General features: G+C 42.6%; 45 protein-coding genes. 14 read left to right on the forward strand and 31 right to left on the reverse strand.

The features are described from left to right. From J7K40_04340 to J7K40_04380, 9 genes are all read left to right on the forward strand, one after another. Positions 1 to 356, forward strand: a 356-nt coding sequence (locus tag J7K40_04340) for a hypothetical protein (protein ID MCD6161627.1), incomplete at its 5' end; no start/stop codon positions are given. A 218-nt stretch (positions 357 to 574) separates the two neighbouring features. Further along, positions 575 to 1,708, forward strand: coding sequence for a hypothetical protein (locus J7K40_04345; GenBank protein ID MCD6161628.1), 1,134 nt, complete (start codon positions 575 to 577; stop codon positions 1,706 to 1,708). 1 nt (position 1,709) lies between these two features. Then, complete coding sequence (locus tag J7K40_04350) at positions 1,710 to 2,324, forward strand: hypothetical protein (GenBank protein ID MCD6161629.1); 615 nt, start codon at positions 1,710 to 1,712, stop codon at positions 2,322 to 2,324. A 199-nt stretch (positions 2,325 to 2,523) separates the two neighbouring features. Continuing rightward, the gene (locus J7K40_04355; protein MCD6161630.1) at positions 2,524 to 3,351 is read left to right on the forward strand and encodes a hypothetical protein; all 828 of its coding nucleotides are present in this window, start codon (positions 2,524 to 2,526) and stop codon (positions 3,349 to 3,351) included. Positions 3,352 to 3,353: 2 nt separating this feature from the next. Beyond that, positions 3,354 to 3,974, forward strand: coding sequence for a hypothetical protein (locus J7K40_04360; GenBank protein ID MCD6161631.1), 621 nt, complete (start codon positions 3,354 to 3,356; stop codon positions 3,972 to 3,974). A 232-nt stretch (positions 3,975 to 4,206) separates the two neighbouring features. Next, a complete protein-coding gene (locus tag J7K40_04365) occupies positions 4,207 to 5,541 on the forward strand; it encodes a transposase (protein MCD6161632.1) in 1,335 nt (444 codons plus the stop codon). Between the two features lie 365 nt (positions 5,542 to 5,906). Further along, positions 5,907 to 7,697, forward strand: a complete 1,791-nt coding sequence (locus tag J7K40_04370) for a peptidoglycan DD-metalloendopeptidase family protein (GenBank protein MCD6161633.1) — start codon at positions 5,907 to 5,909, stop codon at positions 7,695 to 7,697. 29 nt (positions 7,698 to 7,726) lie between these two features. Further along, on the forward strand, positions 7,727 to 8,515 hold the full coding sequence (locus tag J7K40_04375) for a DUF72 domain-containing protein (protein ID MCD6161634.1): 789 nt from the start codon (positions 7,727 to 7,729) through the stop codon (positions 8,513 to 8,515). Further along, positions 8,512 to 9,429: a D-alanyl-D-alanine carboxypeptidase gene (locus J7K40_04380; GenBank protein MCD6161635.1), complete on the forward strand. Its 918-nt coding sequence runs from the start codon at positions 8,512 to 8,514 to the stop codon at positions 9,427 to 9,429. The genes J7K40_04375 and J7K40_04380 overlap by 4 nt, the downstream gene beginning before the upstream one ends. 63 nt (positions 9,430 to 9,492) lie before the next feature. Here the strand turns inward: J7K40_04380 and J7K40_04385 are convergent, their stop codons facing one another. The 3 genes from J7K40_04385 to J7K40_04395 form a co-directional block, all read right to left on the reverse strand. Next, positions 9,493 to 10,569 carry a T9SS type A sorting domain-containing protein gene (locus tag J7K40_04385; protein ID MCD6161636.1) on the reverse strand — a complete coding sequence of 359 codons (1,077 nt, stop codon included), beginning with the start codon at positions 10,567 to 10,569 and terminating at the stop codon, positions 9,493 to 9,495. A 650-nt stretch (positions 10,570 to 11,219) separates the two neighbouring features. Beyond that, on the reverse strand, positions 11,220 to 12,383 hold the full coding sequence (locus J7K40_04390; GenBank protein MCD6161637.1) for a pyridoxal phosphate-dependent aminotransferase: 1,164 nt from the start codon (positions 12,381 to 12,383) through the stop codon (positions 11,220 to 11,222). A 398-nt stretch (positions 12,384 to 12,781) separates the two neighbouring features. Beyond that, positions 12,782 to 14,185 carry a right-handed parallel beta-helix repeat-containing protein gene (locus J7K40_04395; protein ID MCD6161638.1) on the reverse strand — a complete coding sequence of 468 codons (1,404 nt, stop codon included), beginning with the start codon at positions 14,183 to 14,185 and terminating at the stop codon, positions 12,782 to 12,784. Between the two features lie 193 nt (positions 14,186 to 14,378). Between J7K40_04395 and J7K40_04400 the strand changes: the two genes are divergently transcribed. Genes J7K40_04400 through J7K40_04415 form a run of 4 tightly spaced genes read left to right on the forward strand, consistent with a single transcriptional unit; the run spans position 14,379 to position 17,590 of the window. Continuing rightward, positions 14,379 to 15,398, forward strand: a complete 1,020-nt coding sequence (locus tag J7K40_04400) for a hypothetical protein (protein ID MCD6161639.1) — start codon at positions 14,379 to 14,381, stop codon at positions 15,396 to 15,398. After that, positions 15,399 to 16,058: a hypothetical protein gene (locus J7K40_04405; protein ID MCD6161640.1), complete on the forward strand. Its 660-nt coding sequence runs from the start codon at positions 15,399 to 15,401 to the stop codon at positions 16,056 to 16,058. 3 nt (positions 16,059 to 16,061) lie between these two features. After that, on the forward strand, positions 16,062 to 16,952 hold the full coding sequence (locus J7K40_04410) for a hypothetical protein (GenBank protein MCD6161641.1): 891 nt from the start codon (positions 16,062 to 16,064) through the stop codon (positions 16,950 to 16,952). Further along, on the forward strand, positions 16,949 to 17,590 hold the full coding sequence (locus tag J7K40_04415) for a hypothetical protein (protein MCD6161642.1): 642 nt from the start codon (positions 16,949 to 16,951) through the stop codon (positions 17,588 to 17,590). The genes J7K40_04410 and J7K40_04415 overlap by 4 nt, the downstream gene beginning before the upstream one ends. Positions 17,591 to 17,790: 200 nt before the next feature. Here J7K40_04415 and ftsZ read toward each other — a convergent pair whose 3' ends face one another. From ftsZ to mraZ, 14 genes are read right to left on the reverse strand one after another with little or no spacing between them, the layout of a single operon-like run. Next, positions 17,791 to 18,999 carry a cell division protein FtsZ gene (gene ftsZ, locus J7K40_04420; protein MCD6161643.1) on the reverse strand — a complete coding sequence of 403 codons (1,209 nt, stop codon included), beginning with the start codon at positions 18,997 to 18,999 and terminating at the stop codon, positions 17,791 to 17,793. Positions 19,000 to 19,009: 10 nt separating this feature from the next. After that, positions 19,010 to 20,239 (reverse strand): cell division protein FtsA, encoded by a 1,230-nt coding sequence (ftsA, locus tag J7K40_04425; protein MCD6161644.1) that lies wholly within the window; start codon positions 20,237 to 20,239, stop codon positions 19,010 to 19,012. A 1-nt stretch (position 20,240) separates the two neighbouring features. After that, positions 20,241 to 20,945, reverse strand: a complete 705-nt coding sequence (locus J7K40_04430) for an FtsQ-type POTRA domain-containing protein (GenBank protein ID MCD6161645.1) — start codon at positions 20,943 to 20,945, stop codon at positions 20,241 to 20,243. Further along, positions 20,945 to 22,315, reverse strand: coding sequence for a UDP-N-acetylmuramate--L-alanine ligase (locus tag J7K40_04435; GenBank protein ID MCD6161646.1), 1,371 nt, complete (start codon positions 22,313 to 22,315; stop codon positions 20,945 to 20,947). The genes J7K40_04430 and J7K40_04435 overlap by 1 nt, the downstream gene beginning before the upstream one ends. Continuing rightward, the gene (murG, locus tag J7K40_04440) at positions 22,312 to 23,397 is read right to left on the reverse strand and encodes an undecaprenyldiphospho-muramoylpentapeptide beta-N-acetylglucosaminyltransferase (GenBank protein MCD6161647.1); all 1,086 of its coding nucleotides are present in this window, start codon (positions 23,395 to 23,397) and stop codon (positions 22,312 to 22,314) included. Before murG ends, J7K40_04435 begins: the two co-directional genes overlap by 4 nt. Next, positions 23,394 to 24,533 carry a cell division protein FtsW gene (locus tag J7K40_04445; protein MCD6161648.1) on the reverse strand — a complete coding sequence of 380 codons (1,140 nt, stop codon included), beginning with the start codon at positions 24,531 to 24,533 and terminating at the stop codon, positions 23,394 to 23,396. Before J7K40_04445 ends, murG begins: the two co-directional genes overlap by 4 nt. After that, positions 24,530 to 25,885: a UDP-N-acetylmuramoyl-L-alanine--D-glutamate ligase gene (locus tag J7K40_04450; GenBank protein MCD6161649.1), complete on the reverse strand. Its 1,356-nt coding sequence runs from the start codon at positions 25,883 to 25,885 to the stop codon at positions 24,530 to 24,532. The genes J7K40_04445 and J7K40_04450 overlap by 4 nt, the downstream gene beginning before the upstream one ends. After that, on the reverse strand, positions 25,882 to 26,967 hold the full coding sequence (locus J7K40_04455; protein MCD6161650.1) for a phospho-N-acetylmuramoyl-pentapeptide-transferase: 1,086 nt from the start codon (positions 26,965 to 26,967) through the stop codon (positions 25,882 to 25,884). The genes J7K40_04450 and J7K40_04455 overlap by 4 nt, the downstream gene beginning before the upstream one ends. After that, on the reverse strand, positions 26,967 to 28,361 hold the full coding sequence (locus J7K40_04460) for a UDP-N-acetylmuramoyl-tripeptide--D-alanyl-D-alanine ligase (GenBank protein MCD6161651.1): 1,395 nt from the start codon (positions 28,359 to 28,361) through the stop codon (positions 26,967 to 26,969). The genes J7K40_04455 and J7K40_04460 overlap by 1 nt, the downstream gene beginning before the upstream one ends. Further along, the gene (locus tag J7K40_04465; GenBank protein MCD6161652.1) at positions 28,348 to 29,850 is read right to left on the reverse strand and encodes a UDP-N-acetylmuramoyl-L-alanyl-D-glutamate--2,6-diaminopimelate ligase; all 1,503 of its coding nucleotides are present in this window, start codon (positions 29,848 to 29,850) and stop codon (positions 28,348 to 28,350) included. Before J7K40_04465 ends, J7K40_04460 begins: the two co-directional genes overlap by 14 nt. 20 nt (positions 29,851 to 29,870) lie before the next feature. Further along, positions 29,871 to 31,823 carry a transpeptidase family protein gene (locus tag J7K40_04470; protein ID MCD6161653.1) on the reverse strand — a complete coding sequence of 651 codons (1,953 nt, stop codon included), beginning with the start codon at positions 31,821 to 31,823 and terminating at the stop codon, positions 29,871 to 29,873. Further along, positions 31,820 to 32,197, reverse strand: a complete 378-nt coding sequence (locus tag J7K40_04475) for a hypothetical protein (GenBank protein ID MCD6161654.1) — start codon at positions 32,195 to 32,197, stop codon at positions 31,820 to 31,822. Before J7K40_04475 ends, J7K40_04470 begins: the two co-directional genes overlap by 4 nt. Next, positions 32,181 to 33,140: a 16S rRNA (cytosine(1402)-N(4))-methyltransferase RsmH gene (rsmH, locus tag J7K40_04480; protein MCD6161655.1), complete on the reverse strand. Its 960-nt coding sequence runs from the start codon at positions 33,138 to 33,140 to the stop codon at positions 32,181 to 32,183. Before rsmH ends, J7K40_04475 begins: the two co-directional genes overlap by 17 nt. Further along, the gene (gene mraZ, locus J7K40_04485; protein ID MCD6161656.1) at positions 33,109 to 33,543 is read right to left on the reverse strand and encodes a division/cell wall cluster transcriptional repressor MraZ; all 435 of its coding nucleotides are present in this window, start codon (positions 33,541 to 33,543) and stop codon (positions 33,109 to 33,111) included. The genes rsmH and mraZ overlap by 32 nt, the downstream gene beginning before the upstream one ends. 319 nt (positions 33,544 to 33,862) lie before the next feature. Here mraZ and J7K40_04490 point away from each other — a divergent pair, with 319 nt between their 5' ends. After that, positions 33,863 to 36,304 (forward strand): T9SS type A sorting domain-containing protein, encoded by a 2,442-nt coding sequence (locus J7K40_04490; GenBank protein MCD6161657.1) that lies wholly within the window; start codon positions 33,863 to 33,865, stop codon positions 36,302 to 36,304. A 2-nt stretch (positions 36,305 to 36,306) separates the two neighbouring features. On the opposite strand, the gene J7K40_04495 is transcribed toward J7K40_04490, so the two are convergent. The 14 genes from J7K40_04495 to J7K40_04560 all read right to left on the reverse strand — a co-directional run bounded on the left by J7K40_04495 (position 36,307) and on the right by J7K40_04560 (position 54,699). Next, the gene (locus J7K40_04495) at positions 36,307 to 38,163 is read right to left on the reverse strand and encodes a glycosyltransferase family 39 protein (GenBank protein ID MCD6161658.1); all 1,857 of its coding nucleotides are present in this window, start codon (positions 38,161 to 38,163) and stop codon (positions 36,307 to 36,309) included. Then, a complete protein-coding gene (locus J7K40_04500; protein MCD6161659.1) occupies positions 38,160 to 38,297 on the reverse strand; it encodes a hypothetical protein in 138 nt (45 codons plus the stop codon). The genes J7K40_04495 and J7K40_04500 overlap by 4 nt, the downstream gene beginning before the upstream one ends. A gap of 45 nt (positions 38,298 to 38,342) precedes the next feature. Further along, the gene (locus J7K40_04505; GenBank protein MCD6161660.1) at positions 38,343 to 39,281 is read right to left on the reverse strand and encodes a glycosyltransferase; all 939 of its coding nucleotides are present in this window, start codon (positions 39,279 to 39,281) and stop codon (positions 38,343 to 38,345) included. Next, positions 39,274 to 40,383 (reverse strand): glycosyltransferase, encoded by a 1,110-nt coding sequence (locus J7K40_04510; protein MCD6161661.1) that lies wholly within the window; start codon positions 40,381 to 40,383, stop codon positions 39,274 to 39,276. Before J7K40_04510 ends, J7K40_04505 begins: the two co-directional genes overlap by 8 nt. Next, a complete protein-coding gene (locus J7K40_04515) occupies positions 40,359 to 41,723 on the reverse strand; it encodes a hypothetical protein (protein MCD6161662.1) in 1,365 nt (454 codons plus the stop codon). The genes J7K40_04510 and J7K40_04515 overlap by 25 nt, the downstream gene beginning before the upstream one ends. Beyond that, on the reverse strand, positions 41,716 to 42,675 hold the full coding sequence (locus J7K40_04520) for a GNAT family N-acetyltransferase (GenBank protein ID MCD6161663.1): 960 nt from the start codon (positions 42,673 to 42,675) through the stop codon (positions 41,716 to 41,718). The genes J7K40_04515 and J7K40_04520 overlap by 8 nt, the downstream gene beginning before the upstream one ends. A 2-nt stretch (positions 42,676 to 42,677) precedes the next feature. Continuing rightward, complete coding sequence (locus tag J7K40_04525; GenBank protein ID MCD6161664.1) at positions 42,678 to 44,888, reverse strand: hypothetical protein; 2,211 nt, start codon at positions 44,886 to 44,888, stop codon at positions 42,678 to 42,680. Continuing rightward, positions 44,878 to 46,377, reverse strand: coding sequence for an apolipoprotein N-acyltransferase (lnt, locus tag J7K40_04530; protein ID MCD6161665.1), 1,500 nt, complete (start codon positions 46,375 to 46,377; stop codon positions 44,878 to 44,880). Before lnt ends, J7K40_04525 begins: the two co-directional genes overlap by 11 nt. 99 nt (positions 46,378 to 46,476) lie before the next feature. Then, on the reverse strand, positions 46,477 to 48,024 hold the full coding sequence (locus tag J7K40_04535; GenBank protein ID MCD6161666.1) for a 2,3-bisphosphoglycerate-independent phosphoglycerate mutase: 1,548 nt from the start codon (positions 48,022 to 48,024) through the stop codon (positions 46,477 to 46,479). Between the two features lie 11 nt (positions 48,025 to 48,035). After that, the gene (locus J7K40_04540; protein ID MCD6161667.1) at positions 48,036 to 49,076 is read right to left on the reverse strand and encodes a phosphoribosylformylglycinamidine cyclo-ligase; all 1,041 of its coding nucleotides are present in this window, start codon (positions 49,074 to 49,076) and stop codon (positions 48,036 to 48,038) included. Next, a complete protein-coding gene (locus J7K40_04545; GenBank protein ID MCD6161668.1) occupies positions 49,073 to 49,732 on the reverse strand; it encodes an HD domain-containing protein in 660 nt (219 codons plus the stop codon). Before J7K40_04545 ends, J7K40_04540 begins: the two co-directional genes overlap by 4 nt. Positions 49,733 to 49,785: 53 nt before the next feature. Then, a complete protein-coding gene (gene priA / locus J7K40_04550) occupies positions 49,786 to 52,221 on the reverse strand; it encodes a primosomal protein N' (GenBank protein ID MCD6161669.1) in 2,436 nt (811 codons plus the stop codon). A gap of 33 nt (positions 52,222 to 52,254) precedes the next feature. Then, the gene (locus tag J7K40_04555) at positions 52,255 to 53,301 is read right to left on the reverse strand and encodes a tetratricopeptide repeat protein (protein ID MCD6161670.1); all 1,047 of its coding nucleotides are present in this window, start codon (positions 53,299 to 53,301) and stop codon (positions 52,255 to 52,257) included. A gap of 15 nt (positions 53,302 to 53,316) precedes the next feature. After that, entirely contained in the window at positions 53,317 to 54,699 is a 1,383-nt protein-coding gene (locus tag J7K40_04560; protein MCD6161671.1) for a DUF4139 domain-containing protein, read from the reverse strand. Positions 54,700 to 55,234 lie beyond the last annotated feature (535 nt).

Below are 55,234 nucleotides of genomic sequence, written 5' to 3' on the forward strand. Positions count from 1 at the left end.
CTAAGTATTATCTTAAACCCGGCAAAATTGGATGGTATGGCGGCGCAGAAGTAGGCTTTCATATTCGTTCATGGACTTTTAAAGTAACAGACCCCCAATATCAGAGCTATTTGTGGGACGGTTCTTCAAGCTCTACTGATTTCAGTATTTCTCCTATGGGCGGTTATGAATCGTCGATGGGTGAATCTGGAATGAGATGGAGCGTCTCCGGCATATTAGCTTGGGCTGGTGATGTATATATTGGCGTTCGGGTTGGTTTAATCTATCCTCTTGGCCAGGGACAGAAAACAGTCGAAACTCCCGATGATGCTATGAACATAGAAGACACGGTTTACGATTTCGCCGGCGTTAATTAAATAACAATACGTAAGGGCGTCCGCCTCAGGCGGACACCCTTTGGTTACCAAGCAGTGCTTGGTAACCAGAGAGCTAATACGCAGGGGTATCGACCTCAGACAGATATGCCCTCATGGTTACCAAGCGGCGCTTGGTAACCAGAGGGGATGTGGTTGTAGAATCAATCAAACCCCCATTTATCCTTGACAGAAACTAAATCATATTCTACAATAGCCGCATGTTAAAAGTCTGGCGAATTTTAATTGTACTTATATCACTACTTGCAATATCAAACGCAAATGCCGCTATAGATATTACCATATCCGACCAGCCCAACGATAACGGTCGGGTACTGATAATCAATTGGAACATTCTCAATTTGGAAACAGATATTTCGGATTTCGGCTATCGTTATACGCTTCAGAGGGCAACAACGCCGGCTGGTTCATTTACTGATATATTTGATATTGTCGATGATAAAGGCTCGAAAACCGATAGCGATCTCGATAACAATATCAGCTATTATTACAGGATAAAAATCGCCGCCGCAGCCGGCGAAACATTCTCTGCTTCTCAAGGTCCATTCAGCCCGAAACGCAGCTGGTTTCATACCGGACGGCTTAATGTGCTTATCGGATTATTAATTACCGGCATACTGGTTGGCGCGTTTATTCTCTGGGGCAAAAAAGGAGGCAGGTTATATACCAGACCTATCGCCGGCTTGAATGCCGTGGATGAGGCAATCGGACGGGCGACCGAGATGGGCAAGCCGATTCTCTATTCGGCGGGTCGAGGCACGATGCAGAGACCGGCTACGATTGCCAGCATGAATATACTCAGTTCGGTGATTGAAAAAGTTGCCAGCTACAACACGCCTTTGATATTTCCTAATAACGACCCGGTTACTATGGCTGTTGCTCAGGAGGTTGCCTATGAGGGATATGCCCGCGCCGGACATCCCGAAAATTATAAACCTGATAATATTTTCTTTGTTACCGATTCGCAATTTGGCTATGCCGCCGCAGTCGATGGCATCATGCTTCGCGAACGACCGGCAACCAACCTGTTTTTCGGCACCTTCGAGGCGGAATCGCTGATACTTGCCGAAACCGGCAACTCAATCGGTGCTATGCAGATTGCCGGCACCGACTCGTCAATCCAGATGTCATTCTTCATTGTCGCCTGCGATTATGTGCTAATCGGCGAGGAACTGTTTGCCGCCTCCGGCTACCTGTCTCAGGATTTGCAGGTTCTTGGAAGTTTGAAAGGCTCTGATTATACCAAGCTGATAATAATCGTTATTATAATAATAGGAGCGGTATTAGCTATAATAGGCAATGATATTTTTCTTGAGTGGCTAACTATAAGATAATATGAGAAGACAGATACCGACAATAATATGTTTCTGTTTCGGCGCCTTTATGCTGATACAGTTTTTTGCGCCCGCTTTAACCAGCGTCTATGAGACTGCTGTCGATTGGACTCAGACGATTTTTATATTCACCCTTTTTGTAGGTGTTGCCGGCATGATTAAATACCATGTTCAGAAAATCTCCCGTAAGGAATCGGGCTATGGCTACAATATAGTTACTATTGCCGGCGTGCTTGTGATGGCATTAAGCGGTTTGATCTGGGGCCGAGATGAGGGCACGCCTTTTGTCTGGATTTTCGACTATATGCAGGCGCCTATGCAGGCAACCGTATTTTCATTGCTGGCGTTCTTTGTAGCCTCGGCGGCATACCGCGGTTTCAAGGCTCGAAATACCGAGGCGTTCCTGCTATTATTAGCCGCCATACTGGTTATGATAGGCCGGGTGCCGCTTGGCGATTATATCTGGTCGTCTTTTCCCGAAATCGCCGACTGGATACTGACAGTCCCCTCAATGACTGCCAGACGGGGAATATTTATAGGCATAGGCCTGGGGACAATAGCCACATCATTGAGAGTTATTCTCGGAGTCGAACGAACATATCTGGGGAAAAGCTGATGTGCTGTTATAGAAGCAATTTATTTTTGTTAATAACTTCGCGTAGGGGCATATTGCATACGCCCCTTGATTACCAAACGATGTCCCAAAATACATTCATAGTCAGTTTAAATAGGCAGGAGTCGGAGATTCCTGCTCTACTTTTTTATTTTTTTATAGTTGCGGCAATAAGTAAAGCGCTCTTTATCGGATGTAAAACATGATGAATTTCTGGTATAAAATATCGGCAATAGACAGGCGGGTAATCTTTATCCTGATGTTTCTTTCGGTTGCCATACCGCTGATTTTCAATTTCAGCCTGCCTAATAAAATCACTCGTGAGGTAAAAGCGGCTTATGATTATATCGAGGAGCTTCCCGAAAGCTCTATAGTTCTGTTCTCGTTCGATCATGATGCCGCCACTCTGCCGGAGATGCAGCCGATGGCGACAGCGCTTTTGCATCATGTATTCAGCCGCCATCTCAAGGTAATAGGAACCGCTTTTCGCGCTGAGGGGGCAACTATCGGCAATAAGGCTTTCCATAAAGCCGGCAGCGAGTTTGGCTGTATCGAGGGCGAGGACTTCGTGTTTTTAGGTTACAGGCCGGAGTACAATTCCGGCATCCTGGGCATGGGTGAAAATATCGCTCGCGTATATCCCAAAGATTTTCGCGGCATACCGATCGAAGAAATTCCCTTGATGCAAAAGGTTTGCAACTATAACGATATAGGCTTAGTAATTTCGGTTTCGGATGACGACACACCCATTCACTGGATAAATTACGCCAATGCAAGATACCATCAAGCGGTTATCCCGGCGATTACCGCCGTTATGGCTACGACATTCTATCCTTTCATTCAGGAAAAGCAGATTGTCGGTATGATTCCGGGACTTAAAGCCGCCGCCGAATATGAACAGCTTATTAACAGGTCTGGCGATGCTTCCCTGGGAATGAGCGCGCAGAGTATCGCTCATTTCACAATTGTTATCTTTGTAATAATCGGCAACCTTGGATATTTCATGCTTAAAAGAAAGAGAAAGGCATAGCGATGGAAGCCGTAGGTATATGGGTCGCCGCTTTTCTGACTCTGGCATTATACTCGTTTTTATATCGCGACAACCCGTTTTACAGATTTGCCGAGCATCTTTTAGTGGGGATTTCGGTCGGCTTCCTGATAGTGATAGCTTTTAATGATACGGTAGTGCCGAAAATCTGGGACCCGCTGTTCGTTCACGGCAATTGGCTGGCGATTATTCCGGTAGTTCTCGGCCTTTTGATGTTTACCCGCTTTTCCTCGAAACATGCTTGGTTGTCTCGTCCGGCGCTGGCATTGTATATCGGTTTCGGAGCCGGCGTGTTTATACCGGCGAATATGCAGTCGTATATTCTGACTCAGATGAAAGCGACTATATCGCCATTTGCCCGACTCGCCTCGTTCGGGGATGTTCTTAACGCGGTGATAATCTTAGTGGGCTTGATAACGACATTGATTTATTTTTACTTTTCTAAAAAACATGAAGGAGCGTTTGGCATAGCGGCTAAAGCCGGTATTTATTTCTTGATGATATTTTTCGGCGCTACTTTCGGGTTTACTGTGATGGCTCGAATCTCATTATTGATAGGACGAACGACATTTCTATTAAGAGACTGGCTGCATTTGATGGAGTAATAAGCATGATTTGGAATGTAATCCTGTTTTCCTCTTGTTGTCAAGCGCTGCTTGGCAATAAGAGGAAGGGCGTATTGCAACACGTCCCTACGCGTGGTGCATATATTATCTTAATGCACTACTGTCCGGCTTTTTATCCGCCTTAGGCGGATGTTATACTCGATGTCATTCCCGCGAACGGGCTTGTTGAAAAACCCCTTGATTAATGCTATTGGATATAGTAAAGAATATCATGCAAACAAAAAAAGAACAAATACAAACCAGGATGATGCTTCTGCCGCCCTTGGAGCAGTTAATTCCTGAGGATCACCCTATTCGTCGTCTGAACAGGGTTTTGGATTTAAGTTTTATTCACGAGGCGGTGCGTGAGCATTATTGCCAGGACAATGGGCGACCCTCGATTGATCCGGAGGTAGTCATTCGCCTGTTTTTACTTCAGGCGATTGAGGGAATAGCCCATGTGCGGGACTTGATGCGGCAGGTGCAGGTAAACCTGGCGTATCGTTGGTTTATTGGGTATGATATTGATGAGAAGCTTCCGGATCATTCTACCTTATCGCGGGCTTTAGATCGTTTTGGGGTCGAGGTATTCGACGCTTTATTTGAGCAAAGCATTGCTCAATGTAAGGCTAAGGGCTTAATTGAGGGTAAGGTATTGCATGTTGATGCGACTACGATTAGAGCCGACCTTGACAAAAATCGTACGGGCAAGGATGATAGTCCTGATCCCGATGCTCAATTCGGTCATTTCCCTGATGGTACTATACAACCCGGCTATAAGCAGCAAACAGTAGTCGATGATAGTAATCGGGTTGTCGTAGGTTTGTCTGTTTCGCCGGCGAATTACACTGAGGGTTCTGACGCGATTGATGCTGTGGATCAAGCCGTAAAACAAATAGGTATAAGTCCGGATATTGTTTGTGCTGATTCAGCCTATGCCAGCGGGGAGAACAGTGCGGGTTTTGAGGAAAGAGATATTCGTTTTATCAGTCCGCCGCGTTTGCCTCGCAACGGCACCGGTACTCAGTATTTTACAATTGAAGATTTTACATATGATGAACAGCGGGATGTATTTATTTGTCCTGGGGGTCATATACTTAATAATGTCGGGAGGATGGCTGGTCATCCGGATCGCCGAAAATATCGAGGTTCATCTTTGGCCTGTAAACAATGTAAACTGAAATCGTGTTGTACTAAGGCCTCTCAGCGTTGTGTTAATGTAAGCATATATCATGCATCTTTAGTAAGGTTGCGAACGGATAGAAAAACCGAGGCTTTTAAGCAATTGTATCGATCACGGGCGCCGTCTGTTGAGGGCGTATTTGCAGAAGCCAAACAGTGGCATGGTCTCAGGCGGGCTTGGCGTCGTGGTCTGTCCAAAATGCGCGTTCAGTGCCTTTTGATCGCTGCCGTAATCAACCTTAAGAAGTTGATCGGCCTTTTTTGGCCTTGGAATGATTCCAATATGCTATATAATGTCGTCATACGCGCAATTATAGCCTTTTTGCGGGTAATACATCCCAATAAGTATAAATTGGTAATATGCGAAACAAACGTCCCAGAATAAAATTAATCACCCCTAAAACCGGGTTTTTCAACAAGCCCTTTCACGGGAATGACAATAAGTTGGATAATCATCGAATCAGAATCGGCTTCTATAATCTAATCATGAAATATTATACAAAACAAAAGGTGCAATGTCGATGTGTGTCGGAGTTGCCCAACGTCTTGTTGTTCTTTTGGTTGATAATTAAGCAAGTTTCGCTTGTTGGGTATTATTTAAAGAATTCTATGAAAAAGGCCGGACAGCAGTGATCTTAATGCTTAAGTTATTACTTTGCCAACAGTCTAAGGGCATAATCAATACGCCCCTACAGAAGGCAGTATATATTATTTTCATAGCATTGTTAATGGAAAAGATTGAGGTATAGGATGCATAGATATTTATCGTTTCTTTTCGCTTTGTTGCTAATACTGTCCTGCGGCGAAAAAGAATTGAAATATTGGGAACGAATTGAGCTAAGCGAGGGGTTAAGCCAAGCGCACATTCTTGATATTGCCTGCAAAGGGGATGAGGTTTTTGTATGCACTTACAGCGATGGCGCTTTTTTCTCGAAAGATAACGGCCAGACATGGCGGCAATTTAAAGCTGACACGGGGGATAGTTCCGGTTTATCTGCAGACTATATTATCAGCGGCGATTGGGATGATGACTATATCATACTGGCAACTCTTTGTGATGGCTTAAATGTATCCGATGATGGCGGCGATACATGGCAGCGGCTTGGCAATGATTTTTTGTGCGGCAAATCCGCTTTGCCCGTCAGTGTTATTATTGATGATGAATCAACTTATATCCCAAGCTCTGATGGGATTATTCATTTTAAAGATAAAATCACGCCGGATATGGAATATTCAGAGGATATATTTAAAACCATTGATAAAGGGCAAGGGCTGGCATCAGAATATATTTATGATCTGGTAATCCGGGATAATATGTTTTTTGCCGGTACGCTTCATGGTTTTTCATACTCTGTTGATAAAGGCAGCAACTGGATTAATTGTTCCCCTACCGGGTCATATACCGATGAAGGCGCGCCTGACTGCAAAGTTAAGACGGTTGCGGCGAATGAAAAATACTGGTATGCCGGCTGTGATAACGGCCTTTTCTATTCTGATGATAAAGGGCAGCATTGGGTAAATATCTCTCGCGGGCTGCCGTCAGTTTATATTCATGATATATTAATTGACCGCAAGGGGAAGCTCTGGGTGGCAACGTATAAAGGAATTGCTTTTACGGATAATGACGGCCAATCGTATAAAACTTTCGGCAAAACATCCGGTTTCTATGGCGATAATATAAACTGTTTGGCTCAATCGGGCGATGGTAATATCTTTGCCGGCACAAATTACGGGCTTTATAGAATGAAAGAAAAAATTCCGGCGCCTAATAATTACCCGACAGTGCAGGCTGAATTTGGTAAGCTTGAAAAACCGGCTCATCAATGGCTGATTAGGCCGGTATCTCCGAATGTAAATAATTATCTCGACCAGACTAATCTGTTTAGTTCAATAATCTGCGGCAGTTCAGCTAAGAATCAGGGATGCTTATATAATAATTCAGAAGGAGTGAAAGCTTTGGCTGTCGATTATGGCACTATTGTCTATACCAATAGAAAGATAGGACATGTTGTTTTGAAATGCGACACCCGGTATAAGAATTATTATGTATATGCGCATTATCATCACCTGAAAAAAGTTGCTCGCTGGATTGGGCAGAGAGTATCAAAGTATGATATTATAGGCCTTGTTGGCAGGAAAGGTAAAGCTGTCAGAGAATGTTTATACTTTGAGGTTTCGTTATCCAAAATGGATGATTCGAATGTTCCGAATGAACCGGTTAATCCTGAACTTTGGCAAAAGCCTTTGCCGGGATGCGGAACAATCGCCGGTATAATCGCTGATACTGCCGGCAATTTTATAAATGATGTGAAAATTTTTGGAGTGGAAAAACCAGCGCCGGCAGAAACTCCTTTCTCTTATGCGAAAAGCTACCATAGCTTGGCATATTCCAGTCCGGCATATAAGGAAAATTTTGTTATTGGCGATGTTCCTGCCGGCGATTACCTGTTGTGGGCGGTATATGATGGTGAAAAATATGCGATTAAAGCAAAAGTTGCCTCATTAAAAGTTGCGCAGGTGAAAATAATCATTGGCCAGTAAAAGTAAAACATGAGGTACTAATAGTTAAGATGAATCCTGCAAAAATTCTAATCGGCACATCAGGCTACTCGTTCGCTGATTGGATCGATATATTTTACCCGTCCGGTATCCCCAAAGGGAAAATGCTTGATTATTATAAAGAACATTTTCGAACAGTTGAAATAAATTCAACTTATTACCGTATTCCTCATCCGGCCGTGTTTTATAATATTCAGAAGAAAGTGCCTGATGATTTTGAGTTCATAATTAAAACTCATCATTCGTTTACTCATGATAGAAAAAACTTAAACACTAATTCGAAGCTGTTCAACGAAGCAGTCAAACCGGTTTATGAATCGGGAAAGCTGCATGGCTTGCTGGCTCAATTTCCATGGTCGTTTAAATTTTCATCTGCTAACCTTGCTTATCTTCTCGATGGTAAAAACTATTTTGGCGAGGTTCCGCTTTTTGTTGAATTCCGTCATGATAGCTGGGATAAACCGGAGGTGTACGCTTCGCTAAAAGACAACGAAATCGGGTTTTGCTGCGTGGATGAGCCTCAGCTTGAGCGTATGTTTCCTCCCAAAGGACTGGCAACAACGCGCATCGGATATGTGCGCTTTCATGGCCGCAACAAAATCGATTGGTGGCAGCCGAGAAAAGGCAGCGACCGCTATAATTATGATTATAAAAAAGAAGAACTTGCCGATTGGTTGAATGAAATAGAAAAATTGAGAAAGCAAACCGATAAGGTGTATTTATTTTTTAATAACTGCCATCATGGCCAGGCGGTTAAAAGCGCCAAGCTGATGTCTGAACTGCTGCAAATGGAACTATGAAAAGCAAGATAAAAAGATTCAGCGTTATAAAGATACTTGTCATAATAATTATGCTTTGGTGTGTCTCGGCGTCTTATTCATACTATGTGTCAGCTACGTCGTCCCCTTTTAATGCCGGTTATTTCCCGAACCACAATGAAAGTCTTGTTAGCTCATTTCTTAACAAGATAATTCCCGGCAGGCTCGGACTGAAAGCCAGAGCCGCTATCGCTGTTGATGCTGAAACGGGCGAGGTGATATTCTCGAAAAATAAGGATATGCAGTTATCGATTGCCAGCCTGACCAAGCTGGCAGCGTCTTTAGTGTTTCTAAGTACTAATCCCGATTTGCACCGCCCAATAGTTATTACTAAAGGGGATTTGAACGATTCTGGCCGGTCGAGGTTATATAACGGCGACCATATTACTCTTAATGATTGCCTTCACCTGTGCCTGATACGGTCTGATAATGCCGCTGTCAGAGCTTTAGTCAGGTCAACCGGTCTCGGAGAAGCGGAGTTTGTTTCATTGATGAATGACCTGGCCGACAGTTTAAACATGAATGATACTCATTTTGCCGACCCAACCGGCAGATATGCAAAAAACATGTCAACTGCCGCAGATTTAGTTAAACTTATTCAAGCGGCTTGTAATAATGAAATAATCGCCGATATTTCCTCGAAAAAGATATATCAATATAAGCCCTTCAATCGAAAATACACTACCACATTGTATAATACTAATCGTCTATTATTCAGCAAATGGAAAATAAATGGAGGCAAGACCGGTTATATCAGTCGCGCTGGCTACTGTCTTGCCATTGATGCTGATAACGGTTTTGGGAAACATGTTAATGCTGTGATACTTGGTTCGCCTTCAAATAACTATCGCTTCAGAGATGCTGAGCGTCTGCTGGCTTATGCTCTGAAAAATTGACCCGCAATATACCTTCATGTGTTAGTGATTGAATCCGTTACAATAAAATCCTTAATGAGAATATTATTTCAACAACAACATTCTCCGCGTTAAAATATTATTTCCGGAAGTCAAACGATAAAAATATATGCCGCTGGATACTCTGTCGCCATTTAAATTTGTTCCATCCCAAACAGCCTGATAACAGCCGGAGCTAAGCGAGCCTTTATAAAGCGTGTTAATCTTCTGTCCGGCAAGATTGTAAATATCAATTTCGACAATTCTTTCGCTATCAATAACATAATTAATAACAGTACCAGCATTAAAAGGATTGGGATAATTCTGCTTAAGGTAGATATTAACGGGCAATCCTGTTTCAACAACACTCGCTGGATTTTCCATATCAATTACATCTATTACGGCAGTCTGCAAAACTTCCTTAGTCTGGTCATCCTGAACCCAAACTACAAGGCGGCAGAATTGAAAGTTTAATGACTCCGGACAAGAAAATGATTGATTAAATTCCAGCGTATCATTAATAGAAATATTGAATTGAACGCCAAGCGTATCGGGAATTATATCCCGCATAGTATAGTTATGCCATAATATATTATTAGGCGCTTCATAATAGATACTGTCTTCCGTTAAGGCTATTCTTAGCTTGAGTTCCTGCCAGTTAAATAATTCATGGGCTATTATTATTATTTGCAGATTCCCAACCTTATCAGATTCGCGGAACTCGCCGCTTATGTCTATCTCAAGCGGTGAATCTGTCTCATAGCGGCTTGTTGTCATATATTCCCACGTATTATACTCAAAACCGCCCCTGATAACTCCGTCAATCCAGGCATAAGGAGTGTAGTAATAGCCATCGCCATGAGGAGGATAGTAGTATATCCTATTGGTATTTTCCGACATATTATAACAGTAAAATGGGTCATTTGGATAGTATTGGCCGGCATGATAGACTATTGGGATAAAATAATCAGGGTAATCTTGAAATAGCTGATTCAATGTCATGTCAGCCTCAAAACAGTTCAATTCATTTTCTGTTGATGTTTGCATCTCGACCAATACCAGTCTTTGAATAGCGTTTGTTTTGATAGTAATAATGAATATAAAGAACACAGCCAGCGTAGAGTAGTATCTAAGCAATTTCAAGCGGTTTCCTTTTGCATAAGGGTTCCAGACAATTAGGCAGCAATCTAATAATTTAGCTTGTGGCAGTCAAGGTCAAAATTGTAGAAGTTTCCTTGAAAAATGAAGAAATATCACTACTGTCCGGTCTTTTCGATTTAGTTCTTCAATAATATATAGTAAGGCGAAACTTTCTTGAATTATAATATAAGCAGCAACAAGATGTTGGACGATTCCAGTAAACATCGATATTCTACTTTTTGCTTTGCATAATATTTCATGCCTGTCCGCCGACAGGAGGAATTAAATTTCAGAAATCGATTTTGATTCGATGATTATTAATTTACGTCATTCCCATGAAAACGGGAATCCAGAAAGTTGTATGTTAAACCAATGGTGGATAACAAAAACACCGCGCCCCGTGTCCGCAGACAGGCGGGCGCCGGCAGGCAGGAAATGTCGGCATAACCAATCTCTGGATTCCCCCGCCGATGGCGGGGGAATGACGCGGGCAGTGTGGGAATGACATCACTATTGTATCCGCCTAAGGCGGACAAAAGTCCGGACAGTAGTGAAGAAATATATATACTTATTCGCATAGGGGGCGTTTGCCTGAGACGGAAGTCCCTACGTTTTAGATTCTATGCAATCGAAGCAGCATCGTTTTTGATGTGCTATAAGCCTTTTACAAACGCATTAACTTTAGCAAGCGCCTTCTCTAAATTTTCAATCGAGTTGGCATAGGAAAACCGTAAATATCCCTCACCGAATGCGCCAAAGGACGTACCGGCCAGAACTGCTACGCCGGCTTCATAAAGCAGTTTGCTTTCCAGCTCTGATGAGGTGAAGCCTAATTTTGTTATATTCGGGAACACATAGAAAGCGCCTTCGGGTTTCTGGCACTCGATGCCATCGATAGCATTCAGCCCATTGACTATAACCTCGCGGCGTTTCTTGAACTCGACTACCATCTTGTTGGCGCTGGATTGGTCGCCCCTGATTGCTTCAATGCCGGCAATTTGTGAGAAAGAAGCGGTACAGGAATTGCAGTTAGTCTGTAATTTGGCTACTTGTTCAGCCAAATCGGCAGGCATTACACCATAGCCAAGACGCCAGCCGGTCATAGCATAAGTTTTGGAATATCCGTCAAGTATAATCGTGTTGTCAATTATGCCCTCATTGGCGGTAATGGAGTTAAACTCGTTGTCATAAATGGTACGGCTATATATCTCATCTGATAATACATATATATTATTTTTTATACAGACATCCGCAATAGCTTTCAGGTCATCCTTAGTAAGGACAGAACCGGTTGGGTTTTGAGGCGAATTGATAATTATCAGACGGGTTTTAGGGGTTATCAGCGAAATCAGCTCGTCAACATCCAGACGGAATTGCTTTTCCTCGCGCATTTTAATAGGCACAGCTTTGGCCCCTATAAAATTAATGACCGATTCATAAATGGGGAAACCGGGATTTGGATAAATAACCTCTTCACCCTCATTTACCAAAGCCAGCATGACAAAAAACATAACAGGCTTGCCGCCGGGAGTAACCACTACATTTTCAGGTTTCATGTTTAACTTGCGGGTGCGGTTAATTTCATCGGCTATTGTCTGACGGAGCTCCGGCAAACCTGCCGCGGGGCCATAATGTGTCCAATGACTATTTAAAGCCTCGACCGCTTTATCAATGATATTTTTAGGGGTATCGAAATCGGGTTCTCCAATCTCGAGATGAATGATTTCTTTTCCCTGCGCCTCAAGCTGTTTGGCTTTGGCCAAAACAACAAAGGCGGTCTCTGTTCCCAATCGCGACATTCTATTGGCAAGTTTCATAACAACCTCTCTTTATTTCAATTAATCGATTTCAATAACCCGATAACAGCTTAGCGTTGCCGCGGTCGATCGATGCAATTAATGTATTTACAGCCAGTTGATTCCGGCAATCTATTAGTAAAAAACATAACATAATAGTAAGAAGATAAAGGCCTACAAAGATAATGTCAATAATTATCTGTATAGGAAATTCCCCAAAATTTTATGGTTTTTGCTCTGGTTACCAAACGCTGCTTGGTAAGCAGAGTTTAAAAGGTTGGCTAATTGCAACAGCATTGAGATCGATACGGCGCAATATTTTAGTATGTATTATACCAGCCCGGTGGTCAAGCCGCCTCAGGAGTCCGCCGCGGCGAGTTCCATCCTGAGAGATAAACAAATAAACGAGTGTCTCCAGTTTATTTCAGCAGCATCATTCTCTTGCATTCAGCATAATCACCTGCTTGCAGACGATAAAAATATATGCCGCTGGAAAAATCTGATGCATCAAAACGATAGGTATAAAACCCAGCCTGCTTATATTCATTTACAAGCGTTTGTATTTCACTGCCAATAATGCTATAAACTTTGAGCGATGTAAATTGCGGGCTTGGAATTGTGAATGAAATTGTAGTTACAGGATTGAAGGGGTTGGGATAATTTTGATATAGGGAAAAGCTTGTCGGCAATAACTTATCATTTTGCAAAATTCCATTTTGCTCGCCGCAGCCAATCCCAAAAGCGCCGATATCGACACCATACATTCCAGCGCCAACGCAAGGAGAATTTTCAGCCAGCCAATAATAAGCAGTATCGGTAAAACAGAATAGCGGGTCTTCACTGATATTCCCCTCACCTTCCCAGCCGCCCCGGATATCCGAATATGTAATTGATACATTTTCCCCTTCGTAAATTACTATTTCATGATCGGCATAATTCCAGATAATATTGTTTGTTAAAACAGCATAACATTGAAAAAAGCCAAGTCCAATTGAATCGCTGCCATTATTATAAATTGTGTTGTTTGTTAGATGGTAATCACCATGCGAAAAGCCTATTCCTGAGTTATGAGCGGAAGTGTTATCGGCAATAAGATTACCAATTACAATTCCACCACTTCCCTCAGCATAGAATATAACACCGCCGCCATTATGCTCGGAAAAATTATTGGTAATAGCATTATGAAGCAGTGTTACAATTCCCGAATCCTCAATATGAATACCACCTCCGTAATGAGTTGAAATATTGTCATAAATCCTATTGTTTGCAATTATACAAGCTCCGCCATACGAAACAATCCCAGCGCCGGCAACTGTAGCATGATTATCTTTTATTACGTTATTCGAAATTAAAGGATTACCGCTGCTAACGAATATACCGCCGCCTCGCGACGCTCTGTTGTTATAAATAATATTACCGCTAATAAGAGGCGACCCATAACAGTAGACTCCTCCGCCGCCATATACGCCAGCCCCATTTGTAAGTGTAAATCCTGATATAATCGAAGTGCTATCTCCCCAAATGTAAAATCTAATCACAGAACCGGATGAATCACCATCAATAATAGTTGATTGTATATAACTCGTATCGCCGGTAGTTAAAAACAATGATCCCAGCATAATGCTGACACTATCAATAACAACATTTTCAGTATAAGTTCCCGGATGCACCAACACGGTATCGCCGAATGAACAGGCATAAACCCCTTCTTGTATGGTCGAATATTCAGCCGGGATATTGATAATTCTTGCTGATGCATTCAATACCAATAAAATCGAAATTTGAACAGACAAGAAAAAAGCGTTTTTTAGCAGCGTACACATACAACCTCCATAGTTTAACTATCACCTTATAGCTTCTCTCCTGATGCTTAAAACTCCCTACATACAATATATTAAAATGGTAATAATTGTCAACAAATTAATTGTAATCTAATTAAAGAGTTTCAAGTCGGAGGAAATCAGAAATACTCAGATTTACTCATTATTAAATTCCCGATTGACTTTCGCAATAATTTTGTTATCATACGCCGTGCGCTATACGACTTTAATTAATGACAAAATAACCCTCGCCAGTATTATCATAGCCTTAGCATTTTCTATCTGTATATTTATTTCGCCGATATGGGCTGATTCCATTACGGTTGGCTCTGATATTTCTGCCGCTGTCGAGTCAATCGATTCCTCATCAGGCGTGATAGCTGATTCGCTTCAAGCTATTGCTGTTGTAGGTTCATCCAATCAACAACAAGAAAGCAGTTCGGCGTTTCGCTACAACCGAATAAATGCGCTTATTCTTATGGTAATCTTTTCTGTTGTGATAATGATTTACACTAAATGGGCGAAATCCGGCAAGGAGTTATTTATCAGAAAGATTGCGGGGCTTGATGAAGTCGAAGAGGCGGTTGGCAGAGCTACCGAGATGGGCAAGCCGGTGCTCTTTATTCCCGGAATACAGGAGATCGATGAAATAGAGACAATTGCCGGCATCTCGATTCTCGGCCGTGTTGCCCGCATTACCGCCCGCTATGATACCCCGCTTATGGTACCGGTGCGTTATCCGATGGTGCTGGCGGCAGGACAGGAAATAGTCGAGCAGGCATATATCGAGGCGGGCAAGCAGGATGCCTACAACCGAGACATCGTGCGGTATGTAGCCGGCGAGCAGTTTGCCTTTACCGCCACGGTGAACGGCATGATGATGCGCGACCGTCCCGCTACAAATATTTATATGGGCGCATTTTTCGCCGAATCATTGCTTTTAGCCGAAACCGGCAATGCCGCCGGTTCGATTCAAATCGCCGGCACAGCCCAACCGGCGCAACTGCCGTTCTTCATTGCCGCCTGCGATTATACCCTTATGGGCGAGGAACTGTATGCAGCCTCAGCCTACTTGTCCCGTGAACCGCTGCTTTTGGGCGGGCTAAAAGGGCAGGATTGGATGAAGGTCATGTTCATTATTTTAGTTATAATCGGTATCATTCTCGCCAGTTTTGATATTGGCGACTGGTACCTTGCCTTATTTGAGAATGTGTAAATGAAAACTACTGTCCCGATAGTAATAGCTTTTCTTTCCGGTTTTGTGATGATTTTAGCTTTCTTCTTCGACCCTGAAAAAAGCGCGCTTGGCAATATGGAGGCAGAGGTATTAAGCTGGGTAACAATTGTCGGCGGTTTCACTTTGCTTTTAGGCGTAGTCTCAATTGTCAGGGTCAATTATAAAGCGGTTCAACGTAAAAGCGATGGCTGGATTTACAAGCTGGCTTTGCTTATCTCTGTTTTTGCGATGGCTATACCGGCGGTTCTACCTGTGAGTGCTTCAAGCTTGTTTGGCACCAATCCGGGTTCGATTTATGACTGGCTGTTTAATTACCTCGATGCTCCGATGATGTCTACCATGTTTGCCATGCTGGCATTTTATATCGCCTCGGCGGCATTCAGGGCTTTTCGGGCGCGCAACACAGAAGCGACTCTGCTTCTGATAACCGCAACTCTTGTTATGTTGTGGCGAGTGCCGATGGGTGAAATTGCTCTGCAAAGCATACATCCCTCTCTGCCTGACTTGATAAATACTTATATCATGAACGGCGCTAATCTGGCGGTTCAGCGAGGTATTATAATCGGCGCTGCGCTGGGCGCGGCGGCAATGTCATTGCGTATTATGCTTGGCATCGAACGAACATATATGGGGAAATAGCAGATGAGTTTCTGGATAGTTGCGGCATACATTCTTCTGATTTTAGCGGGCGTGTTTTTGTTGTATCTGGCTTTTAAAACCAGCGATAGGCGATACATATATTTATCGGTTGCCTTATATGTTATATTCCCTGTGCTTATCACTCTTAAACTGCCGATAATGATTTCTCCGGAAGCGCGGCAATTATTCGAGGCAGTAGATTCATTGCCGGACTCGTCAACAGTTTTGCTAACATTCGATTATTACCCCTCGACACTGGCTGAAACAGAGCCAATGTCGCGAGCGGCTTTGCATCATCTTTTCCGTAAAGATTGCCGAGTACTGACTATGACAACCGTTCCGCTTGGAGGTCCGTCAATTGCCGAGCGCGTTACTCGGGAATTAGCCGAAGAATACAACAAAATATACGGTATCGACTTCGTTAATCTTGGCTATAAGGCTAATTATGTGGCGGTTCTTAAGGGTATGGGAAGTTCCATCGATATTATTTATCCGACAGATAATACCGGTACACCGCTTTCGCAAATTCCCATGATGAAGAATATAAAAAATTATGATGATATCGATTTTATTTATGTAGTATCAGATAACGGAATAGTAGATTATTGGATTTCGATTGTAAATGCTCAGTACAACATCCGGGTCGGTTCCGGAGTTACCGCGGTTATGGCGCCCCGGTTTTATGCCTATATCGGCGCGGGGCAGATGACCGGCATGCTGGGAGGAATGAAAGGCGCGGCCGAATATGAAATGCTGGTAAAGGAAATCGGCTTTGCCTCTAAGGGTATGACGGCGCAATCGCTGGTGCATCTGTTTATCATACTTTCCGTAATTGCCGGCAATATTATATTCCTTATCGAAAAAAGCGGGCGGGGACGGAGGAAGACCTCATGAGCTTAGTTGATTTCCTTCAAATCTGGATAATTGCCTTTTTCACTTTATCGCTTTTCTCGTTTCTATACAAGGACAATGCGTTCTACAAATTTGCCGAGCATATTTTCGCTGGTTTATCCGCTGGCTACTATGTAGGCTTGATATGGCACTCGGTTATAATCCAGCAGATGATTGACCCTATGCTTAATAACGGCAAATGGTGGTTGGTTTTCCCCGGCCTTCTGGGCGCGTTGATGTTTTCCCGTTTTACAAAAAACTACCATTGGGTTAGTCGTATTTCGCTTGCTTTTGTTATGGGCAACACTGCCGGCATATTTCTGCTATCCGAACTGCACGGCAAGGTGCTTCCCCAATTGCAGTCAACCATGTTGTCTTTGAATCCACAGCTTGGGTTTGGCAATTTTATGCTGGCATTAGTTGTAGTGGTTGGCGTAATTTCAACCCTGATATATTTCTACTTTTCCAAAGAGCACAAAGGCATACTCGGCGGCACGGCACGAGTCGGCATCTGGATGATTATGATATCATTCGGGGCGCATTTCGGTTATACCGTAATGGCTCGCATATCATTGCTTATCGGGCGCGTGCAGTTTCTTATAAATGATTGGATAGGGAGTATTATCCGGCTCTTTTCCTAAGCATACAAACCCGGATTTTACAATTGAATATTTTAGCCTGTATCTATAGGTAATATTTGTGCTTGACAGTAAGAGGACGTATGCAATACGCCCCTACGCGTTGATGTTGTTGGTGTACGTCCTCGTGCATCAGCGTGGTTGGCAGACGAGGACGTCCGCCAACCACATGAATTCAACCCTTAGATACATAGCTCGCCTATCTAAATCAAATCATCCTGCTGCCAGCCATCATCGGTATTATCCGGTTTGCGATAGCGTTCAAAAGCCGGCTTTTCGATGTTTTGAGGATCATGGCCTTTGTTCATGATTTCATCATAGATGCGGCTTTTTTCTATGACTTTATTTTTCTTTTTCGGAACAGGCGGCTGTAATCCTCCATCGTTGCCCTCGAAAAGAGTGCCGGGCACGGCTTTTTTATTTGCGAAATCATTATTGTTGCCAAAACCTGTGGCGATAACGGTAACATAGATTTCATCATCAAGGTTGTTGTCGATAACGGCGCCGAAAATGATATTGGCATCACCGCCAACAGCGGCATAAACCGACTCCATAGCATCATTGACATTCGTGATTGTCATCTTTTTGCTGCCGGTGATATTTACCAGCACTCCTTTGGCGCCGGAAATATCAATATCCTCAAGCAGGGGTGAACTGATAGCCATCTTAGCCGCTAAAGAGGCGCCGCTTTCGCCGCAGCCGAAACCTGTTCCCATAAGAGCATCGCCTTTTTCAGACATAATGGTTTTGACGTCAGCGAAATCGAGATTGATTATGCCATGACGGGTGATTAAATCAGCAATGCCTTTAGTTGCTGAGTACAATATTTCATCGGCTTTACGGAATGATTCATCGAGAGGAGTGGTAGGGTCGAGTATTTTCAATAACCGCTGATTCGGTATTATAATCAATGTGTCAACACATTCACGAAGAATTTTTATTCCTTCTTTAGCGCGCATAATTCTTTTAGTACCCTCGAATAAAAAGGGCTTAGAGACTATTCCAACAGTTAAAGCGCCTTGTTCACGAGCGCATTTCGATACTAATGGTATTGCTCCGGTACCGGTGCCGCCGCCCATACCGCAGGCAACGAATACCATGTCGGCATCGCTAACGGCTTCCTTGATATTATCGATATCTTCCTCAGCGGCCTGTCTGCCGATTTCCGGATTGGCGCCTGCGCCCAAACCCTTAGTTAGCCGTTTGCCAATTTGTATTACTTCTTCAGCCTTGTTGTAATCAAGCGCCTGGCTGTCGGTATTCATGGAAATAAATTTCACGCCGGTTAAACCTGATTCGACCATGCGATTGATAGCATTGCCGCCAGCGCCGCCGACACCAATCACTTTCATTCTTGCGTACGTTTGACTTTCTACATCATACTCGATCACTTTAGTCCTCCTAACCCTCATTCCGAGAAAGCTAAAAATATTCAGAAAATATAATTTTTATTCTTTCAAAAAGTCCTTGTCCTCGTTTTTTACCAATTTTGCCTTTACTGGTTTTGTCGCTTATGAGGCCATATTTTAAAAGCCCGATAACCGCGGCATGTTCCGGTCCGGGCGCTGTTATGTTTTCATCAACAATGCATTCGGGCACAGCTAACTTGGCGGGAAGGTCGAATATCTGTTCTGCCAGTTCCGCTATGCCTTGGAGCTGCGATGCGCCGCCGGTAAGTATAACACCGGATGCCAACGACTCGATAAGATTTGCCCTTTTCAAATCTCTGGCAACGAGTGAAAACATCTCCTCCGCCCGAGGTTCTACCACAGCCGCCACTACCGAACGAGAAACCTCTTTAGATTCCCTGCCGGCGACTCCGGGAATGCTAATCATCTCGCTGGATGACACTAATGTGGAAAGCGCCGAACCATGAAGACATTTTATTCTTTCAGCCTGCTCTAATGGTGTGCGCAAGCCAATAGCGATATCGTTAGTAACGCTTTTACCGCCAATGCCGATTACCGCCGTGTGCTTGATTGCGCCATCTAAAAAGGCGGCGATATCCGTAGTGTTGGCGCCCAAATCAATCAGCGCGCAGCCAAGTTCCCGTTCGTCCGTTTTCAATACCGCATAAGCTGCCGCATAAGGACTTAGCACAAGCTCTTCAACTTCAAGGTTGGCTTTTTCGATGGCTTTAATAGTGTTGGTAACAGCGGCTACTGATCCGGTTACGATATGAATATTTACCTCGAGGCGTATCCCCATCATACCTACAGGGTCTGTAATACCGTTTTGGTCGTCAACAGCAAACTCCTGCGGCAAAATATGGATTATTTCCCGGTCGGTAGGGATAGCTACGGCTTGAGCTGTTTCGATTACCCGTTGGACATCCATCGGGCTTATCTCTGATGTTCCCTTGCCTATGGCAATTGCTCCGCGGCTGTTTATGCTTTTGATATGTTCGCCGTCAATACTGGTATAGACAGAACTTATCTTGCAGCCTGTAACGAGTTCGGCATCTGAAACAGCGGCATGGATTGAGCCTACAACTTTTTCCAAGTCGACAATCATGCCTCGTTTGATGCCCTCAGCCGGAGCTTGCCCAATGCCAAGCAGTTTAAGGCTGCCGTCAATCTCCGGCATACCTACTGCCACAGCTACTTTTGAACTGCCAATATCGAGACCAACAATAAAATCTTCTTTATTCATATCAAATCCTGCCCCTTACTATCATTCTTCCTGCTGTCATATCAAAAAAACCGGAGTTGCCCAGTATGCCTTTTACATCCAGCGTCGAAAGCCTGTAAAGAGCTTCCTCATGGTTTCGCAGGTGAAGTAAAACCCTAACGCCGCCGGGATTAAAAATAAGCGCAACCGTACCGTATTTACCGAAGTGGATTTCTGATAACCTGTGGGCTAATGTATCCGACAGCTTCTTAAGCTTATCATTAATTGTCAGCGCATATCCAAGCATCATTTTATCTCTGTATGAAAGTTTCTTTGAACTGGTAAGACCTGTGATAACAGGCAGTATGGTTTTTGAATTTTTCGCATCAACAAATTTAAGAGACCGGGTTAAACCATATAACTTATTTGTTCTGGCGAAAAGCTCAATCTTATCTGCCTTCATATCTATTTCCAATAACTTCGGAAGCTTGCGTTTTATTTTAACCGATTCAATACCGGGCATCTCGATTAACGCCTTACAGGCTGATTCTATATCCTGATGAAAAATCGACTCATCCAATTTTAGCCCTGATGTTTCCATTACTTTATCGGTATCGATTTTATCGGGGCAGTTGATTTGAACATCCGATAGATTAAACCAGGAGAGTTGGCTTAAACTGATAAAAGTAAACCGGCCGCCTGCTGTCGCCATTGCAACTATAATAAACGCTCCTATTAATCGCTTCATTACTTTAATTCCTTAAGGATTAGAGGCGATATTTGGTAGATATCGCCGGCGCCGATGACTATCACTAAATCATTGGGCTGAAGATTATCTTTTAATAAAGCCGGGATTTTTTTCTTATCCACAACATAATCCACATGCTTATGCCCGGATTTTATCGCCGCATCGGCAACAAGCTTGCCGTCAATTCCCTCGATATGTTTTTCACGCGATGGGAAAACATCGGTAACAACAAGATAATCCGAATCCAGCAATGATGAGCCGAACTCTTTATAAAAAGCCTGTGTTCGAGAATAAAGATGAGGTTGAAACACAACTGCAATTCTTCCTTTATAGCTTTGACGTATGCCTTCGAGAGTAGCTTTTACTTCAGTTGGATGATGAGCGAAATCATCATAAACATTAATGCCGTTAGCCTGCCCGATATGCTCAAGCCGTCGGCTGACTCCCGGAAATGATTCGAGTGCTTTAGCCGCTTTATCAAAAGCTGCATCCAAATCTATAGCGACGGCTAAGGCTGCTAATGAATTTAAAACATTATGTTTGCCAAGAAGCGGAATCTTAACTTTGCCATAAGAATTCCCATTGCTATGGCAGTTAAACTCTGTGAATTTGCCTGTAAATTCGACATCGGTTGCGTATATATCGGCATGACGGGAGAAACCATAGGAAATGCTGGGGCGAGCAAATCTGGATCGCACCTGCTGAAGGCCGGGATTATCGAGACAATATATGATGCTTCCATAGAATGGAACCCGTGAGGCAAATTCGACGAAGCAATTAACCAGATCGTCTAAGTCCTCATAGCATTCCATATGTTCAGGCTCAATCGAGGTGATGACCGCCACTGTTGGATAGAACCGCAATATTGAGCGGTCAAATTCATCAGCCTCCGCCACGATATAATCGCTTTTGCCGACATAAGCATTAGTACCGACATTCAGAACCCGTCCGCCAACAATGACTGTGGGGTCAAAACCAACTTCGCTTAGCACATGACCGATAAGCGAGGTAGTCGTGGTTTTACCATGGGTGCCGGCAACAGCAATCGAGAATTTCATACGCATCAGTTCGGCCAGCATTTCTGCTCTCGATATTGCCGGTATCTTTTTTATAGCGGCGGCTATTAATTCGGGATTATCCTTTTTAACGGCGGATGAGTAAACTACAACATCAGCGTTATCTATATTAGCATCCTTGTGGTTATAATTTATTTTCATATCCAGCTTATGAAGGTATTCGGTTACCTCAGTCTTTTTTAAGTCGGAGCCGGATATAGTATAGCCAAGGTTATGAAGCACCTCCGCAATACCGCACATGCCGGTACCGCCTATGCCAATGAAATGGAGTTTCTTTATTCGTTTGAATTTCATATCAGCTTTATTATCTCCTCAGTAATCGCTTTTGCGGCGCCGGTGCTGCCCATGGCGCGCGCTTTTTCTTTTAATTCATGACGTCTGGCATCATCGCTGATTAATCCTGTTAAAAGGCTTGTGAATTCATCAGTTTTCAGCTTTGAGTCGGTAATAACATCAACTGCGCCCTTGTTTTTTAAATCTAACGCATTTTTCATCTGATGGTCGGCGGCAGCGTAAGGATAAGGAACAAGTATCGCCGGCAGACCCAGCGCTAATATTTCGGACAATGTCATTGCTCCGGCGCGGCAGACAATTAAATCGGCAATAGCATACGCTTTGGGCATCGAATCTATAAACGGCATCATCCTGCCCGGAAAATCAATTTCCTTAAATTGCTCGATTACTTTTTCATATTTATCAACGCCTGTTTGCCAGAGAATCTGCCAGTCATCCGGCAGAAGTCCATTATTATAAAATTCGCTTATAGCCTCATTTAATGATTGCGCTCCCCGACTGCCGCCGGTTATAAATAATACTTTTTTGCCCGGCTTTAAATTGAATTCATCGAACAGTGTATTATCACATGAAACAACTAAATCCTCCCGCAGGGGATTGCCGGTAACAATTGTTTTCCTTGCTTTCTTGAAATGTTTTTTAGAACCTTCAAAAGCCAAGCAAATCCTGTCAGCAAATCGAGCTAAGAATCTGGTAGCCAATCCGGGATAAGCATTTTGTTCCTGAATCAGAATTTTGGCTTTTCGCCTTTTGCCAGCCAAAACCACAGGCGCAGAAAGAAAACCGCCGGTACCTACAACAACATCCGGGTTAAAACGGCGCACTATACTATCAGCCTGTATGTAAGCGCGTATTATCTTTTTAGAGAAATTTATCATACCGGTAATGTTTCTTTTCATGCCGACAACTTCAATCTCCTCGATTGGGAACCCGTTTTTTTCGACGATGTTTCTTTCCATTCCTCCTTTGATGCCCACAAATAAAAACTGAGTATTCTCAAGCTTGCTTCTTAGCAATCGGGCAATATTTATCGCGGGTATCAGATGCCCGCCGGTTCCTCCTCCTGCAAACAAAATCTTCATTGAACTCTTACATGCTTTAATAGGGGTTTTTTATCGTGTCGCGCAACCGATAAAATTAATCCAACGGCGGCGCAGCTTATTACCAGTGATGACCCGCCATAGCTGAAAAACGGCAGAGTGATTCCGGTTATCGGCAGAAGGCCGAGAGCTACTCCTATATTAATAACTGCCTGCAGAGTTATCATTATTCCCAATCCAGCCGCCAGCAAATAGCCGCGAAGGTCATTTGAGCTATTGGCTATTTTTAATGTCCCCATGCTGAATATCAGTAAAAGTCCCAGAACAAAAGTGCATAGCAAAAACCCGCCTTCCTCAGCCGAGGCCGAAAATATGAAATCAGTATGCGGCGCGGGCAAGAATAAATTTTTTTGTCCGCCGCCGCCAAGTCCTCGTCCGAATAATCCGCCGGAACCTACGCTGATTAATGACTGGCGATTTTGATAAAAGCCGCGTGATGGCGGAGAACCATCAGGCGTGTTAAGCGGGTCTTTTAGCGATGCGGCATAATCAACAATGCGGTCTTTCTCATAACCCAAACCAAATACCATTGTGCCGCCGATAATCATTACCGCTAATCCGGCCGCCAGAAGATACCGCAATTTTAAACCGATTAAAAACATCAGAATTACCGCTGAGGAAAATAGCAGCATTGTCGTTCCAAGATCAGGTTGTTTGATTACCAGAAGAACTCCTATGGAAAATACTACCAGATGCGGCCAAAGCTTTTTTAACTCTTTCGGTTTGTTCTTTACATCAACAATCGTATAAGCAAGATACATGAAGAGTGATATTTTAAAAGCCTCGGAGGGCTGAAAACGCACAAAACCAATAGTCAGCCAGCGATGAACATTTTGCTGTGAGGGCGCAAACAGAACCCAAATCAGACAGACTAACGATACTAACATAAATAGGGGAGACAGCTTTAAAATTTTCCGATAATTTACTCTCGAACATATAAACAATACTATTATTGCCAGAGCCGCCCAGAACAATTGACGCAAGAAATAATGCCATGGCGAAAGTTCCTTGAGCTGGCTGTACGGCCCGGATACGCTGTAGATAAATATCAAGCCGGTAGCCATAAGAAGCATAACTGAAAGCATAATTGCTTTTTCCGGAGATTTCAGGTAGTTCATCCCACTTCACCTTTAAGCTTTATAACAGCCTTTTTAAATATCTCGCCTCGCTGTTCATAATTATCATACATATCGAAACTGGCGCATCCCGGCGAGAGAAGCACTGAACCATCAGGGGTTGCCAGTTTATAAGCGGATTTAACCGCTTCATTCATCGAGTCGATATAATGAAGTTTAGTAATTCCCTTAAAAGCTGAAGCGATTATTTCAGCGGCTTCGCCAATCAGAACGACATCTTTAACATGTTTGCTAACTAAGCCGTTCAAGGTTTCAAATTTGCCGCCTTTGTCGCGCCCGCCCGCTATCAAAACAATAGGCGGCGCTACAGACTGCAGCGCCCAGTAGACAGCGTCAACGTTGGTCGCTTTTGAATCGTTGATGAAGCTGACAGTTCCAATTTTACCGGCTTTTTCCAAACGGTGCTCGACGCCCGCAAATGATTTCAAGCCGGCGGCGATGTGTTCAGCATCTATTCCGGCGGCAATACAGCAGGCAGACGCGGCGCAGGCATTCGATATATTATGAGGTCCCTTAATGCCTATGTCTTTAATATCAATTATGCGTTCTTTCTTGTCATACCGGCTTATATACATCGAACCATGTTCTATAAAACAGCCATTATCAATTATGCTGTGATTGGAAAAATTCAGAATTTCGCTGTTTGGTTTATATTTCTTTAGATGATTATCATCATAATTTAAAACCGCTTTATCGATGCTGTTCTGATTGGAGAATATCTTCAGTTTCAAAGCGATATAGTTTTCCATAGTTTTATGACGGTCGAGATGGTCGGGGGTTATATTTAATACAACGGCTATATCGGGTTTGAATTTGTCAATCCATTCGAGTTGAAAAGTGGATACCTCAATAATTCCCCAGCCGCTGTTTTTTATATCGCGAGCAATACTGACAAATGGCTTGCCGATATTGCCGGCAACTTCACAGGATATATTTGCCTGCCTGAATATCTCTCCAATTAGAGATGTTGTAGTTGTTTTTCCATTGGAGCCGGTAATGGCAATAATTTTCCCTTGGCATAATAAATAGCCAAGCTCCAGTTCTGATATAATTTTGATGTTATTAGCCTGCGCCTGAATTAGTATGTCAGAATCGGCTGGAATCCCCGGACTGGTTACTATGAGCTGACAATTGAAAACATCCTTGCTGTGTCCGCCGAATTCATGTTTAATGTTTCGCTTTTTCAGCAGGCTTAATGCCTCCGGGAATTTATCCGCCGGACTTATTTCGGATAGGAAGACATCCGCGCCAAGTTCAGTTAATACCTCAGCCGATGCCAGCCCGGAGCGCGCGGCGCCAATTATGCTGATTTTTTTCTCTGTAAAATCCATCATCTAATCTTCAATGTGCTGATGCTTATCAGCGCGAAAATAATGCCAATAATCCAGAACCTCACGGTGATTTTTTGTTCCGACCAACCCAGCAATTCAAAATGGTGATGCAAAGGCGCCATTTTGAATACTCGTTTGCCTGTCATCTTGAAATAAAGCACCTGAACAATCACTGAAAGTGCGACTATTACAAAAACACCACCCATAATTACAAGCAGTATTTCTTTTTTAATTAACAAAGCCAACCCGCCAAGAATACCGCCGAGAGCTAAAGCGCCTGTATCGCCCATAAAAACCTGAGCCGGATTTGCATTGAACCATAAAAAGCCAAGGCATGCTCCCAGCAAAGCGCCGCAAAAAATAGTTAACTCGCCGGCATCTTTAAGATATTCGATATTGAGATAGCTTGAAAAATCTACACGACCGGTTATATAAGTCAAACCAATAAATCCCAATGCGCAAATTCCCACAAGTCCGATAGCTAAACCATCAAGACCGTCAGTAAGATTGACTGCATTTGAGGCTCCGGTTATTACTATTACCACAAACGGGATATACAATATTCCGAAATCGAGAAAGATATCTTTAAAGAAAGGGATGCTTGTGGCGGTTGTAAAATTAGGGTCGGGCGGTTTGAAATAGAGGATGGAACCAATGATAAGTCCAAGTAAAATCTGGCCGGCTAATTTTTTTCGCGCAACAATTCCCTTTTTTTGCTTCTTTATAGTTTTAAGATAATCATCCATGAAGCCAAGAAGCCCCATTGAAACCGTTACCAGAAGAATTAAATGAATATACTCGTTTGTTAAATCTACCCAGAGAAGCGTCGGCACTATTATTGAAATCAAGATAAGCAAACCGCCCATCGTGGGAGTGCCCTCTTTTGCCAGATGCGACTTCGGGCCGTCATCCCTGATATTTTCTTTGATTTGCTTTTGCTTCAAATACTGAATGAAAATAGCGCCGAATATGAAACTGATAAGCATTGCCGTAATAGTTGCATAAGCCGTGCGGAACGTTATATACTTGAAAATATTAAAACCGCTGATATGCTGACTTAACGGATACAGTAAATGATATAGCATTAATCATTTCTCCTGAATGAGCGTGTTATTTCCTCTAACGCCATACCCCTGGAACCCTTCACTAAAACGACATCAGCTGCTTTAAGATATTGATTTAAACAGTGAATCAATTCGCTTTTATTTTTGAAATGCTCTTTTATGCCCGATTGGAATTTGGACAGATAATACTTGGATAATTTGCCATAGGTAAAAAGAGCGTCGATATTTCTCAGGTTTAAATACCAGCCGATTTCAACATGAAAATCTTCCTTGTTAACACCCAATTCAAACATATCTCCCAGTACCGCAACTTTTCGTCCCCATGAGGGGTAGTTAGCTAAAGCGTCAATAGCGTTTTCCATAGAAACCGGGTTGGCATTATAGCAGTCATTGATAAATACCACGCCGCCGCTCTCGAAAACCTCCGACCGCAGATGATAGGCTTTCAATTTGCTTAATGGCTCTATCAAGCTTTCGGGGCGGACTCCAAGATGTACGGAAGCGGCTATTGCCGCTGCGGCGTTGTATATATTATGTTTTCCGGGATAGTTGATTTGATAGCTAACGCCGTTTAATTTAAATGAGCTTTTTTTGCCCGCTATGATTGAAAACCCGCTCACTTTATAATCAGCATCCTTTTCAATGCCGTAAGTAATTGTATTCTGCGGTGTTTTTTTTATCCATTCCGAAAGGATGTTATCATCGATGTTCAGTATTACCGTTCCATTTGCCGGCAGCCTTTTCACCAATTCATATTTTGCTTTGGCAATGGCATCGATAGAACCCATTGTCTCAAGATGAACCGGCGCAATATTAGTAAACACCGCTGTCTGAGGACGGCTTATTTCAGCTAAACGAGACATCTCGCCGGGTATGCTCATACCCAGTTCGAAAACCCCAACCCGATAATTATGATTCAGATTAAAAAGCGACAGCGGCAGCCCGACCAGATTGTTGAAATTGCCTGTTGTTTTAAGGACTGTATATTTAGTTTGCAAGCAGGCGGCAAGCATCTCCTTAGTGGTGGTTTTACCGTTTGATCCGGTAATGCCTATACACTCGATATTGAATTTCTCTCTATAATATGACGCCAGATTGCCAAAAGCCCTAAGCGTATCATTTACTTTGAATACTATAACATCACCGGCGGAGATGTTTTTACTGACAACAACGCCCGAGGCGCCGTTAGCGATAGCCTGCTGTATATAATCGTGGCCATCAAACCGTTCGCCCTTAATAGCGAAGAAAAGGTCATCCTTTTTAGTAGTCCTGCTGTCAATTGATACGCCATTAAAACCAACTTCATCAAAAGATAACAGCCGCTTGCCATGATTTTTTGCTGTTTTTAGCGGTTGTACGCTTAGAGCATTTTGAATATCAGAGCAAGCTAATTTCATTTTCTCAAGAACCTTCATAGCCCATTTTCCTAAGATGCTTTTTTATAACTATCGGGTCGGAAAAGTAATGACGAGTATTGCCGACTATTTGGTAATCCTCGTGCCCTTTGCCCGCTATGATGACCAGATCGCCTTTCTTTGCCGATGCTAATGCTTGTCCAATTGCTTCATCCCTGTTAGCATTGACCGTATATTTTATATTATTGGGAATCCCTTTTAGTATATCATTAATGATTTTTTGAGGGTCTTCAGTGCGCGGATTATCAGAGGCAACAAACATCCGGTCGGCATACTGAGCCGCTATTTTCCCCATTATAGGACGTTTGGTTTTGTCGCGGTCGCCGCCGCAGCCAAAAACAAGAATCTTGTCGCCATCAGCATTTATGCCCTTAAGCAAATTTTCAAGCGCATCAGGCGTATGAGCATAATCAACTATGATATCAAATGGTTGGCCTACCTCAATTTTTTCTACTCGTCCCGGTACCTGCGGAGCATTTTGCAGGGCTTTGACGGCTTTCACAAAATCACATCCTATGCTTACTACCGCCGCAATAGCCGCTCCGGCATTATACAAATTGAATATGCCCAAAAGCGGCATTTCACCTGTTATCGTTTTGCCTTTGTATGATGCTTCAAAATATCTCAGGTTATTTTCAAAGCCCTTATCTGCAATTATTATATCCGCTGATTTGGCGCCTTCTGTTTTTTCAGCTGTTGAGTATGAGAGAATTTTACCTCGGCATGCTTCTTTTATCTTTTGATAATATTTATCATCAAAATTTAACACGGCAAATCCATCATCATCAAGCAATTCCGCAAAGAGAATGGACTTGGCTTTGAAATAGCTTTCCATATCTTTATGATAATCGAGATGATCCTGAGTCAGATTCGTAAAGACTGCTCCGGAAAACTTAACGTCATCACAACGATGCTGAATTAGCCCGTGCGATGATACCTCCATCACACAGCCGTCAATGTTATAATCGCGCATCTCAGCTAAATACATCTGAGTGTCTATAGAGTTTGGAGTAGTATTCAATGCGTTGATTAACCGCTTACCGGTGTCATAACCAACAGTTCCGATATTTCCCCAACGTTCGCCCATTGTTTTCATTATATGGTTTATCAGGAAGCAGACAGTTGTCTTGCCGTTTGTGCCGGTTATCCCGATAATTTTCAACTGCTTCGATGGGTAATCATAAAAGCGGGAGGCCACTGCCGACATGATTCGCCTGATGTTATCGCACCTGATAACCGGAACGTTTTTGATATTATTATTTTTCGCTTGAGTTGCTACCGCATTTGCCCCAAGCGATACGGCTTCCGCAATAAATTTTGCGCCATCGGTTAGATAACCGGGTATAGCGAAAAATAAATCGCCTTGTTTTACTCTGCGAGAATCATACGCCAGGCCGGTTATCTCCACCGGAAAATAATCTTGCGCGATAATAACATCAAGACCGGCAAATAATTTTTCCAATTGAATCGGTTTATAGTCTGAAGCCATATTATTGTCGATAGTCAAAATCATCCGATTTTAAACCTCAATTTTAATATCTCCCCATCAATATATTTCTTGCCGGCGGCTGGAGTTTGAGAATAGACTAAACCGGAACCGTCAAATTCGCATTCGATGCCTTTCATCGCCGCTAAGATTAATGCCTGCTTTATCGTTAAGCCCTTGAAATCCGGAATTTGACCTTCGTTGTCAGCATCGTTATAATAGCGGGCAGAGGTTTCTATCATCAAGGCAAATTCGGATTTTAAATCATCTGACGTCATCTCGATTATATTGTCTGCATACTGGTCGGTTGATAAGATTCTTTCCACCATAAACTGCGGCAGGCAATAATACCTTTCGGCGATATTTCTAAATACCGGCGCGGCAGTCTCTCCACCGCAGCGCGAGTTCTTCGGCTCATCGAAAAGCACGATTCCAACTATCATAGGGTTATCCGCAGGAAAGTAGCCGACAAATGATGCTCTCGATTTTTTCCAATCGTAGCCTTTTTTATCATCTCTAAGCTTGATGGCTGTGCCGGTTTTCCCGGCGATAGAAACCATATCAGAAGAGGCTTTTTGGGCAGTGCCGCAGACAACAACCTGCCTTAAGAATTCATTAAGCACGCTTTTCACTTCGGAAGCTAAAACCCGCCTGATTTTTTGCGGACATCCCAGAGGTTTTGCGTTGCCATCAGCATCAATAATTTCCTTGCCGAAATACGGTCGATGCAGATACCCATCCGAGGCTATCATTTCATATAATGCGGTAATCTGTAATGGTGATGCCGATATGCCGTGCCCAAAACTGACATTTGCCAAGTAATGTTCGCGCCAATCCGGATGCATAACATAACCGCTTGCCTCAGCTGGGAAATCCACGCCTAAAGGCATATTAAACCCTGCTTCTTTAATAATCTTAAATAGGGAAATATCGCCCAGAGCAAGAGCCATTTTAGCGGCGCCAATATTTGAGGAATGAACAATAATATCCTCAACAGTGAGGCTATCGAACTTGTGGTCATCATGAATTATTCTATTGCCGATCCGGAACTTACCATTTTCTACGAATAAAACAGTATTGGGTTCAAATAAACCGTTTGAAATTGCCGCCGCGGCTGTTACAATTTTAAATGTTGATCCCGGTTCATATTGATCGGTGATTGCTCGATTGCGGGTTGCGGGTTTGCCCAAGCTATCCAAAACCGCGCACGCCATTATCTCGCCGGTACCGGCTTTTATAAAAATAGCTATTCCGCATTGAGCATTATTATTAATCATTCCCGCTTTTAATTCCTGTTCGACTATTTGCTGAAAGTCTAAATCGATAGTCAGCGCCAAGTCGGAACCGCGGCATGGTTCTATTAACGGCTTTTCCTCAAACCGGTAGCTATGACCCAGCCCATCGCGTTTAAATACCGCTTTGCCGTATGAACCTGCGAGAAACTTGTCATATTGAATTTCTATGCCCGAAAGGCCGTTAGCATCAATATCAACTCTGCCCAAAAGCGACCGGGCAAGCTGACCGGCTGGATACACTCGTTTGGGTTCGACAAGGCGGTTTAATGTTTCAATTTTGGATTTTTTAAGCGTCTTTTCCAACCTTTTATCGGTTTTTCTGGCGACCCATAGAAATCGAGGGTGATTCTTAAATTTTTTCAGCCAATTTGAAGAACCGATAATCTTTTTTAATTTCCTGGCAGCTCTTCTCTTATCTTTAATTTGCTCGGGAACGATATAATATGAATACGAATCGATATCCTGAGCCAGCGCTTTATAATTTCTGTCATATATCGTACCTCGCTTGGCTTGAATATCAATAACTAAATTTTGCTGTCTATCGGCAGCAATGAGAAACTTCTCGCGGTCGATAATCTGAAGCCAGACCAAGCGGCCGATAAATACTGCCCATATCAAAATAAATATAATCTTAACCGAAGTAAGCCTCGGACTTAATTTGCTTTGTATTAATCCGGTCATCTTTTTCCCAACAAAGAATCAAATACTCTTTCTAAAAAACTTCCCACACTGGCGAAAAGGCTCTGGTCTATTTTTTGCTTAGCCGTCGTTTTATCGAATAAGACAATTCGCTTTTTTACATCATAGGTCATGCCGTAATTTTGACGGACACAGTTATCTATCCATGCTATTGATCTATATTTTTCAAGTTCAACATAAAATCGCCTGTTCTGCTCGGCTAAATTCTTTTTAGCGCGCTCCAATTGAGTCAATTGTCGTGAAAGTCTATCTGCTTCGTTTGATTTCCAAACCCAGATTACCGCCAGAAAAAATAACACCGGAAATAAGAGTTTGACTTGCACAAACTGCTTTTTCTTTTTACGCCGCGGCTTCAATTCTCTCCACAACCCTCAATTTTGCCGACCTAGCTCTGGGATTTGAATTAACCTCATCAGAATCCGGTACGACAGGTTTTGAAAATACCAGCCGAATAAGCTTCTGCGCGCCGCATCGGCATTCCGGCATACCCGGAGGACAGACACATTTGCCGGAATATTTTTTGAATATCCTCTTTACCAGGCCATCCTCAAGCGAATGATAAGTAATCACTAACGCCCGGCCGCCAACAGCCAGCAGCGGTATGACAGATTCAAGGCTTCGGCTGATATTCTCAAATTCAGCATTGACCTCTATCCTGATTGCCTGGAAAACACGAGAGGCGGTTTTTATAAAATACTTATCGCCTGCAACAGAACGAATAATTTGGGCTAACTGCCCGGTAGTTGTAATCCTTTCGGGATAATTCTTTATGGCTTTCGCCAATGATTTTGCTTTGCGTTCCTGCCCTAATGTCCTGAATAGAATAAACAATTCCTTTTCGCTGGAGTTTGCTATTAGATCAGACGCAGAATATTTACGGGTATCATCAAAAGACATGCCCAATGGCCCATCATTTAGATACGAAAACCCTCTCTCCGGATCATCTATTTGAAATGAACCTATACCAAGATCGTATAAGGCAGCGCTAATATGAGGAATCTTTTCACTTTTAAGATGAACCGCTATGTCAGCGAAGTTTGATTTAATCAATTTAGTCTCCGGCCCATATTCAGCTAAGCGGCTTGCTGCTTTTTTTAGGACTATACTGTCCAAATCAAAGCCGATATATTCAAACTTATTGCCAAATATTTTAATTACCTCTCTTGAATGGCCGCCCGCGCCGATTGTGGCATCAACAAATATGCCATCAGGACAACTCGAAAGCGATTCGATCACCTGTTTAACCATCACCGGTTGATGAATCGAATCAGATAAGGATTTTTTTGGCCACTTCCTCATAGGATTCACTGAATTCATCCTTAAATTTCTCGAATTCATCAGGATTCCATAACTCCATTCTGTCAAGCCTTCCGTTAACAAGAACTTCTTTGTTAAATTTCGCTGTCTTAATAAGGTTAGCCGGAATAGTAATTCTTCCCTGACGGTCAACTTGAACATCGGCGGCATTAGCCAGTGTAATCCTTAAATAATAGAGAGCATTAGGGTCTGTTTTAGTCCGAGTCTTAAGTTCCTCCTCCACTTTAACCCACTCATCCTCAGGAAAAACATATAAACAGTTGTTCAAACCTCTAATTATAGTATAATTCTCTGCCATTCCCGGCGACCGTCTGTATTTGGCAGGAATGTTAAGCCTGCCTTTCTGGTCGAGTGTGTGTAAATATGAGCCTTTAAATCCGGACAATCTTATTCTCCTATTTTCCCCATTATCACCCACAATACTACATAATTCACCTATTGTTGTCAAGAATAATTTTATCTAACTCATAGCTTCTTAAAAGATATAGGACTACGGCAAACACTATGGGGTTTATACAATAATTTTTTAAAATCATTAAGCGGATTTGCCGGATATGGTTTTCAGCTCTCTTTGTAACTGATAACATCTCAATATGTTAAGCTTGCGTTTCAAATTACAACGAGACAATTTTGGCATGGTATTTACTTTGCATTAACCCTCTGTGAATGTTTGGAAATCGAAAAAATTATACAGGAGGGAAAAAATGAGGTACAAGAAAAACGGATGGAAAATTTGGCTAATGGCAATCTTTTTATTGTTCAACGGCTTATCGTTGACAGCAAGGGCTGATGAAATTTTTCACTATAATGTTACAACAAATCAGAATGAAATTTCTGTTGTTTATACTGTTAATGGTGAAAAATACTGTTTTGAAGACAATTTTTCGCTTGAGGAATGCGGTGCTCCCGAACTGCCGTATAAAATTGTCAGGCTTGCCTTGCCTGCTAATACAAAAGTTGGCTCTTTTTCAGCGATTGGTTCGAATATTGAAAATTACGCCGCCGGGATTAACCATGCCTATTTTGAGGGCGATATTAAGACCGGTATTAATGAACAATATACGCCGGCGCCGAAGAATCTCGATTTATACGCTTCCTCTGATTTATACCCCGGTAAGTATGCCGAGGTTATAAACAAGGGCAGAATGGGACCGCAAGCTTTGGCGTCGATTGCGGTTTATCCTATTCAGTATCGGCCCTCTGATGGCCAAGTTATTTTAGTTGGCAATATTGAGATACGGATTAAACTTGAGGATGATTTCAACGCATCGGTCGATAGATTGCCCAAAGGCGCAAGTTTGTTGACAAACATAGTCGATAATCCGAAAGATTTACACTTACCGAGTTCATACGGCAATAATGGCAACGGCTTAATACCCGGCGAAATGTCGCTTGGTTTGGGAGCGGAGTATCTGATAATAACATCCGGAGAATTAGCGCCGGCGTTTTATCCATACTTTATCTGGAAAAACCAGAAGGGTCTTCAGGCAGAGCTTGTTTTAATTGAAGATATTTTACAGAACTATACTGGCGAGGATGAGCCGGCCAAACTCCGTTCATATCTTCAGGAGGCATATACAGCTGGCGCAAAATGGGTGCTTTTAGGTGGGGACGAGGATGTTATTCCAATCCGTTATGCTTATCCCGGCAACACTTCGGGTGTTCCGGAATTGCGCAACCAGCAAATTACCGATATGTATTATATGGATTTAACCGGCAATTGGGATAGCGATGGCGATGGGGTTTATGGCGAGTACAACCATGATGATCCCGATATTTATCCCGAAGTTTATGTTGGCAGAGTGCCGGCATCCAATCCCGAGGAGGCGGAAATCTGGGTGGAGAAAGCTTTAATATATGAGCAGAATCCCGGCGGCGGCGACTATTCATATCTGACCAAATGCTTGTTTATTGCGGCCGACCAGATGGTAGATCTTGATGAACATGTAGTATTGGCATCGCTTATGCCCGATAATTTTGAGGTTGACGCCACGCGGTGTATTGAGGAACCAAGCGGCGGCGCCGAGGAACCTACGCAGGCAACCGGCGAAACAATTATTGACATTATGAATGAAGACTGGGGTTTTATTTCCAACCTTAATCATGGCGACTTCTGCTACTATTCAACTAAAACAAGGGGCTATAATCATGCGCCGCGGTCGCTTATATGGGGCGATATTTTCTGGGACGCCGATAATTCAAGTTGGCTATTCGAATTAGAAGAAACCGATAAATTTACCATTCATTATTCGATAAGCTGTATGACTGCCGCCTATGATTGGGATAAGGAAGTATTTTTCCCGGGTCCGTATCTCACGCCGAATACATATATGGAGGCTTATCTTTTCCGGCCTGACAGGGGCGGCGTTGCTTATTTGGGCAATACTCGTTGGGGGTGGGTAACATCATCATACCTGCTTGAAACCAAGTTTCTCGAATATATATTTGCCGACACTGCCAGAAACCTGGCAGTAGCCGAGGCACTGACAAAAATATATTATCCTACAAAACGCGATATTGGTTATGGTCATACATTATTCGGCGACCCGGAAATGGTAATGTGGTCAAAACAGCCTTCTCCGCTCATTGTTAGCGTGCCGGACTATATCGAGAAAGATTTCGATTATACTACTGTCAACGTATCTACCGCCAATGGTTCAGCCGCCGATATCAATGTTTGTCTTTGGAAACCGGGAGAATTATACTATCGCGGAACCACTGATGAAGACGGCGAACTGCAGGTGCCGCTTAATATAACCGAGACAGGCGATATTTATGTAGCAGCTGTCGGTATAGATATGATTCCGGATATCGATACTATTCATGTGGTATATCAAATGGATATTGATGATGACGCTAAACTTCCTGCGGTAACTCGTTTGGGTAACAACTATCCTAACCCATTTAATTCCGGCACGGCGATTAAATTCTCAACAGTTAACCCCGGCTTAGTTGCCATCGAAATATTTGATATTTGCGGCAGGCAGGTTAAAACTCTCGTTAATGATTACTATCAGGCGGGCTTGCATACTATTGCTTGGAACTGCCGCAACAATAGCGGCGAGGAAGTCGCCAGCGGCGCGTATTTATACAGGTTGAAAACAGATGATAAAATTATAGTTAAGAAAATGACGCTGTTAAAATAAAATTACTCCTTCACCTTGTATAATTCAAAACGGTCAGCTGAATAGATTAGCCGGCCGTTTTGTTTAACAATCTCTACAAGGCTGGAGACATTTTGGCTGAATATATCAAACCCGGGCGCTTCGCTAAATTCGGAACCGCTTGAAAATTCCTTAACAACATCATAATCGAGAAGAATGTAATCAAGCGGGTTATCTTTTATGGATTGTTCTAAAAGATTTCTATCGCCTGAAAAATCATATACAGCCTGTTCGGTTGGAGTAAGGTAATAATAGCGATTATTCAAATAGAAACCATCGGCGCGAAACCAGCTGGAACATAATATGCCGACCTTTTCATTGGGGCTGGAAATCTCATTTAAAAACTGCCAGATATTATAATAGGGAAGGGCAAGATTTTTTTCGGCAGATTGAAGGCTATTCGGATTCAGAACAGTCTGAGTCGCCAGAAATTGATCCTGACCGATTATACCGACTGCCGCTTTAATGCGGTTTTTCCCATCACGGAAAACCTGAACGCCGGTTAGCGCAATAATCAAGCTCAGGGCGGCAAGTATTATCAAGCCATTAATCCTGCTCATTTTATAAAGCCTATCGATTATATAGGCGGCGGTAAACGACAATAACGGAATTATCGGCATCATATACCGGGCATTAGGCCAGGTAACATACCATATCACAAAAAAGACTGCTGATATTAGTAAAACCTGCCTGATAATTTTGGGTATCGGCCTGATAAATATCATCAAAGGCAGAAAGATTATCAGAACAGGACCTAATCGTCCCCGGAAAATATCAGCATCATATACCAATCTGAATGGAGAGGTTATAAAATTCAGTATGCTTTTATGTTCCATGGCGACGAATGTAGCCTTATTGTACGGATCAAAAATATCGCGCCAATAAGGAGAATGAAATATAGCGTCATAAAAAGGATAAAAGGGATTGCCTGTTTCGATGAATGCCTTAACATACCAGGGCAATCCGAATACTAATGCCGCCCCAATAAAAACCAATATATCCTTAAACCGGTGTTTGGAAAATGCAATTATTAAGAACATGGCAATAGCAAAAATAATAGCATTAGATTTAGTGGAAACGGAAAGCCCTATGAAAACTCCAGCCAGTATTATAGATTTAGAATGGTTTGATTCTATATATTCAAGATAAAAAAGCGTGGCGGCTAAAGCAAAACCAGCGGCGAGAAAATCATTTTTGGCATCGGCTAACTCGCCGATAAACAGCGGCACAGCGCCAAGTGCAATAAAAGCAAGCGCTCCATGTCCGCCGGTGAAACGCCGAAAACCTTTAGCCAAAAGAAACATAATCATTACGCCAATCATATATACAAAAAACTGAGCCGCTCCCGGCGACCGCAAAGACATTACCGGCATCAACAAAACCTCAGAGCTTAAGGCTGTAGCGGAGAATGCTATTGTCGGATAAAACTTGATGCCGCTGTCTGCCAGCCAGAGTTTGGGCAAGCCGAGATGGTAATATAAGGTGTCGTTTTTTATAGGCGGAGAAAGCGATGAAAGCCCTGCAATTACAAGAACCAACGCCACCAGGATTAACGGCAGGATAACAGGCAAATTTGCTGATATTTTTTCTTTCGACAGCGACCGCCGTCCAAAAATAGTGAATATGAAAATAAGTATTACAAAGACAATGATGAATGTATAACTGAGCATCCCCAACATGCCGGCAGAAAATAATATTACAATTGCGATACCGCAGCCGGCGAAAAAACCTGTGAAAAAATCAATTTCAATTTTCAGGATTTTTTTAAAAAACACAACGCCTAATCCGCCGAGAGCTAAACAATATAAAGATACAAACAGCAGGTCGATTAGTAATCTCATAACCCCAGCAATCCTTTGATTCTATCAATTCGCGACAACACGAAAGAAAGGAAGTAGGCGGCGAAAGCTATAATCAGGTAGATAGATATAAAAATATGCTTTCGTTTATCTTTATGCTGCTCTGTGTTTTTCATGGTATTGAATATATTAATAAACTAACCGCTATTATTACAGCTTTATTAAACAGCATTTTTACGCCTGTTTTTATATCCAAGCGCCAGGTTGCCCCAGATAATATAATCGAAAAGATAATCAGGCCAGTTTGAATTAATCTTTGAGGATACTATTTTCTCAACAATTTTAAGCGCTAACCTGTTAATCGTTAGAATCGATATTAACCTATGCAATGGGTTAATTTTAGTTGCGCCGCCGGAAAATCCCAACAAATGAACAGGAATCTGCTTTAAAAAATCAGGCTGTTTTTTTATGAGATATTCAAATGAATTATAGCCAAAATCGTAATAATTTGCCGCCAATGATTTTAATGTTCGCACATGATGATGGTATGTTACTGCCTTGGGGACATTTTCAATCTTGATGTCAAGCTTCTCCAGTCGCAAGCCAAAATCTATATCCTCGCCTCCCCAGCCCTGAAATTTATCATCAAAGCCGTTCATTTTTTGGTAGTTTTCACGGCTTATATAAAAACTATTGCTGGTAAACAACCGGCTGGGCAGAAACCTATCCTTGAACTCAGCGCTGTAGCGGCCTCGCGTATATTGATATTTCTCGAACCTGCCGAACTCCATATTTTTCGGATGACGCGGAACGCCAAGTTTGACAATATTAGGTTCCAAATTGCCAAGCATTGCCTCGATGTAATGATCATCGGGAACCATATCTCCATCAAGAAAAATAATATCCGTACCGCTTGATTTCTCAAAGCCGAGATTGCGATTGGCAGAGCGTCCAAGAGGGGGGGTGTTTCTGAAATATTTCAGAAATATAGGGTAGCGAAGTTTTTTAACCGCCTCGCCGGCTCCATCGGTTGAACCGTCATCGCATATAACAACCTCGAATATCCTTCGATTTTTAATCTGACGTTTAAGACTGTTTAACGCCGACAGTAAAGATTGTTTTTGATTCTTTACAAGAATAATTATGCTGATTTCAATCATCAATCAGGTTCCTGTAAACCTCAAGCATTTTCAGCCCTTCATTTTCCCAATTATATTTCTTTCCTTCAGTATGGCATGTTTTAGCGGCGGCTTCAAGGTTATTTTGTAAAAATCCATCAATGGTGTTAATATCGCTTTCGACAGAACCATTTTTAATTACCAAACCAAGATTATCCTGCCGGACTATTTTGCGCATTTCGGGAAGGTCTGAAATTATCGGCGGAACGCCTGCGGCAATATATTGAAATAATTTCTGCGGCAATGCCAGATAACTGTTCAGGGCTTGAGGCTTTATAAGCATCAAACCGGCATCCGCACCGGCAGTATAATTTTTTAGCTGGTCGGGGGAAACCTTCCCGACAAATCGTATTCTTTCTTTCAAACCCAGTTCATCGGCTTGCTTTTCTAATGACGGTCTGTTAGGCCCATCGCCTACAATAACCAGCGAAACATCCGGCAATCCGGCAATGGCTTCTAACGATCTTGTTAGCCCCTGGCCTGATCTTAATATCCCCTGAAAGATTAATATATACTTGCTCGCAAGGTTGTATTTTTGACGAAGATTAATCGGCTGCGCTGTCTCATCAATTTTGGCGGCATTCATAACTATTTTCGGTCTGTTAATGCTATAGCGATTTACAAGTTCATTGGCAATCGATTCATTTACAGCAACAACAGCATCTGCTTTCTTAATCAACCTCTTTTCCAGATTTCTCCAGAATGCCTTTGCAGCAGGTCTTTTATAAAGCGAATACTGCTCGGTGTATAACTCCCGCGATTCATAGATGATTTTAGCTTTACAGGCTTTGGAGGCTTTAACCGCCGCCCATAGAGTATCGAGGTCAACGGCGTGGTATATATCCGCTTTCAATTTGCCTGCCAGAGATGCCGCCCGGATGTTAAAATCAATAAACCGCCGCTGTCGAAATGGTTTCACGGGCTGGGGAAAGCGATGAATGGGCGCTTCACCGAATGAGTTCAGTTCGCCTCCATCCGTTGCGATTATATCAAGCTTCCAACCGGAAGACAATATATCCTGGCATATAAACCGGGCGCGCGAATCGAAATCAAAAGGGTTTAGGATAAGAAAACAGATGCGCAATTGTTCCTCCACCGGCGATTAATTTCATCAAGAGATGCTATATACGCTTCTGCTGATTCCGCTTTTTTTAGTATATAGCAATAAGCCTCATACCAGCCGGGAAAATCAGGTTCATAGATTGTGCGCATATGCCAGTCGAGAACCAAAAGGCTATGATTAGCCCGGCATGTTCGAATCATTGTATCGATAGTATTTTCTCGAATGGCTTTATCCTTTATTGAAAGCAAAGCGCAATCCATAATAGTTATCGGTATTTCAAGGATATCGAGCGATTCGCCGGTTTCAAAGTCAAAGCCGAAAAAGGGGAAGTCCAAACCGCTAGTATAGCCGGGGATAATATCCGAACCTGCCGATGATGAGTAGCCGAAGCTTGCGGCGCTTTTCCAGAAATCAGGAAATGTGCAGTCGAGATAATGAGGACGCAAACCATCAATGGCAGTCTGGAATATTTGCGACAGTTTGTTCTGATAGTCCTCTAAGCTTTCCTTATTCGACCATGTTCCTATTCCATTGTGCAAAGCAATTTTATATCGGCAATTTTTACATTTTGATAATATCTTATAAACATCCTTAAATTTATAAGTCGGGTCTTTTGCCGATTGTCTGTCGCCGGCATAGATGAAAAGCGTGGAGTTCATATCAATGTCAAGCCATCTGTCAATCATCCGGTAAGGATTAGGCTTATGAGAAAAAGTGGATTTAATAGAATCAGCCAGACCCGTAATCGAACCTTTTAATCCGCCGTGAATCTCATCGGAATAAACAGACTTTGCCAATATGACAAAGCTGCTTAGTATTTTCCGTTTGAATATATCAATATCATGGCTTAAGCCTACGGCGAAATCGGCATTGTCTGGCCAGGGGGAAACTCTTTTGAAATCTGCCGGTATTATATTCGAACGCTTTAATACATCCAAAAAATATACAATGTAACTTTCAAAAAACGGATATATAAAATAAATATTCGTTTTAATTCTGTCTGGAGTCCAGATAGGATTTCTATGATTTTCTAAACCGGTTACTAAATAATTGTACATTATTGAGAATATATCAATATTGATGCTGGACTTGTTAAGCAAAATAGCATCATCAGGAATAAACCCAGGCAGAACCAATCTGCTTTTATTATTTCTCAACTGCCAGTCCCGAAGATTGATCTCATATTCGATAGTGGGAATGTACAAGCTGCAGTTAGCCGCAGTATTGCCATAGCCAATATCTGCATTATCTTCTGAAATTCTAAACTTTAAGCCGGTAATCGAGGCAATCAGGTTTAATATATATATTGTTTTTTTTCTGGTTTTTATGGGACATTGCATATTTACGGTAATTTCAGTCATTACGTCTCGCTTTTAATTTCATCAAGTATCTATATGTAGTCCCCTTAAGCGAGAAATTTCTCTCAATTTCAACATGCTTTTTCGGGATTGAGCCAAATGATTTTTTGAAACTGCCTATCGATTCAATGTCTCCTCCAAGGAGGTCCCAGTTTTTTATGCCTTTATGATACAGTTTTTCGCCAATCTTGAGAACAAGAAAGTGATTAACTCCCAGATTAAGGCAGGATGTTTTTGCTCCTGCCAGCCAATCATAAGCGTATTTTCCCCAGATGAGTTGAGTTCTGAAAGCCGCCGGTTGATTATCGACAACAGCGATATAGGTTTTGGCTATATTCAGCTTGGTTAGCCGTTCGACCCAGCCTACTGTTTTACTTTCGCCAAGCGGGGGTTTTAAGCCATTACGATTAAAACTGGCTTCATATAAATCATACGGAAGCGCATCGGTTGTTTTAATATCAACTTCGGCTTGCCGCGCTTTCTTAACATTTCGCTTAACGTTGCGGGAACATTTGCTTATCATGTTTTCAAAGGTGTCGGGGATGAGATAATAAGTTAATCGATTCTTTTTTTGCCAATCAGAGAGATTAAATTTCAAGCTTTCTTCGGGGGTTAACGAAAAAACAGCGGTATCAACATCGTTTTGAATTGATTCATATAAATATTTTAAAACAGCCTTATCTTCAGGTAACGAAATCGGTCCGTAATATTGAAAGAACGTAGGTATTATTGCGGTTCGGATATTAAATTTACCGCCTAATAAAATATTAGCCATACCGGTTAAGATATCAGAGGCAAAGCATACATATGGTTGAAAATCAAGGTTTAATATTTCCGAAGCGGTTATGAGGAAATCGGGCTGATAGAATATTGAACCGGGGAAATCCAGTTTGTCAGTAGCGATCAAATCTCGATATTGATATTGTCCTACTTTTAAGATTTTATTATTTGGCAAAACTATCTGATAATGGCAAATTTGCCGCAACCGGATTTATCGCGCGAACGAGCATAAAAGAAATATATTCCGGCGGCTGCCATTTTATTGTTTTCATTTTTAAGATTCCAGCTGCGGCCTTCATAGAGAAATTTTCTCACTAATTCTCCCGCAGTATTGTAAATATAAATTTCAGCATCAGGGGGAACACGTAAAAACTCGATTTTAGTATCGCCCTGTTTTACATTTACAGGGTTGGGATAGACTGCCATATCATGCAAGTCCGGCGAGGGAGCCTCCGAACCCGACTCATATATGGATAAACCGTTAGCAGTGCCGACATACACAAAACCTGTGGTTTTATCAATTTCTATATGAAGCACGGCATTATCGATTAGGCCGGAATTTGCATTTTTAAAATCATCAATCCAAGTTTTTTGATTATCATCATCCCTGCTGGTAGATAATACTACTATGCCCAAATCTGTCCCAATCCATTTATTTCCCAAGCCATCAATAGCAATTGACCGGACAGTGCTAATATATTCATTGGGAAGATATATCGAATCAGTTCTATTATAGGTATCATGACTAACTAATCCAAACTCGCCGCCAATATAAAGCCTATCATATGGATCCATTGCCAAGGCAAAAACTCCTCCCTGCAGTTCAACAAGCGGTCGTATATCCGACCAAATATCGTCTTCGGTATCAGTGGAGTTGTTTCCAAAATTTAACCGATTTACATCCGTGCCGCCGACATAAATATTATTATCGTTGATATGCATAACAAGCTGATAATTATCGCTAATCTGCTGATTATCTTGAACATAAACTGCCCAAGTTGAATCATCCGGATTATGCACAGCCATAACTACAGGGGGATTTGAGCCTCTGTGGTCTAATGCCCAGATACATCCCCTACCATCAATTGCCACATCAGATATGGAAATATATTCATCAAGATAGGCGGTAAGCGGGCTGTTGGTTTCGTCAAAATTAACCCAGGTCGAATCACCATCAAAACTAAAAAGTCCATCCCCCCAGCTTGTAAACCAGACTAAATCATGAAAGACATCATACTCAACGGCAACAACAGCATTACCGCCAATTCCCGAGTTAGTATAGTTATAATTAACCCAATTTTCACCATCAAACTTTGTAACGCCCTTGTTGTTTCCATGAGCTAACCATAAATTGCCCGATGAGTCTATAGCGATATCTTCTATATTGTTGGATACAGGACCGGGGATTGTTAATACATTCCAATAATCATTATCATAAACACCAAACCCGCCGTTTGAGAAAGCTGCCCAGATATTACCCTGTCTATCTTCAGTGATACCTCGACAGCTTTGACTAATCAGACTATCGGTTGATATATGTTCCCAGTTATCGCCTGTACGCTGGAATATGCCGGCATTTGTAGCCGCCGTTAAACCGCTGGTGAGGTTCTTTAAGGCATAAATTTTTCTTGAGGGCGAATTTGCGCTGCTCCGGAATAAACTATCGGCTCCGAGATAATATACACCATTTTCGGTACCTATATAAACCGTATCGCCTACTGATTCCATACAGTATAATCCTGTATCAGGCAGTCCATTATAGCCTCGTCTGTAAATTTCCCAAAAAGGAGGATACTGAGGAAAATCATTATCTTTATCAATATAAGCAAGCCCGCTGTCTGTAACAGCCCAAAGATTATCGCCTATAATTTTAACCGCCCTAACAGCCATCTCGGAGGGCCAATCGCCAAGCCGAAGGATAATCTCTTTAAAGCCGCCGTTATCCATATAGATTAAAAACTTGCCGATACCAACATCCGCAGCAACCCATAAAACATCGCCATCGGCGACTAGATCGAGAATATTGTATCTTATATTTGTCGTTGATTTAAACAAATAGGTTTTGATTTCACCATCAGGTTCAATTTTTGAAATTGTGCCGTTGCTGCCGCCGGCAAAAACCGCTCCCGCCGAGTCTGTTTCAAGTGACAAAAGAACCTTATCGCCTAAGCCATCCGAGCTTAAGAGCTTTTCAATTTCTTCAGTCTCCGGATTGTAGCGAATTAGCCCTCCGGTCGTAGCGCAATAGACATGAAGGCTATCGCTTATAATAGCTTTGCTGTCATTGGAATTGGTAAAATTATGCCAGTCTCCAATCACCGCCAATAAATCCGAGGCAGAGAATATTATTATAACAAACAGCGCAACAGCAAGCAATCTATGATTCATAGCGTTCATTATATTTTCCCTTTTTATAAAAGGCAACAGCTAATATCAAAAAAATATTCCCCACAATACATGTTAACGGAAGAATATCTCCATAATGATTATAAATACTGGTTGATTTTTCAGGTTTAATCGAGCCGCATACAAGTTTTCTCTCAAACATATTAGTTTGAGATTTCATTCGCCCCCAGCGGTCAATAAACATCGTTACTCCGGTATTGGCGCATCGAGCCAGCGGAACCCTGTTTTCAACTGCTCTTAAAACCGACATTCGGGCATGCTGGTAGGGCAAAGATGAGGAGTCAAACCACATATCATTGGTTATTACTACCAGAAATTCGGCGCCCATGCGGCAAAAATCTGCGCAATAATGAGGAAATGCCGACTCGAAACATATAACTGCCGCAAAGTCTAAAGTATCTATGGAAAAAATGGTCATATTCCTGCCGGCCGAAAAATCAGCTTGGCCGAGACGAATCTCGCTTAATACCTTAAACCTTCCCGAAAAGGGAATGCGTTCGCTCACGGGCACCAATTTAATTTTTTCGTATATCGGAATTGAATCCGAACCAGGAGAAACCAAGATGGCGCTATTGAAATAAATATATTGGTGCTTCCCGATTTTATCATAATGAGGAACACCGCATAAAACATGAGTGTCAATGCTGTCCACAATGTTTTTTACTTGATTTAATCGGTTTGGTTCATGCATCAGGTAAAAAGGTGCGGCAGTTTCCGGCCAGATTATAAGGTCAACATCGCATAAATCTGCCTGACGAGTCATGTCAAAGTAGGTGTTCAAACTTTGCTCGCGGCCGCCTTTTTTCCATTTTATTTCACGGGTTATATTGCCTTGCAGCATCGCTATTTTAAAATTGCCGTCGTCGATATCAGGGGGAAGTCTTAACCAGCCATATAGTAAATAAATCAGCGGTAAAAACAGCGCTATACCAAATATTACCAAACGGCGTTTCGGAGTAAAGATTGATTTTAAAGAAACATAAAAAAGGATATTCACTATATGAATCATTAACGATATGCCGTAAACGCCGAATATCTCAGCCGACTGAATGATTGGCAAATAAAAGGTTTGAGTATAACCGTAATCTGCCCACGGAAAGGCAAGTTCGGTCAGCGTTCTAAGGTAATCCAAGCCAACCCATGTTAATGGCCAGCTTATATATGCAAGAGTCTTTGACCTTTTGGAGATAAAAGCATAAACCAAGCAATTTAAACCGGGAAGCAGAGACATAACTGCCAGCAAGCCCAGCGTGCCGGGGATAGTCGCCCAGAAAACCCCGTAGAGAATAGCAAAGTTAAATATCAAGCCCCATATATAACCTATTATAAATACCTTCCGAATTGATAATTCTTCGACAGCAAATAACAACAATATAGGAGACAGATAAATAATAAATCCTGTCTCATAAGGAGGAAACGAGATTGCGGTTAATAGAGCAGAAATGCTTGCTAAGTATATCCTGAATTTCATTTGCGGTTCATCTATAATAGTTGCGATTATTTATTTAATATCATTGGTGATGTTGAATATTTCATGTTGAATATTTAGAATATGCAAAGATTGCTTTTTTCACCTTACTACGCTGACTTTTTTCAAAAGCGTTTTACCTGTCATTTGCTCAGGCTGTTCTATTCCCAGATATTTCAGCATAGTAGGAGCAACATCAGCTAAGACGCCGCCGCTTTTAAGTGTATCCCTAAAATCATCATCGACAAGTATAAACGGCACTTCAAAAGTAGTGTGAGCGGTAAATGGTTCGCCGTTATCTTCTTTCATTTTCTCAGCATTGCCATGATCGGCAGTAATCATCACAATCCCGCCGGCATTTTTAACGGCTTTCACCACTTTGGCGACATTTTCATCGACAGTCTCGACAGCTTTCACGGCCGCCTCGAAAATACCGGTATGGCCAACCATATCGCAATTGGCAAAATTCAAAATGATAACGTCGTATTTATTTGATTCGATGCGTTTTAAAACCTCAGCGGTTATCTCCGGCGCCGACATTTCCGGCTGAAGATCGTAAGTGGCAACTTTAGGCGATGGAATCAGGCATCGGTCCTCACCCTCAAGCATCCTTTCAACTCCGCCGTTAAAAAAGAACGTTACGTGGGGATATTTTTCAGTCTCGGCGATTTTCAACTGCTTAAGCCCAGCTTCCGAAATTACCTCGGGGAAAATCTTGTCAAGCTTCACCTGAGGATAGGCAACCTCGGCTTTTAAATCATCCGCATAATGAGTCATCGAAACAAGATTGACGATAACTTTCGGCTCGCGCTTGAATCCCTTGAAATTTTCTTCTGTAAAGGCTTTGCTTATCTGACGGGCGCGGTCGGACCGGAAATTAAAAAAAATTACGCCATCACCGGAAGCTATTAATCCGGCATTCGGAGCGGCATTTGAGCTGACTATCGATTCCATGAACTCATCGGTGTTTTCGCGTTCATAATGTTCTTTGACCGTTGTGATAAAGTCATCGGTCTTCTCGCCTTTTCCGCCGCAGAGAAGGTCATAGGCTATTTTATTTCGTTCCCATCTGTTGTCTCTATCCATGGCATAATACCTGCCGATGACAGTCGATAATTTACCTACGCCGATTTCATCTGTCTTTTTCAGCAATTTCTTAATGAAACTAGCTCCCGAATACGGCGATGTGTCGCGGCCATCAAGAAAAGCATGAATATATACCCTATCCAATTTATGTTTGCGGCAAAGTTTTAAAATGCCGTACAGGTGATTCATCGAGGAATGAACACAGCCATCGGATAAAAGCCCCATAAGGTGAAGCGATTTTTTATCGTGTATAACTTTTTCTATACATGAATTAAATACGGGATTGGTGAAAAGTTCGCCATCGCTAATCGATTTATCGATACGGGTAACCTCTTGATAAACCACTCGACCGGCTCCGAAATTAAGATGACCTACTTCGGAGTTGCCCATCTGTCCATCCGGCAAGCCTACCGATAAACCAGATGCTCCCAGCGTTGTATGAGGGTATTCATTCCAGAGTTTATCTATATTTGGCGTGTTGGCTGTTTTTACGGCGTTGTAATAATCGGATGGGTTTATGCCGAATCCATCCATAATTATAAGTGTTACCGGTCGTTTTGTAATATTGCTGTTGTTCATAATCTAAGCTGCACTTTCTTTTTGCCTGTTTCACAAAAGCCTATATCATAAACATCGACATTTTTTTGTTTTGCTTTCTCAAATATTTGTTGGGAATTGTCCTTGTCGCATATGAGCGTCATCCCGATTCCCATATTAAATACCCGATACATCTCTTCATCCGAAACCGAGGCAATCCGGGCAATTGCCTTAAAAACGCCCGGCGGCTCCCACACTGATGTATCAATAACAGCCGATATGCCGTCCGGGATAATTCTATTGATATTCCCGTAAAATCCGCCGCCTGTAAGATGAGCAATCCCTTTAATAATACCCTCATCAAGTAAAGGCGAAACTATATCAAGATATGACCTGTGTACCGTCAACAGTTCATCGCTCACTTTTTTGCCGGTTTCCTCGATTGTATCGTCTGTTTGCATGCCGGCAATATCGAAAAAGGCGCGCCTTGCCAATGAATAGCCATTGGTATGAAGTCCGGTTGAGGCCAAGCCGATAATTTTGTCTCTCGGCTTGATTGAACTGCCGTCGATTATCTTATCGCTATCGACCCAGCCAACTATGAAGCCGGCGACATCATATTCGCCATCGCTGTAAAAACCGGGCATCTCGGCAGTTTCGCCGCCCAAAAGCGCCATATTATTTTCTTGGCAGGCAATAGTCAGCCCCCTGACAATATCCACAACAGTATCCGGCGATAGCTTGCCTAAGCCGAGGTAGTCGAAAAAGAACATCGGACGGGCGCCGCAGCATAGAATATCATCCACAAGATGATTTACCAGGTCCTGACCGATTGTATTATGCTTGTTTGTCAAAAAAGCAAGCTTCAGTTTGGTGCCAACGCCATCGGATGAGCCTACCAGGACTTTATTGGTTCCGGTAAGTTCCTTAAGAGAATACAATCCGCCAAAACCGCCATGAACTCCAAGCACGGAATCATTATGGGTTTTCTCCACTAATTCTTTTAGCATTGATTTTGCTTTATCCGAGGCGTCAAGGTTGACGCCGGATTTAGCATATTCGGAGGCGAGATTTTTCATGTTAGCCTTTGTCCGTTTATTTCAAGTTCAAACTTTAATCCTAAAAATTCAGCCGCCCGACGGCAGACCGACATACGTGATAAAAATATCTCAAAATATTCCATAACCGACGATACCGAATTATCGATTTTAATTTCAAGGACGATTCTTTTCTTAACATCATCAACCCGCAAAAAAGATGATTTAGCCGCCCAGTTTACTCGGTCGTGAATATCTTTTTTGATAAATTCGGTTGTCCGCACGCGCGATTGATGCACATCGGATTTATCTGCCAATATAACCGCCGCGCAAATATCCGATATGGGCGACCCGTCTTTTTCATCATGATTGCCGATTGCGGCGATTATTTCTATAATATCAATGTAATCCATCCCCATTTCACTTAGAATGTTTATAGCCATAACCGAAGCTGTCTGGGCATGGTAATCGCGATTTATAACATTGCCGATATCATGAAGATAGCCGGCAATCGCCGCCAACTGGGCGCGTCTTTCGCCTTTACCGAGACGGATCATTATGTTGTAGGCGATACTGGCGGCTAACGAGCAGTGCCTGTCGCCATGCTCGGTATAGCCGATAACGCCTAAATACTCGTCAGCCTTAGTGATTAAGGCGGCCACTTTTTTGTTTTGTTTAACATCATCTAATGTAATCAAATTGTCTCCACCGTATTTTTTAATGTAAGAGCATAAAAGCTGCAGGTCAAGCTCTATGTCATTTCTCTTGGGTCAACATCAATCTTTAGTAAAACTCCCTTATCCTTGCCGGGGTGCCCGGAAATAACAAAATCCTTTAGCTTCTTTTTAAAGTCGGCAGAAAACCTGCCTTTTAAAACCAATTGATAGTGATATTTATTGCCAAGGCGAAACACGCCAGTGGGAGCTGGTCCCAACACTTTGCCGGTTTTCAAGTTGGCGGCAAATTCTTTGGCTGATTTTTTAGCCGCCCAACGCGTAAACGATTCGTCTTTGCCGGAAAATACCAATCTTATGATTTTACCAAAAGGAGGATAGCTAAGTTCCCGCCGAAATAGCAGTTCATTACTATAGAATTTTTCGTAATTTTGGTCGGCAATAAAACCAAGTATCCCTGATGAGGGGTCGTATGTCTGGACAACAAATTCGCCTCGGTCATCGCTGTTTGCTGTGCGGCCAGCCCGACCGGCGGCTTGCACCAAAAGCTGGAACACTTTTTCGGAGGCTCTGAAATCCGGCACATGTAAGCCGGCATCGGCTAAAACTACGCCGACCATGCCAACCTGCGGGAAATGATGGCCTTTGGCAACCATCTTAGTTCCCATAAGTATAGGTTTATCGCCAATCTCGAATGTTGTGATTATCTTCTCGATGGCGCCTTTATGGGCGGTTGTATCCGAATCCATTCTTATTATGCCTTTTTCGCCCAAAAGCTCAATCAGCAATTCCTCCAGCTTCTGTGTGCCGATTCCCTGATAATCAAATGATGTGCCTTTACAGTTGGGGCATATCTCCGGCGCCGAGGCGGCATAGCCGCAAAAATGACAGCGTACAAGGCGGCCTTTTTTATGATAGGTCATAGCCACTTTGCAGTTGGGACAAAGCGCTATATAACCGCAGGCGCGGCACATTAATATACTTGAATAACCCCGGCGATTTAAGAGTATTATAACCTGCTTTTCATCGGCGATATTCATACACAACCGTTCGATAAAAGTTTCTGAGAGCGGCCAATATTTATATTCAACATCAACATTTTTCAAATCTACGGCATAGGCAGTTGGAAGTTTGCCGCCCCCATATCTTTCGGGCAATCTCAAAAGCTGATATTTGCCTGCTTGAGCGTTACAGAAGCTTTCCATCGAGGGTGTGGCCGAGCCAAGAACAGTTGTCGCACCCTCGATTTTTGCCCGCATCAAAGCCACATCACGGGCATTATAACGCGGCGGCGGCTCGGATTGTTTGAATGAATCATCCTGCTCCTCATCAATAACTATCAAGCCAAGATTATTCAATGGCACAAATACTGCCGACCTAACCCCAAGCACTACTTTCAGTTCTCCTGATTTGACTCGCCGATAGACATCCGCCCGCTGTCCTGCGGTTATCCGCGAATGCCACAGACCAATCGGGCATTCTACCGATGCTGAGAACCGCGCGATAGCTTGAGGGGTAAGTGAGATTTCAGGCAAAAGAATCAAGACCGACTTGCCGGCGGCAATAGCTTCCTTAGCCGCTTTAATATATACCTGCGTCTTGCCCGAACCGGTTACTCCATAAAGCAGAAATGTTGAGCCATTATTATTTTGTAATGAATCGATAATTGCTTCGGCGGCTTTTTGCTGGGCGGTATTTAATTTGACCTGCTCCGGGTTTTGTAATTCCGGCAGCGCTATGGCTCCATCGTATTCCCTGGTAATCTCGATAAAGCCCTCGTTAGTTAGAGCATCGATTATCGAACGAGAGAAACCCATAGCAGTAAGCTTTGACATAGCGGTACATTCGGGACTGCTTGATAAAACATCTATCAGCTCTTTTCGACGGAGTGTTAATTTCGACGCAGATGACGTATAATCGAAGCCGGCTTTCAGGCTAACCTTTGCAGCCGTTTTAGGCTTTGATGTTTTATAGTCAGCCGAAAGGAATAATATGCCGGTTTTTATCATTTCCTTGATAAGGGAATTCGATATGCCTGAAATAATTTGCTTGGCATGACTATAAATATAGCCGTTTCTATGTGACTTTATTTTGCCGTAAACGAATTGCCATTTTGAATCATCAGGTATTCTGTCGCCGGCACAAACTCTCATCCTTGCCCGGCCTAAAACGCCCGGCGGATAAGCGGCTTTTAAGACATCCCCGATGGGGCAGATATAATAATCGGCAAGCCATTTTATTAACGTTAGATGGTTTGCCGGAAGAGTATATGCCGAATCAATCAAGCCGCTTATTTTTTTCAATCGGGAATCAGGCAATGCAGGTTTGTTTGTATATTCCAAAACTGCGCCCACAGCCGAGTAATTGCGAAAGGGAACCATTACTAGTCTGCCAATCAGCGAACTTTTATCCTTCGATGATTGCAGATTTTCGGGAACTATATAGGTATAGGTCTTATAACCGGTTCCCGGAAGCGCTACTTGAATATACATAAAATAAATAAGGCAGCCCATTTGAGCTGCCTTATAATTAAAAAATGATAATTACTATTTCTTCTGACAGTTTTCAAAAGCTTCATTGGCCGCAATTGCTTCCTTTTTCATTTTCAGCTTAAGATATGTATTGGCAAGAAATTGCCAGCCCTCGCAATGGTCAGGATTATCCATGGTGAATTTTTCAAGATTACCTTTTAGCTTTGTTAGTTCCTCATCAGTTTTAGCGCATTGATATGTTGACAGCAGATATAGAAAATTATTATCTACATCAGAAGGTTCTAAAGAGACATATCGTTCAAATTTTTCCGCAGCTTTGCAGAAATTTTTCAAACTTAAGTTTAAGAGCGCCACATTTAGCCAGGCATCCGGATTATCCGAGTCGAATTCAAGCGCTTTGTTATACATTTCTAAAGCCTTAGTTGTATCGCCTCTTTCGAGATAGATATCGCCAATCCGGTATAAAACATTTGCATCGGTCGGGTTTTTATCGATTAACTTTTGGAGAACGACCTCAGCTTCATCAAATAATTGATTTACCATACACATATTAGCATAAAGCTTAGCGGCATTTAAACTGTCGGGGACAATTTCATAGGCTTTTTTACTCATATCGTAAGCTTTTTCCAACTGTCCTATCCGAAAAGCGCAGTCTCCGCCAAACATGTAAGGCTCATATCGATACGGCCAGCATACAATGCAGGACTCGAAGGCTTCTAATGCTTTCTCAAAATCTTTTTCTTGACGCGCCAAATCCGCTTGTTTAATAAGTTCATCCCATTTTTCCATCCTGATAGTATCAGCATCTATCTTAAAAGCGTCGCTTATTTCTACCGATTTCTTAAAGGCTTTATCCATTTCTACATAGTTGCCTTCCATCGAGTGGACCCAGCCCCAGAGGTAGTAAACCTCGGCATTATTCGGATAATTCTTTTCGGCTTTGGTCAGGTTCATTTTAACCCGATCAAGGTTAGGGTCTGCTTTGGGTTTTTGCCGCGTTCCCAGTTCAATTTTTACGGTTCTGATTTCTTTTGGCATACAACCCGCTATGAACACTGCGCTAATAATCAGCAGTATGCCCAGAGCAATTATGCGTTTCATCGTTCCTCCATAACATTAATATTTAATTGTATAAGTTAGTTTTGCCTCGCTATCGGCGGCCACCGGAATATCAAATTCAATTTTATAATTGTCAATTTTTCTGTAGTCCATATTGCTCTTAACTACCTTCCATTCCCGCCAACCTTGCGGGTGTTCAACCACAGCAACTACTATATCTTCATTTTTATGATTTTTCAAGCTAATTTCGCAACTTTCACGATAATGCTCACGGCTCAGCTCTTCTCTATCGACAATACTTCGCGTGCCGGTGATATCGAAAGCATCGCCGAGATAAACCCGCACTTTCTCATCTTTAGGCGTATGGTCGATAAGGTCTTCTCCCACAAACTGCAGAGCTTTCTGCGAATCCTCTTTATATACCCGCAATTTGCCTTTGGGAAGCGGCATGCCCAGCCCGGCTTTCTCGGAATTATCAAACTCGAGATTAGTTTTGATTTTCACTTTGTTGTCTTGAGAGCGGGAATAACGGCGCTGCTGTTGAGCATCAAATATATAAACTTTTTTCACCGCAGTCCGGGCGGGCGGAAACAATGTCAACTGTTTAATCTCTTTATCGTTTAATGTTGCCGGTCTGTTAAGCGTATAAAGATGATACTCGAAAAATGATTCCTCTTCGAACTGCGGTCTGCCGGAACCTTTGGGCATTGATGAACCATGCAGCATATTAAATTCACGCCCGCGCCGTTCGGTTACACGGTGAACATCCCCGGCAACTAATTTCAGCTTGGCATTATTATAGGCTGTACCGCTTGTATTGTTAACCGTAACCCAGCCGGATATATCAAGACGGTTATCATCTTTGGAGACCACCGCTACGTAATCGGCTTGCCAGTTGATGCCGCCGGTAAGATAGCTGACCTCGCATTTTTTGGAACCGCTTGAGGGCGATTCAATTTCCCAGCGTAATGTCGGCTTTAGGATAAGACCCTCAAGCGAGGGGAATTTGTAGTCGATGATTTTCACCAGCGCAATCATTACAACCTCACCGCCGGTATCTCTGAGAATTATGTTATTGCTGTCGTATGACATCAGCTTACCTTTATAATGTCTGTCATCCTCGCCGATGACCTCAATTGTTTTGCCAATAAACCGTTTCAGCAGAGATTCGGTAGAGACTAAGTCATACAAATAATTCTGTTCATATACAGCGATATTTTTATCATCCAAACAGCGGAAATTGACGCTGGTGGCATCGATTTGCGAAGCTACCTCATCAAAATCGAGAAAATTGACGCCTTTCTTGAAATTGAGTTCTCTGACATCTTTAACCAGCCCTAGGTTATTATTATAGATAGTGATAGCTACATCGCTCTGGCCGTCGGCGAATACGCCCGCATAAAAAACCAGAATTGACAATGTGATTAATAACTTTTTCATAAAATCCTCCAGTTAACATTATTTTATTATTATACGCCTGGAGGGGCATTTTTATTCCACCGCCGTTATTGTATAATAAACGAATTTTAAATGCAAGGAAAACTCCTGGAAATTATATTTTACTTTAAGACTGAATTATTACCAGAAAATACCGGAGAGTTGAAGTAGGTCAACTCCACTTGGGACTTGATCCGCCAGTTAAATAGGTCAAGCCTCAAATAGGCTTGACTTGAAAGACGGTATCTACTGGGCTGATAATTTCCGCGAAGGCAGGAACCCTTTCCTGCCTTCTGTTGCGAGAGTGCCGATGTCGTCAGGAAATCCGCCGCGGCGGACTGACGACGCTTTCTGGCGACGCAGGAAACACACCCCTAACTTCCCTCAAGAGGGGAATAATAAATGTTGGCACATGATAACGTGTGCTACCCACCCTATTCTCTCGCGAGAGTGGAATAATATTTGCGTTAACACGTTATATCACTACTGTCCGGCCTTTTGTCCGCCTTAGGCGGATGCTATAGTGATGTCATTCCCA

It is taken from the genome of Candidatus Zixiibacteriota bacterium (assembly GCA_021159005.1).
Classification (GTDB): Bacteria; Zixibacteria; MSB-5A5; order UBA10806; family 4484-95; genus JAGGSN01.

Bases quoted from the DNA above. Each gene is read 5' to 3' on its own strand.
- J7K40_04345 (MCD6161628.1), top strand. From the start codon at position 575: ATGTTAAAAGTCTGGCGAATTTTAATTGTACTTATATCACTACTTGCA.
- J7K40_04350 (MCD6161629.1), top strand. From the start codon at position 1,710: ATGAGAAGACAGATACCGACAATAATATGTTTCTGTTTCGGCGCCTTT.
- J7K40_04355 (MCD6161630.1), top strand. From the start codon at position 2,524: ATGATGAATTTCTGGTATAAAATATCGGCAATAGACAGGCGGGTAATC.
- J7K40_04360 (MCD6161631.1), top strand. From the start codon at position 3,354: ATGGAAGCCGTAGGTATATGGGTCGCCGCTTTTCTGACTCTGGCATTA.
- J7K40_04365 (MCD6161632.1), top strand. From the start codon at position 4,207: ATGCAAACAAAAAAAGAACAAATACAAACCAGGATGATGCTTCTGCCG.
- J7K40_04370 (MCD6161633.1), top strand. From the start codon at position 5,907: ATGCATAGATATTTATCGTTTCTTTTCGCTTTGTTGCTAATACTGTCC.
- J7K40_04375 (MCD6161634.1), top strand. From the start codon at position 7,727: ATGAATCCTGCAAAAATTCTAATCGGCACATCAGGCTACTCGTTCGCT.
- J7K40_04380 (MCD6161635.1), top strand. From the start codon at position 8,512: ATGAAAAGCAAGATAAAAAGATTCAGCGTTATAAAGATACTTGTCATA.
- J7K40_04390 (MCD6161637.1), bottom strand. From the start codon at position 12,383: ATGAAACTTGCCAATAGAATGTCGCGATTGGGAACAGAGACCGCCTTT.
- J7K40_04395 (MCD6161638.1), bottom strand. From the start codon at position 14,185: ATGTGTACGCTGCTAAAAAACGCTTTTTTCTTGTCTGTTCAAATTTCG.
- J7K40_04405 (MCD6161640.1), top strand. From the start codon at position 15,399: ATGAAAACTACTGTCCCGATAGTAATAGCTTTTCTTTCCGGTTTTGTG.
- J7K40_04410 (MCD6161641.1), top strand. From the start codon at position 16,062: ATGAGTTTCTGGATAGTTGCGGCATACATTCTTCTGATTTTAGCGGGC.
- J7K40_04415 (MCD6161642.1), top strand. From the start codon at position 16,949: ATGAGCTTAGTTGATTTCCTTCAAATCTGGATAATTGCCTTTTTCACT.
- ftsZ (MCD6161643.1), bottom strand. From the start codon at position 18,999: ATGAGGGTTAGGAGGACTAAAGTGATCGAGTATGATGTAGAAAGTCAA.
- ftsA (MCD6161644.1), bottom strand. From the start codon at position 20,239: ATGAATAAAGAAGATTTTATTGTTGGTCTCGATATTGGCAGTTCAAAA.
- J7K40_04430 (MCD6161645.1), bottom strand. From the start codon at position 20,945: ATGAAGCGATTAATAGGAGCGTTTATTATAGTTGCAATGGCGACAGCA.
- J7K40_04435 (MCD6161646.1), bottom strand. From the start codon at position 22,315: ATGAAATTCAAACGAATAAAGAAACTCCATTTCATTGGCATAGGCGGT.
- murG (MCD6161647.1), bottom strand. From the start codon at position 23,397: ATGAAGATTTTGTTTGCAGGAGGAGGAACCGGCGGGCATCTGATACCC.
- J7K40_04445 (MCD6161648.1), bottom strand. From the start codon at position 24,533: ATGAACTACCTGAAATCTCCGGAAAAAGCAATTATGCTTTCAGTTATG.
- J7K40_04450 (MCD6161649.1), bottom strand. From the start codon at position 25,885: ATGATGGATTTTACAGAGAAAAAAATCAGCATAATTGGCGCCGCGCGC.
- J7K40_04455 (MCD6161650.1), bottom strand. From the start codon at position 26,967: ATGCTATATCATTTACTGTATCCGTTAAGTCAGCATATCAGCGGTTTT.
- J7K40_04460 (MCD6161651.1), bottom strand. From the start codon at position 28,361: ATGAAGGTTCTTGAGAAAATGAAATTAGCTTGCTCTGATATTCAAAAT.
- J7K40_04465 (MCD6161652.1), bottom strand. From the start codon at position 29,850: ATGGCTTCAGACTATAAACCGATTCAATTGGAAAAATTATTTGCCGGT.
- J7K40_04470 (MCD6161653.1), bottom strand. From the start codon at position 31,823: ATGACCGGATTAATACAAAGCAAATTAAGTCCGAGGCTTACTTCGGTT.
- rsmH (MCD6161655.1), bottom strand. From the start codon at position 33,140: ATGAGGAAGTGGCCAAAAAAATCCTTATCTGATTCGATTCATCAACCG.
- J7K40_04490 (MCD6161657.1), top strand. From the start codon at position 33,863: ATGAGGTACAAGAAAAACGGATGGAAAATTTGGCTAATGGCAATCTTT.
- J7K40_04495 (MCD6161658.1), bottom strand. From the start codon at position 38,163: ATGAGATTACTAATCGACCTGCTGTTTGTATCTTTATATTGTTTAGCT.
- J7K40_04500 (MCD6161659.1), bottom strand. From the start codon at position 38,297: ATGAAAAACACAGAGCAGCATAAAGATAAACGAAAGCATATTTTTATA.
- J7K40_04505 (MCD6161660.1), bottom strand. From the start codon at position 39,281: ATGATTGAAATCAGCATAATTATTCTTGTAAAGAATCAAAAACAATCT.
- J7K40_04515 (MCD6161662.1), bottom strand. From the start codon at position 41,723: ATGACTGAAATTACCGTAAATATGCAATGTCCCATAAAAACCAGAAAA.
- J7K40_04525 (MCD6161664.1), bottom strand. From the start codon at position 44,888: ATGAATCATAGATTGCTTGCTGTTGCGCTGTTTGTTATAATAATATTC.
- lnt (MCD6161665.1), bottom strand. From the start codon at position 46,377: ATGAAATTCAGGATATACTTAGCAAGCATTTCTGCTCTATTAACCGCA.
- J7K40_04540 (MCD6161667.1), bottom strand. From the start codon at position 49,076: ATGAAAAATCTCGCCTCCGAATATGCTAAATCCGGCGTCAACCTTGAC.
- priA (MCD6161669.1), bottom strand. From the start codon at position 52,221: ATGGGCTGCCTTATTTATTTTATGTATATTCAAGTAGCGCTTCCGGGA.
- J7K40_04555 (MCD6161670.1), bottom strand. From the start codon at position 53,301: ATGAAACGCATAATTGCTCTGGGCATACTGCTGATTATTAGCGCAGTG.
- J7K40_04560 (MCD6161671.1), bottom strand. From the start codon at position 54,699: ATGAAAAAGTTATTAATCACATTGTCAATTCTGGTTTTTTATGCGGGC.